The organism is Nostoc spongiaeforme FACHB-130 (assembly GCF_014698475.1).
In the GTDB taxonomy this organism is placed as follows: domain Bacteria; phylum Cyanobacteriota; class Cyanobacteriia; order Cyanobacteriales; family Nostocaceae; genus Nostoc_B; species Nostoc_B spongiaeforme.
In genome coordinates this window covers 1-57,671 of sequence record NZ_JACJTB010000009.1, presented here as the reverse complement: position 1 = coordinate 57,671, position 57,671 = coordinate 1, and the positions used below count along the sequence as shown (strand labels likewise).

Sequence of the window (57,671 nt, the reverse complement as noted above, 5' to 3'; positions counted from 1 at the left end):
TATTGAAGAGTCGATGATGCTGATTCTGCGTACCGAGTTGGGTGAACGGGTGTATCGTCCTAACTTTGGTTCGCGGTTGTCTGAGTTGACTTTTGCACCGATGAATACGCAAACTTTATTACTTTTGCGTCTACACGTCCAAGAAGCGTTGGAAATGTGGGAACCGCGCATTGTTTTAGATGCGGTGCGTGCTGACCCAGATCCCCTGCGAGGTCGTGTAGATATTGTGATTGAATATCATCCTAAAGATAGCCATGATTCGCGGAGTTTAGTATTTCCGTTTTATTTGAATGGGCAATAGTTAATTGTCATTGGTCATTGGTCATTTGTGTTTTAACTAATTATTTTTAATATTGTGGAATTTGATTTTTTACCAAAGTTACCAAAGTCTAATCTAGACGATCGCACTTTTAAAGATTTAGTTGATGAGTGTATTCTGCGGATTCCCCGCTATTGTCCAGAATGGACGAATTATAACCCTAGTGACCCAGGTATCACGCTAATTGAGCTATTTGCTTGGTTAACTGACCAAATGTTGCTGCGGTTTAATGAAGTACCAAAGCGCAATTACATTACTTTTTTAGAGTTATTAGGCGTTAGGTTGCAAGCACCTGCACCTGCAGTGGCGGATATTACTTTTTATCTTAGTGCGGCTTTACCGGACACTTACACGATTCCGGCTGGGGTGGAGGTGGCGACAATTCGCACGGAAACAGAAGAGGCGATCGCATTCACCACAGATCGGCCTTTAATAATTGATAAACCGCAAATTCGCCACTTTCTCACCTGTCCCACCGCCGATCAAAAACCGGAAATTTTGCGCGATCGCTTTACTAATTTATGGACGATGCGCTCTGATGGTGAGTGGTATGGTAGAGAGTTGGCACTGTTTGAAGAACAACCCCAACCCGGAAACACTTTTTATTTAGTGATTGATGGGGAATCCCAGTGCGAAGGTAACGTTCTCGCACTGCAATTAAAAGGAGAAGCCGCCACCGCCACGGGGATTAACCCAGATATTCCGCCGCGCCGTTGGGAAGCTTGGAACGGTGTGGAATGGGAAGCGGTACTGTTGCAAGAATCGGACGATAGCACTAAGGGTTTTAGTTTTAGCGAATTGCTGACTCAAGGGATTAATCCCCTGCAAGGTGCAGATATTGTCCTGCATTTACCGCAATCTTGGCCTGTGACGACTTTCACCGCCTATCAAGGGCGTTGGTTGCGTTGCGTTTATACTGCACCTCAACCCAATCAACCAGGATATAGCAGTTCGCCTCGGATGATTGGTTTGGCTGTTAGATCCATTGGCGGAACGGTGGGTGCGAGTCAAAGTGAGTTGATTCGCAATGAAATTTTAGGGGAAAGTGACGGTACACCGGGACAGACTTTTCAGTTACAAGGTGTTCCGGTGTTGAACCGTCGAGAAGATGAATATTTGATCATTTCACCACCTGGAGGAATCCCTCAAAGGTGGTATGAAGTCAGCGATTTTGCTAATTCTCTCCCCCAAGATTTGCACTACACAATTGATTCGCGCACCGGGACGGTACAGTTTGGCCCGGTGATTCGAGAACCAGCCCAACTCCAGCAACAGACAGAATTAAGGAGGGGAGTAGGTAATTTTGCCAATATTCAGGAGTTAGAAAGGCAATATGGGGCTGTACCGCCGCGTGGGTCGGTAATTCGGATGGTTGCATACCGCACTGGTGGAGGGCGTAAGGGGAATGTGCAACGGGGGACGATTACCGTAGCGAAAAATGCGGTTCCGTATGTGGCGAGGTTGATTAACCATACACCCGCGCGTAACGGTTCTGATGCGGAATCTTTGGAAGATGCGGTGATTCGAGTTCCGGCGATGTTGCGAACCCGCGATCGCGCTGTGACTCCCGAAGATTTTGAGGTGCTGACGCTACAAGCTGGCGGTGGTGCGGTGGCGCGGGTGCGTTGTTTACCACCGACATCAACAAAGGAAGCCGGAACCATCAAATTATTAGTTGTCCCGGCGGCGAATACAGATGCAATTATTCGTGGCGAAGGTATCGAACCGGAATTATTTAGTTTGAGTCCGCAATTGCGCGACCAAATTATTGCTTATTTAGATGAACGGAGGTTATTAGGAATCCAAGTTAAATTGCAAGCCCCGGAATATGTGGGTGTAGCAGTGCAAACAGAAGTCTCCCTGGAACCGGAATACAACCACCCTGCCGCCCAGCAAGAGATTTTGGGTAAGTTACGGGTGGCGTTGTATCGATTTCTCAACCCGATTACGGGGGGTCAGGATGGGAGAGGCTGGCCGTTTGGGCGACCTGTTTATCCTTCGGATATTGTGAATTTGTTCCAGCAATTTCCGGCGGTGCGGTATTTGGGGGTAGTGCAGTTGTTTGAATTGCGCTATGTGGGTTCAACTTGGGTGCGATCGCTTCCCCAAAATCCGGTGATTGATCCAGGGGCGTTGGGTTTAATTTGTTCTTGGCAAAATACTCGTTTACGTTCTGGCCATGTTGTTAATTTAATTCAGTAAAAAAAAGGCAAAAGTAAAAAGGCAAAAGGCAAAAAAATTAATTACAAGAGAAATAAAGTTATGAACATAGGCTACGAAGGTAAACCAAAAGATATTCGTGAGAGAACTTTTAATTTTGCTATTCGGATTGTCAAAGTATGTCAATTACTAGATGAACGGCCAGGAGTAGGAAGAACATTAAGTAAACAACTCTTGCGTTCTGGAACATCTATTGGAGCTAATGTTGAAGAAGCTAAGGCTGGGCAAAGTAAACCTGATTTTATCAGTAAAAATGCTATTGCTTTAAAAGAAGCACGCGAGACTCATTATTGGCTAAGATTACTTGGTGCTACAAAAGTCTTACCTCAAGCACGGCTTTCAGACATACAACTTGAAGCTGAAGAATTAATGCGGATTATTGGTGCGATCATAGTCTCTGCAAAAAATAATCATAACCCTAAATAAGTTTATTTTTACTTTTACCTTTTACCTTTTTACTTTTGACTTTTTATGACTAGTCAAATTCTGCACCTGCAACTTACATCAATGCAATTACCTAACGCCATTCAAACATCGGCGGTGGATAAGGGTGCAGATGATTTTTCGCAAATAGCACTTAGTAGTCAAACTACGGTACGTGCTGGGTGTGATTTGGTAGTTCATCCGCCGGAACCGAGTGAGATAGTTTTACAGCTAGAAAACTTGGGTAGTCGGATGTTGCGGTTGAATGTGCGGGTGGAGGGGAATTTCCCGGCTGAGTGGTGTCGCATTGGGATGGAGGGTTATGAACTCGCGCCGCGATCGCGGATGGATGTGGTGTTATACTTCCAACTTCCCGCCGATTTTTTTGAAACTCCCGCGTTGGCGACTGGTCAATCTTTGGTGTTGGATTATCACAGTCGCATTCACGTTAATTACACCGAGGAGGGTACTGGTAGACAGTTAGTTGAAACGGCTGGTTTAAATTTGTATGTCCGTCCCCGCAGTCTCTATCCCAAGTTTTTACCTGCGGTTTATCGAGAAGTTGATTTTATTGGGCGCTTCTTGAAAATTTTTGAACAGGCGTTTGAACCCTCAGTGCAAACGCTGGACGTGTTGTGGGCTTATCTCGACCCCATGACCGCACCGCAGACATTGTTACCTTTTCTCGCGCACTGGGTAGCTTGGCCTGTTGACCGCCGTTGGACTATCGAACGACAACGTTATTTAATTCGTTCGGCGGTTGAACTGTATCGCTGGCGGGGAACACGTAGAGGTTTGCGTTTATATATACATCTTTATACAGATTTACCTTTAGATGAACACATTACAAGAGAAGTTGATAAACATATTTGTATTGAAGAAATTCGCGGCGAAGGTTTTGTTTTAGGAAATACGCGCTTAGGTGAAGATGCAATGATTGGCGGCGGTCGTCCGTATCATTTTATAGTTCGTTTACATCCCCAACGCCCAAATCAAGTAGATGAACAATTAGTGCGACATATTATTGAGCAAGAAAAACCCGCATTTTGTACTTATGAAATTTATATAGATGAGTCAATAACTAATGGTCAATAGTCATTTGTCCTTTGTCATTGGTTCTTCCCCCTAAACCCAAGGTTGGTGAGCGAACTTGTACTGAGCGCAGCCGAAGTAGCCGAACCACACCCCTACACCCTGACACCCCTAAACCCCCAATTATGGAAATTCACCCCCTAGAACGACTACAAATTCAAGATGGTTTATTAATTAACGCTGAACGGTGGAAGCGATCGCATGATTATCACCGTCAACGGCAAAATATTCATTATCAATCACTTAATGAACCCGGAATAGTTGAAGGTTTGGGTGTGAGTTTGATTCCTGCACCGAAGGATGTACCATCACAATATAATGATGGGCGATGGTTACAAATTCAGCCAGGAATTGCTATTGATGTGAATGGGAATCCTATTGTGGTTCCGCAACCGATAGATTTTCATATTTCGGCTGATATTACGGAAGAGAAACCCCGATTAATTTATTTAGTTTTGCGTTATGTAGATCCAGATACTTTACAACGCAAACAAGTTAGTGAATTTGAAATAGAAACTTTTCGCATTGATGAAAAAACAACGCCGCCTGATGCTTTTGAGGTAGAGTTATGCCGAATTTTATTACAACCGGGATTAGTAACTTTAGAAAATCCCCAAGATGTATTTTATCCTAGTTTGAATAGTTTAGATTTTCGCTTTCGGAAGCTGGCGCGATCGCGTCCTACGGCGGTGGTGCGTGTGGCGCATCTTGATACCCATGAAACTAAAGAAGGTAATAGTTTTGCTAATCTCGCTTCTTTATTAAGATATACCGCAAGTCTTACCTGTACTCTTCAAGGAGATGAGCAAATTCCCCGCTTAAATTTTCCGCTTTTAGATCCAACGATAGCAATTAATTATGATTTGCTATTTATTAATGGTAGTGAACCATTAATTTTAAATGTGCAAGAATTAGCTAATCTTAAAAGCTATCTAGATAGTGGGGGGATTTTATTAGTAGAAGCACCTACCGATGCAGTTGATAGATTAGAAAGCGTTTTAGAAATTACTGAAAGTTTAGCCACGCCTTTAGAAGATTTACGCCGACTTGATAAACATCATCCATTAAGAACACAACCATTTTTATTTGCTGCTTTACCAACCATCAATCAAAAGCCTCTGCAAATTTTAGTTGCAGGTGGCATTGTTTTAGTTATTGGTGATTTATCACTAGCTTGGGGATTAGATGAAAAGTTAACCTTACCACGAGAAACAATTCGCACCGCCCAAGAATTAGGCATTAATATTCTCAACTTTGCCTGGAAGCGTAAGCGAATGACTCAATTAAGGCAACAAACTGCAACACCTGTCTCAACTAAACCTGATGCTTTAAAAAGCATTTTCAACAAATTAGAATAATTTCTTAACTTTTGCCTTTTAACTTTTTACTTTTAACTTTTTTTATATGGCAGTTAATCTCGTTAATACTAAAATTTCTACTCAAGTATTGAACTTTCAGCCAGGTGGTTCGCCAGCTTCTTTTGAAGTGACTGTAGTCAATGAAAGTAATCAGTTTGCCTCTTTTCAAATCGAAATCATTGCGGCTGGTGGTGGTGAAAGTTTGGGGACTAATTGGTACAGTATTAAACCTGCGGTAAGTGCAAAAAATCCGCCTGGAGATAGTACAAAATTTGAAGTCACAATTACTAATACACCTGTTGCCGGTTTTATCGGCAAAATGAATCTGATAGTGCGGATTTTTTCGCTGGAATTGCGAGATGAAGACAGACAATTGCTGCGGTTGATAGTTGAAGCAGGTATTGGTGCTGTACCGATGCAGATTGAGTTACCAATCCGAGAATTTACAACTCAACCACAGGGAACAATTGAGATTCCAGTGCGGGTTTTTAATCCTACTCAGCTACCTGCGAGTGTTTCTTTAAAACCGATAGGACTTAAACCCCAATGGTTGATTAATGGTGATGAAAAACTATTACCAGTTCCGCCAGGGAATAAGGCAGAAACTTCATTTTTATGTCAGTTACCAATTGCTGAAGAAGTACCGAGTCAAGCTTATCCTTTTACCATTGAGGCTAATTATCCCAATGGACTTCTATCTAGTAGTCGAGAAGGCGTAGTTAATGTTACTCCAGCAGGGTTTGTTGACTTTCAATGCACACCAGAAAAACAACATATACCTGTATCTCGTACTTGGCTACCGCAATTAAGAGTTAATTCGGCAACTTATCAACTTGAATGTCAAAATCACAGCAATTTAAGTCAAAAGGTAAGTATTGAAGTCAAAGAGGACTCGGAAAACAAGCATAAATGTTTTTGGGAAGTTCAACCAAAATTTATCCAATTAAATCCAAGAGAAAGTCAGAATTTACAACTATTAGTAAGTAAGCGACGCAGGTGGTTAGGTTTTAAGCAAAAACTAGCATTTAAAGTTAAGTTAACTGTATCAGAGACCCGCGTAAACGTTAATAATGAGAATCAATATTTACAACTGATTATTCATCCGATTTTGCATCCTTGGCTACAGATGGGATTAGGATTTTTGTTGTTGTATCTCCTGTGGTATATATCATGGCTAAATCCCAATAACCCATTTTTTGGACATCGTGATGCTGTAACATTTGTGCAGTTTAATGGAGTAGGCGATCGCGCCGTTAGTAGTTCCCAAGACCAAAGTATTATTAGATGGAATATTGCTGGTTTTACTAATCCCTTGATTAACCAAGACGACGGGAGAATGGCTAAAAATGCTGGTAAATCTGTGCGAGTTGTGCGCTATAAACCTGTAGATAATGATGTAGTAGCCGCAGGTTTAGAAAATGGGGAAATTCAAATTTGGGATGTCCTTGGTGGGAAAAAAGATCCAAAGGCAACTTTTTCACTGAATAAAGCAGACCGAGTTTTAAGTTTAGAATTTAGTCAAGATTCTCACTTTTTATTTAGTGGTCATGGTAGTGGCTTAGTGTTGCAATGGGATGTTAATAATGCTTTATTAGGTGATAATCGTAGTTTAGAAAAACCTATAAATATTAAAGATGTAAATTTTCCTGTGTATGCTTTAACTTTAGCAGGACATGATAAACAAAATTTAGTAATTGGCGGTAGATATAATAACTTAGCTATATGGAATTTTCATCAAAATAAATTATGGAAGTTACCATATAATCCGCCTGGTAGTCAAAATGATTATATTGTGAGTGTCGATAGTGCAGATTACAAGCCTTATATATTAGCAACAGCAGATAATTTAGGGCAAATTACTTTATGGAATATGAAACAATGTTTGAAAAATAATAATAGTCAATGTCAAGTTATAGATAAATGGTCTGATGGTCATGGAGGAAAAGCAGTACGTTCTGTATCGTTAAGTAGAGATGCTTGTTATTTAGTTAGTGGCGGTGATGATCATCGAGTGATGTTATGGCCGTTAACAACAGAAGGTAAACGTGCTTTTCCAAATGGGAAAGAAATACGTCAAGAAAAACGAAGATTTAATAGTGTGGATATTAAAGTAGTGAGAAATAAAATTTTGATTGTTAGTGCCAATGATGACCATAAAGTTAGGTTAGATATTAGAGATTTAAATAAAAATGATGGTTGTAAACAATAATGATGAACACTAATAGACGTAGTTAAAATCTTTTTTAATTTTTAATTTTTACTTTTAGCTTTTTGGGGTGTAAATATGACTGCCATAAATTCAAGAACTAGTAATTCCCAACTCGGTTTGAGTATGGCAGATGTGTTACTATTACCGCCACAACAGCGCAAAATTGTCCAGTGGTTAATTAAGCATCCTGATAGCGTTACCCTCACACAAGTATCAATTCATCTAGATTTAAATCAACAAGCAACTTTAGCTTTATTAGATGAATTAGTTGACGAAGGTTTTGTCCAGCAAATATTAACTGGTGGTGAGGTGAAATATCGCGTTAATTTGGCAGCAAAACGCGGTATTCAACAACAAAATCTGCAACAAACCCTTGCGCCGGGAAATCCTCTAGCAATTATTTTTAATCCTTCTGGTGATTATGCAGTTCAGGCTGGAGGCAGCTTTGAAATTAATGTCACGGTAACAAATAAAGGCCAAGAAAGTGCGTTAATTGATATTTTTATTGATGAATTATCACCGCAATTAATTCAATGGTGTGATGCACCAAAGCAAAGGTTAGCACTAAGTCCTAATTCTGTGGGTGAGGTGTTATTTGAATTTCAAGTACCTGTAACAGCAATTCCTAGTACTTATAACTATGCAATTGTTGTTGATGCGCCCCTACATTATCCTGAAGATACGCCTATTCGACATGGGGCAAAAATTCAGGTTTTACCTGCAATTGAAGCGGTAGTTAGAGTTAGTGACCCGACTTTTAGCTTACTACCTTTAACAAGTTCGCGATCGCCTGCCAAAATTCCCCCAGGCGGAATCTTGCAAGTTAACGTCAATGTTCACAATCGTTCGGATAGGGTAGACAGATTTCGCCTCAGTTGTCTCGATTTACCCGAAGAGTGGGTGAGTATCCGCTATCCCGAAGGTTTGGAAACAGCCGGACTTGTCATCCCCAACATGGGTTTGAACCTCAACCCAGGCGAGAAAGGAGAAATCTTACTTCAGTTTCAACCACCACTAGGCGCAAACGCCGGACTTTATTATCCCAGCATCCGCCTGTATTCCGCCAACAACCCTGATTTGATGCTGTTGGATGTGATTTATTGGGAAATTTTACCCTCTTATCTGCTAAATGCAGAAATGCTGATTGTGGTAAATCGGGTGAGACGCAAAAGCGGAACTTTTGAAGTTAAATTTACGAACGCGGGTAATACTGTCAGGGAAATTACTTGTCAAGCGGTTCCTGTTGATGAAGATAAGGTGTGTACTTACGTAACCTCACCAGAAGTTTTACGTGTGTTCCCTGGGGAAAAAGCTGCAACCCAAGTGACAGTCACACCTGTGAAATGGTGGTATCGTCCGATGTTTGGCGCGGGAAGATTGCTGAATTTTCGCATTGAACTAGTAGATCAGCAACAAATACCTTTACCAAACCCCGCTTTACCCGGAAGCTTAATTTGGGAACCGCGTCCTTGGTGGCAATTTTTACTCGTATTACTGACGGCTTTGGGAATTATCGGTGCGATCGCATTTTTGATTTGGCTGTGGTTATTCCGTCCCCCCGCAGTTCCCAAAATCTTGCAATTTCTCTCCTCTGACGCTACTTATCAAGCATCAAACAATGATTTTATTCGCTTAAGTTGGCAAATTCGCCACCCCAAAAAATTGCAAACATTAGCTTTAACTGGTTTATTTGCTGATGGTACGGCGGCGGTACAACCAATAGTTTATACCTTCAACGGTAAACTTCCGGCAGAATTACAACCATTTTGTCAAATGGGTGCAGTATTAACTTGTTCTAACGTCCCTACCGATGCGCGTAAACCAGGAGATTATACTTTTCAACTGCAAGCATTTGCTAATAATAATCCTGACTTACCAGCCGACACAATTAAAACTAATACGATTAAAATTGTCCCCATTCCCCCACCGCAAATTTTAGAATTTTCCCCAGCACAATCTGTTTACCAAGAAGTGAAACCTAGCACTACCAAAATTAGTCCCGATACCATTCGCCTCAACTGGAAAATTAACGATTTAGATAAAATCAAAGAATTACGAGTAATTGGGCGATCGCCTGAAAATTTAGTTAACAGTCCACTACAAACTTATAATGTCAGTCAAGGTATACCCGACAACATCAAAGCCTTCTGTAACCAACAAGAAAATCTACTAAATTGTCGCAAAATTCCTGCTAATAATCGCGGCGCAGGTGACTATATATTTGAACTGCAAGTTTTTACTAAAACTGACACAGATAAACCAAGTATTTCTCAAAAAACAGACTTAGTAAAAGTCCAACCCCTACCCAGCAAAATTCTCGAATTTAAAATTGATGGGAACAACCCCTTACCAAAATATCCTATAGTAATTAATCCCCTTAAACCTAATAAACTTCTCAACTTATCTTGGAAAGTTGAAGGTAGTAATAACATTAAAGTCGAACTTCTTCCCGCACCCGGAGATATCCCCCGTAACGGTACAATACCATATCCAGTAAACCAACAACCCGGCAGCGAAACTGTCACTTTACAAGTCACTAATCCTACTGGCGAAAAAGTAACTCGTTCCGTCACCATCGAAACTTTTTTACCACCTAATTTCCCAACCAATCAACCACAACTACCACAATTAGAAGGCGCAAAACCAGAAATCCCAGCCACACCCCCACCACCCACAACCCAACCCCCCGGAACCTCACCATCTCCAACCAACAACACCGTACCTAGTCCTAACTCTCCCACACCATCCCAACCAGATAAACTCTCACCCTTAGAACTCCCCCCAGGATTTGATTAAAAATTAACCGCAGATTAACGCAGACGAACGCGGATTTTCCTTTGCGCCTTTGCGCCTTTGCGCGAAATAAAAAATACTATGAAACTCCATCTATTATTAACAATAACCCTCCTTCTTCTCTTCCCTCTTCCCGCCAAACCATTAGACGCACAACAATATCGCGCCAACTTACTCTTAAACCTCGGTAATAGACAACTCACAAACGGACAATTTAAATCAGCCTTAGCATCCTTACAAGAATCACTCAAACTATATCAAATAATAGGCGATCGCACCGGAGAAGCCACCGCACTATTTCGCATTGGTGACGCTTACTTTACTCTCGGTAGATACCAAACTGCAATTAACTATTACAACCAAAGTTTACAACTAACGCAAAATTTTCCTAACCAATCGCTGACAGTCCAAATTTTTGAACATCTCAGCAATACATATATTAATCTGGGCGATGAAAAGTTAGCGAAAAAATATCAAGCACAAGCCACCGCACTTAAAAAAGAAATTGGTAATCCCGACAGAGAAGCTGCTTTTTTAGGTAACGTTGGTTTAGATCATGATGCGGCGACTGAGTATAAACAAGCGATTGCTTTTTATTCTCAACAATTCACAACCGCCAAGGATAATAATAACTATCAACTACAAATTGATTCCTTACAAAACCTCGCTGCAACTTATCGTAAATTAGGGCAATTTCCCCAGGCGATCGCAACTTATCAACAACAGTTAAAATTAGCCCAGCAATTAAACAATAATACCATTGTCAGTTTAACCTTTAAACAAATCGCTGAAACCTATCGAACTCAAGGAGACTTTAAAGCGGCGATCGCTTTTTATCAACAACAGCTACAACTTACCGATAAAACCCAAAAATCTGAAGTCATCCGACAACTCGGACGCGCTTATACTTTTGCTAAAGAATATGAGCAAGCGATCGCATTATATCAAGAACAATTAACCTCAGCCAAAGCTAATAAAGATAATTACACCCAAGGGACAGCTTTAAATAACTTAGCCTTTGTTTATCTCAACTCTAACAAATTCGATGAAGCTAAAACAACCCTACAAGAGAGTATTAAAACTTGGACATCTCTGCGATTAGATTTAGGTAACACAATTGATTATGCTGCGGAACAAAGTAATACATATCGATTACTACAACAAGTTTTAATTACCCAAAATCAGCCAGAAGCCGCTTTAGAAATAGCTGAACAAGGCAGTATCATGACATTCTTACAATTAATGGGAATGCGGTTAGCTTCTGAACCCAAAGATAATAATTTAAAAACTGCACATAAATCAATTATTTTACCGACAATTATTGATATTCAAAAAATTGCTAAATCACAAAAAGCTACCTTAGTTAAATATTCTCTTATTCCTGATGATGGCTTATACATTTGGGTAATCCAGCCTACGGGTAAAATTACATTTCGCAAAGTCAAACCCACACCAGAAAATACATTTACTTCAACTAATTCTATCCCTAAAATAGTTGCTAGTATTCCAAATTATCTGGGCATCAATAGTCAAGAAAAACAATCTCAAAAGTTTGTCAATCCGTTATTACAGTTACATCAACTATTAATTAAACCTATTGCTGATTTATTACCTGATAATCCGCAGTCTCAAATAATTTTTATCCCCCAAGATGAGTTATTCTTTGTACCTTTCTCCGCTTTAATTGATATTTCTGGTAAATATTTAATTGAAAAACACCCAATTTCAACTGTACCAGCAATTCAAATCTTGCAGTTAGCCAAAGAACAACGAGGTAGAACAGGCGGAAGTAAAGTTGTGGTTGTGGGTAATCCTACCATGCCAAAAATTTCCCGCGCAATTAATCAAGCACCGCAACCTTTACCACAACTGATAAATTCCGAACAAGAAGCTTTAGCCGTTGCTGATTTCTTTAAAACCAAAGCTTTCATTGGTAGTCAAGCAAGTAAAGCCGCAATACTTCCTTTATTACCCAAAGCTAAAATCATTCATTTAGCAACTTATGGTGTATTAGATGATATCAAAAGACAAGGTATACCTGGCGGAGTTGCGTTAGCTGGAGAAAATACCGGACTCCTCACCGCCAGCGAAATTCTGAATTTATATAACCAACCAAAAGGTAAACGTTTACGCGCGAGGTTAGCTTTTATCAGTGCTGGCGAACCTGGACATGGTAGCATAGGTAACGGTTTACTGGGTTTATCGTTAGCACTGATGACATCTGGCGTACCTAGTGTGATTGTCTCCCAATGGGCAGCACCAGATACACCAACATCTGTGATAACTACTGAATTTTATCGCCAATTAAAGCAAAACCCGAATAAAGCCCAAGCATTACAACAGGCGATGTTAGCAACTATGAAGGAGTACCCTAATCCCAAAGATTGGGCAGGATTTAATTTAATTGGAGACCTACATTAAAAAATAATAAAAAAGATCCACAATCAAGCAAAACCAGAAACAATAAATCTTACATAGGAGTGATTTTTTATAACCAAAATTTAAAATGTCAAATTTAAAATCTACCGTTTATTTTGGGTCATTCAAAAAACACATACATTGGCTATCTATTAGCCTGATTTTTAGTTGTGCTTGTGTCATTTTAGCTTCGCCATCATTAGCACAAGCACCAAATCCCCAAGGAGATCCAAACCAAGACCGCTTTCCCCAGCCAGGAACAACACCAGAACCCTTATCACCAGAATCACAACCCCCCATACAACCAATCCCAACCCCAACGCCCGAAAACCCACCCCCAGAAAGTTCTCAAACTATTAAAGTAGAGAAAATCAATGTTACCGGGAGTACAGTTTTCCGTCCAGAGAGATTCCAATCAATTACTCAGTCTGTAGAAGGGCGTGAAGTCACAGTCGAAGAACTCCGCAAAGCAGCCGATGCAATCACGCAACTGTACCTTGACCAAGGCTACATTACTTCTAGGGCAATTTTGGTAGACCAAACCGTTAATAATGGGGTAGTAGAAATTCGGGTCATTGAAGGGACAATCGAAAAAATCGAAGTTCAAGGTACAAGACGGTTAAATCCTGAATATGTGCGTAGTCGTGTAGCATTAGGCGCAGGTAAGCCGCTTTTGACTGCTGCATTAGAAGACCAATTAAGATTACTCCGGGCTGACCCTTTATTTTCTAATGTTGAAGCTAGTTTAAGGGCGGGTAGTGGTGTTGGTCAAAGTATTTTGATAGTGCGTGTTACCGAAGCACAACCCTTTAATGCAGCTTTGACTGTTGATAATTATTCTCCTCCTAGCATTGGTTCGGAAAGATTGGGTGTGAATGCTAGTTATCGCAACCTCTCTGGTCTGGGCGATGAATTTAGTGCGGCTTATTATTTAACCACTAGGGGAGGCGCAAATATTTTTGATTTTAATTATCGCCTACCACTGAACCCGATGGATGGGACTTTACAACTGCGAACCTCATTCAATGATACGAATGTGGTGCAAGAACCATTTGCGGCTTTTGATATCAGAGGAGAATCACAACTTTACGAAATTAGTTTTAGACAACCACTAATTAGAACACCCCGTGAAGAATTTGCCTTATCTTTAGGTTTTGCGGTGCAGAATGGTCAAACCTTTACCTTTGCAGGGCCTACACCCTTTGGTATTGGGCCAGATGAGGAAGGTAACAGTCGTACTCGTGTAATTAAATTTGGTCAAGATTATGTGGTGCGGGATCTGAATGGTGCATGGGCATTGCGATCGCTATTTAGTTTCGGTCTTGGTATATTTGATGCTACCAGCAATCCTAACCCGATTCCCGACGGACAGTTTTTTAGCTGGTTAGCACAAGCCCAACGAGTCCAACGCCTGGGTACAGATAGCGTATTAGTCACCCAAGCAGAATTACAACTAACCCCCAATGCTTTGTTACCCGCCCAGCAATTTGTAGTCGGTGGTGGTCAGTCAGTCCGTGGTTATCGTCAAAACGTCCGTGCTGGTGATAACGGTGTGCGCCTCACCGTCGAAAACCGCCTAACAGTCCAACGTGACGCATCCGGTAATTCCACACTGCAAGTTGCGCCTTTCTTTGATATGGCTTATGTCTGGAATGTGGAAGATAACCCCAACATTTTACAACGACAAAAATTTATTGCAGGTATTGGACTGGGCGTATTATTTCAACCCATACCACAGCTTGATATCAAACTTGATTACGGATATCCCTTGATAGACCTAGATGACCGGGGAAGCAACGCCCAAGATGATGGTTTTTACTTCAGCGTTGGCTATCGGTTGTAGGTGTTTTGAAGAGTTAGAGTGCGCGAGTGCATCCACTTTCAACGCATAGCCCAATACGGTTCAGTTAAGGTGATGAGAGTTGATTTCTCAATTTCTGCTCTATCTATCAGACAATAAGCAAGATTTGGGGGAGAATCCCCCAAACCCCCGATTGGGGGACGGTTGCGTCCCCCAAGCCCCCTCCAAAATTATTCTTGCGTTTTTTGTTGAGTAATTATTTGTTGGTTTTGTTGTGATTTGTTTTTTTATCTGAACCGTATTGGCACATAGCCCTCAGACTGAAGTCTGAGGCTATACAAACTAAACCCACCTAGGCGGGTTCAAAGTCCTTGATTTGATGTTAGTCCGCGTTCGGCTTTACTGTTGCCGCAGGCTAGGCGGACTTGGTTTTTGTAGCCGCGAATTCCATTCGTTGGGGCTAGGTGCAAGATATGTGTCAACGCAATTATTTTCTAAAGAAAAAATAAAGATTGTAATCACAATTTTTAAAATATAGTAAATTAAAAATTAATCTCCTGTATAAAGTCATTTCAAGTTAAAATTTAACAGGGGTTGCGCTACATTTAAAACCTAAAAAACTAGTATTTCAGCATTATTAATCATCGAAAAAAGTGTTCTATAAAACAAAATTGAGTCTTTAATTATCAGCTTGCAAAAATTGATTTCATATTGCCGAATTGTTGTCAAGGTGAAATATCTACTGCATTTCAATAGAAACAAACAACTTTAACAATTCACCTTATTCCTCAGAATTGATATGACATCAATAGCAGGTAAAACAGTACTCTTAACCGGAGCATCTGGCGGTATTGGTTCATTTATTGCGCGTGCTTTAGCAAAAGAGAAAGCGACAATCATTGCTGTTTCTCGTTCCCAAGCAAAGTTGGATGAAATCTGTACAGAAATAGCGGCTTTAGGTGGTAGAGGAATTGGCATTGAATTTGATATTAGCCAAGTAGCAGAATTACCAGACTTAATTCAGCAAATTAATCAAAGCGCAGGTCAAATTGATATTTTAATTAATAACGCTGCTGTTGAAAAATATCGACCATTTCAGGACTATACTTTACAAGATATTCAGTCTACTTTGACTACAAATTTAGTTGCAGGTATGGAATTAACACGCTTGATTTTGCCAAGTATGTTAGCTCGTAATAGTGGTCATATTGTGAATATTGCCTCTGGTTCCGGTAAAAAAGGAATGCCATACAACAGTATTTATTCAGCTAGTAAAGCAGGTTTGATTATGTGGACTGATGCTTTACGCCAAGAGTTAGCTGAGACAAATATTGGTGTATCGGTAGTTTGTCCTGGTTATACTGCAACGGGGATGTTTTCGGCTTTGGGAGTTCCTGCGCCTAGTTTAGCGCGTGTTGCGCCACCACAAGAGGTTGCGATCGCAATTTTAAACGCCATCAAGCAAAATCAAGCCGAAGTAATTTTAGATGGCTTTGTTTCCAAACTTTTATTTTCTAACTTCCAGCTTTTTCCCAAATTTGGTGACTTAGTTTTTAAATTGATAGGTGTTACTAAACTCAATAAAACTTGTGCTGAAAAGCAAATGCGAATTTGATAAAAGCATTCAGAAGTCAGGAGTCAGAATTAAATCCTATATAACTGTCGGATGAATAAACGGTGAAACATCATAGTAAATCGCAGATTTACTGGTCTTAAATTAGTGAAGACTCTTACCTATGACTTACGCAATAACTCTCTCAGATTCTTATAACTTCGTGTCCTTTGCGCCCTTTGCGGTTCGTTTTTTCATAGTCTTGTGTAAGTCCTGTTACCCTTCAACAAGCTCAGGGCATCGTTCCTAAATTCTGACTTCTCCATTCTTATTTAATTAACAGGTTTAGATATCAATGTCGAATAATCATTATGATTTTATCATCATCGGTACTGGGGCTGGTGGTGGAACTTTAGCATACAAATTAGCCCCTAGCGGTAAGAAAATTTTAGTTTTAGAACAAGGTACTTTCTTACCCAGAGAAAAGAATAATTGGGACACAAAACAAGTATTGCAAAAAAGCTATTACCGTACTAGCGATATTTGGTATGACCAAAATAATAAACCCATCAACCCAGCCGCACATTATTATGTAGGTGGCAATACAAAATTTTATGGCGGTGCTTTATTTAGATTACGCGAAAGAGACTTTGAAGAAGTAATTCATCAAGGCGGAATTTCACCTGCATGGCCATTAACATATCAAGACTTTGCTCCTTATTACGACCAAGCAGAAAAACTTTATGAAGTACATGGAAAGCGCGGTTTAGATCCGACGGAGCCAGCAACGAATTGTGATTATCCCTTCCCTGCTATTAGTCATGAACCTTATGTTCAAGAACTATATTTAGGGCTAAAAAATCAAGGGTTACATCCATTTTCTTTACCTCTTGCCATTAAACTCAATGAAGTCAACCGTCATTTAAGTGCTTGCATTCGTTGTGATACTTGTGACGGTTTTCCCTGCGTGGTTCATGCTAAAGGTGATGCGGAAGTTAATGGGATGCGTCCAGCGATCGCCTATAATAATGTCAAACTAATTACTCAAGCCAAAGTTGTTCGCTTACACACTAGCGCATCAGGACAAGAAGTCACAAAAGTAGAAGCAGAAATTCAAGGACAGCCGCAAATCTTTTCTGGCAATATTGTGATTGTGGCTGGAGGTGCAATTAATTCTGCCGCATTATTACTCAAATCTGCTAACGATAAACACCCCCAAGGTTTAGCTAATAGTTCACAACTTGTAGGGCGAAATTATATGGTACATAATTGTGCAGTCGTTATGACTTTAAGCACAAAACCAAACCAAACAATTTTCCCTAAAACTTTAGCACTAACTGATTTTTATTGGGGCGAACATGATTTTCCCTATCCAATGGGTAGCATCCAATCACTGGGTAACATCCATAAAGATAGAATTATTGCCTATGGGCCGCCATTAATGCCCAATATTGTTGCCGAAAAAATAGCGAATCATTCTCTAGCTTGGTGGGTAATGAATGAAGATTTACCTGATGCAAATAATCGGATATCTGTGCAAGGCGATAAAATTGTGATTAACTATCAAAATAACAATCAAATAGCTTTTAATCGCTTAATTCAACGCTGGATTAAAACTTTAAAATCCCTTGACCAAGCTACAGAAAGTCAGCATTTTTCATTACACATCACTCAACATCTCAGCTTAGATGCTGTCGGTCATCAATGCGGTACTTGTCGTTTTGGTGAAAATCCCCAAACCTCTGTCTTAGATATTAATTGCCGTACCCACGATATTGATAATCTTTATGTTGTTGATGGCAGCTTTTTTCCTTCTAGTGCTGCTGTTAACCCATCTCTCACAATTATGGCTAATGCTTTGCGCGTAGGCGAACATTTATTAGGAAGAATTAAATGACTCTCCAAGAGTCAGGATGTAGGGGTGTAAACTGGATTTCTCTCTGGAGAGAAATCCAGGGATGTGGGACGAATGGTGAAGAAATCTTTCCCCCCACACTCCCCACACTCCCCACACTTCCCACACTCCCCACACCTCCCACACTCCCCACACTCCCCTCTCTCCCAACTCACCAAACCTAAGTATTATTTCCTTCACAAAAAGACACAATTGGGTAGAATTGGTTAAAGCCATCTCTGCTCATCTGAACTAAAGGTCTCAGCAAATCCATGCAACTGAAACTCAGTGCATCTCGTCTACCCTTCGCACCTCTATTGTTAATTGCGCCGTTTTTCCTCTGGGGAACAGCAATGGTCGCTATGAAAGGTGTCATCCCCCACACTACACCACTATTCATGGCGGGTGTGCGCTTGTTACCAGCCGGGGTGTTAATTTTGGTCGCAGCCGCACTGATGGGTAGACCCCAACCACAGGGTTGGAAAGCCTGGTTATGGATTTCTTTATTTGGGTTGGTTGATGGGACGTTATTCCAAGGCTTTTTAGCAGAGGGTTTGGTGCGAACCAGTGCCGGGTTAGGATCGGTGATGATTGATTCCCAACCTTTAGCAGTGGCTTTATTATCGCTGTGGCTATTTCAAGAACATATTGGTTTTTGGGGATGGTTAGGACTGGGTTTAGGAGTCACGGGGATTAGCTTAATTGGCTTACCGGATGAATGGATTTTTCATTGGCTGGGTACGCCAGGAAATATCATCATTGGTAATTGGCAAGATTTATTTGCGAGTGGTGAATGGTTAATGCTGTTAGCGGCGCTGTCGATGGCTATTGGGACAGTGTTAATTAGATTTGTGACACGTTATGCTGACCCGGTAAGTGCTACTGGCTGGCACATGATTATTGGGGGTTTGCCATTATGGGGCGTTTCGGCGGTGACAGAATCTCAGCAATGGCAGAATATTGTCACACCCGATTGGCTGGCGTTGGGATATGCCACAGTATTTGGTAGTGCGATCGCCTATGGTTTATTCTTTTATTTTGCTTCTAGTGGTAGTTTAACTAGCCTCAGTTCCTTGACGTTTCTCACACCAGTCTTTGCCCTATTGTTTGGTAATCTCTTCCTCTCCGAAATTCTCAGTCCGTTGCAATGGATAGGCGTTGCGCTAACATTAATCAGCATCTATCTCATTAATCAGCGTGATAACCTAGCCGGACAGAAGCAAACTCTCAATGTCACCGAAACAACTACGACACAACAGCCACAAGTTTTAGAAGTATCATCAAAAAAGCTCAATTCCGTTTCTCTCAAGGTGAGAGAATCTGAAACCGAAACTTTACCCTAATTTGTGTACATAGCTCAAGTACTGGGGAAGAATAAATAATCACAAAAGTCTGTTAACCATACTTAACATTTAGACATAATAGAGGCTATTGTGGTATGGATAATTTCAAAATTACCTTCAGGCTAAAGCTTGCAATATGAGGCGATGTCCTTCCTCTATCCTGGTATTCATCTGGTTTACTAGTCTGGGTTTTTACCCCAACCGTCCAAGTACAGCCACATCTAACCCTACATACCCAAAAATTGCCCAATTCAATTCCCCCCAGCCCACCAAGCAGGCTGTTTTGAAATTGGGTAGTCAGGGGCTGGAAGTACAAAAATTACAATCTCAATTGCAAGATTTAGGCTTTTACAAAGGGGCGATAGATGGAACTTACGGTTCTAGTACCCAACTGGCTGTATCTCAATTTCAAAAAACCAAGGTTTTAAAAAGAACAGATGGCGTTGCTGACCAAACAACTCAGATGAGTCTGAAATCTGCCACTGTTTCACAAAATCCGTTTCCCACTTCGCCAATTGTGGCATCACCCACCCCAGAGACTCAATCTAAGCCTCCAGCCAAGTCCAAGAAAAAAGATTTTATTTGGTGGTCGTTGCTAGGTGTGGGAATTTTTGGCAGTCTTGGGTTACTGCTGTTTTTCTTAAAAAGGTTGCGTCAGTCCAAGCAAGCCCAACTACCAGAAGACTCTCCACTACCCGCCTTGAGTCCAGCAGATGAAGAGTCAGTTCCCGAACCGCTACCAGAGTTAGAAAGTACAACCGCTACTCCAGAAACCACTACACCAGAAACTACATCAGCACTACCAGCAAAAATTATCCCCGTAGAAAAAACTTCTCGTCTCGCCAAGCTGAATATTGTTGATGAATTAATTAAGGATTTACACAGTAATGACCCAACCAAGCGGCGCAAAGCAATTTGGGACTTAGGACAACAAGGAGATTCTCGCGCTATTCAACCTTTAGTAGACTTAATGATTGATGCTGACTCTCAGCAACGCAGCTTAATTTTGGCTGCTTTGTCCGAAATTAGCACCCGTGTTCTTAAACCAATTAACCGGGCTTTGGCTGTCTCTTTGCAAGATGACAGTCCCCAAGTAAGACAAAACGCCATCCGTGACTTAACTCGTGTCTACGATACGATGGCGCAAATGAGTCAGATATTAAGCCACGCCCTCGAAGATCCAGATGCAGAAGTGCAAGCAACCGCGAAGTATGCGTTAACTCAGATGAAGCGAATGCGTGGTTTGGCAGTTCAACCAAATCTACCAGAAGATGTTCCAAAAGATTCTGGGAAATCAGGCTTATAAATATTTTAGATGAATTTTGATATCTGTATTTGCTCCTGCAACGAGAACCGCAGCTTCGTCAAATTTGGGCGCTCGGCTACGAATTTCGGGGTTTTGCGAAAATCCAAAACCTTCCAGGGGAAAACCTATGTCACTACGATTTACGGTGAAGTCGTTGTTTTCATCGTGCATGACAGCGACGGCGTAGTTACCTGCTTTTAAGTTGCTAAAAGTGATGGTGACAGATTTTTCTGTGATTTTAGTACATTGTCTTTCTAAAACCCGATCGCGATCGCTCGGAAATCCTTGACTACTGGCAAATATACTGGCGCAAACTTGCCCCTCTGTATTTTTTAAGCCATCAATTTCTACAGTGAGATTACCGTTAAAACTAGCCCTAGCCATCAATGGCAAAGCCAAATTTCCCAAAGCTGCAAGCACGACAAGGCTTACTTTCAATTTTTTGCTCATAAAATTTCTTTCAAAAGAACAAATATTACTACTGTGATGAGTACGTGCAGAGTTATACTGCCATGATTTGATTAAGATTGGCAAGTATATTGGAGGTAAAAATCAGAAATAACTTAGACATAAATCCACCCATAGACATCTACTTCTGAATTATTCTTCAAAAATAGAAATACTATAGTAATTCTCAAAATTGAGAGCTTTATATCCCCGACTTATTTGAGCAGTCAGGGATATTTTTATTCACGAATAATTTACTACTACTATATGTTATGTCCCAAATCTGATGAGAATCTTACAGGGATTTGAATGATAAACTCAGTTCCTTTACCTACAGTAGATAAACACTGTAATTCTCCACCATGTTTTTCAACAACAATTTGGTAGCTAATCGATAATCCTAACCCTGTACCTTTACCAACTGGTTTAGTCGTAAAAAATGGGTCGAATAAATGTTTTTGAATTTCTTCAGGAATCCCTGTACCATTATCAATTATCTGAATCTTTACTTGGTGATCATCAGTCAATTCTGTACGAATCCAAATAGCTGGTTTGTTTAATAAACCGGAATTGTGATGATTTAATTCTGAATTTTTGACAATTGCCTCTTGTAGTGCATCAATAGCATTAGACAAAATATTCATAAAGACCTGATTTAGTAGTCCAGCATAACACTCGATTGGCTGAATTTTTCCATATTCTTTGATAATGCTAATTCTTTGTCCGTTAACTTCTTCTTTGAGTCGACTAGATAAAATTAACAGTGTACTATCAATACCTTCATGAATATCAACTATTTTCTTCTCAGCTTCATCAAGTCGAGAAAAATTGCGTAAAGATTTGACGATTTGCTGAATGCGATCGCACCCTAATTTCATTGATGTCAGCAAATTTGGGAAATCAGATGCAACATACTCTAAGTCTATATCTGAAATCTTATGTTTAATTTTTTTGGCTGGTTCTGGATATTTTTGTTGATACAAATAAATTAGTTCTAGTAAATCTTGAGTGTAACCAACAGCATGAACAAGATTGCCTGCAATAAAGTTGATAGGATTGTTAATTTCGTGAGCGATACCAGCCACTAATTGTCCTAATGCTGCCATTTTTTCATTTTGCAATAAACGAGTATAGTTATTTTGCAAATCTTGAAAACCAGCTTTAGCAAGTTGTGATTGTTCCTCCGCAAACTGTAGATGAGCTAAAGTTAAGGCATAAATTTGAGAATAGGCTAAGAGTAATTGATGGAAATCAATAAGACCATACTTTCCTGATGTAGCTGCTACTAAAATCGGTTCATAGGCAATATGTAAGGATCTTTGTAATGCTTTCTGAGTGGCTTCTACAACTGTCGTTTCTCCAGGAATCATCAATAAATCTGGCTGAAGAAAGTTATATAAATTTTCAACGGGTCGGCGCGAAAATAATCCAAAACTATAGGGACGGCTCATGTGTTCAAAAAATTTTTGCCGCGAAATCATACCTCGAAAACCTTGGTTTTTAGTCAAAATAATGCCTGGAAGTAAAGGTTCTTGACTAAAAAGTCTAATTAACTCATCTCCAGGACAATCTAATTCAACCTGAATTTCCCACATAGGTAATTCTTGCAAAGTTGACTCTAACCGCAGATTAAGCTCATTAGTATTTGTCATGCTATGTATAGCAAGCATAAAATCAATCCTTTGCATTTTTTGGATTACATTTCCCGGCTTTGTCCTGAACTATGGTTACAAATTCAGGTACGAAAAAAGCCAGTATTGCCGTATATAGTTTTCCCAAATTTTGATAATAAATCTTTACTTTATATAAAGTTTAAAATTCTGCTAATTTATCTAGTTTTGCAGCGCGATCGCTCTGACATACACAATCAATCTGAATTTATCATCTCTCTAATGTTACTAAACCATCAATTGCTGCTTACTTCTTCAGCAAGATAGCAGAACTTTTTAGATTGCTCAGAATAGGTGTCATAAATCTCTGCAAAAAGGAAATTGTTATGAAGAGTATAGCATCTGTGGTTGTAGCGGTGCTTGTAAGTACTGCTGTTGGTGGGATTTTATTTTCCAATTTTCCAAATGCTAATCAAGCAAATGGTGAAATTGCACAGCAAAGCCCGTCTCCTAGCCCTAGCCCTACCAGTACACCTACTCCTACTACTACACCTCAAAGTTAATTTATCGTTGATTTTGCAGGATAACTAGAAGGCATCAAGATAAACATTGAATACTTCTTAGACATCTTCTAAAGTGTGTTTGATCAAAATATCCTGTGCAACAGAGTCGATAATAACGATTGACTCTGTTTTTGTCATGAAATGGTATGAGTGTACATCGCAAAGACTAAAGTATATAGTTGGAGTTCTATTAATTATTGAATTCTGAATCCTGAAAAATTTATTGATGAAATCAGCCATATTACCTGCACCCTTAAAACCTGGAGACTTATTGCGTGTAATTGCGCCTAGTGGTGCTTTGCGAGAGTTTGATGCTTTTAATCAGAGTATAGAAATTTGGCGATCGCACGGTTATCGTGTAGAAATTAGTCCGAATATTGAGCAAAGTTGGGGTTATTTGGCAGATAAAGACGAAATCCGCCGTCATCAATTAGCCGCAGCTTGGTGTGATCCTGACTGTCGTGGGATTCTCTGCGCTAGAGGTGGTTTTGGTAGCACCCGCATTTTAGAAAGTTGGGATTGGCAGAGTCACTCAACAACGCCAAAATGGTTAATTGGATTTTCGGATATTACAGCTTTGTTGTGGAGTTTGTTTAATGTGGGAATTTCTAGCGTTCACGCGCCTGTATTGACCACATTTGCTAATGAACCAGATTGGTCAAGAGAACGGTTATTACATTGGGTAGCCGGAAAACAGATAAACTCACTTAAAGGCTGTGGTTGGGGTGGGGGTGTGGTATCGGGAATTTTGCTTCCGGGTAATTTGACAGTTGCAACTCATCTTTTAGGTACACCACTGCAACCTGATTTTACAAATGTGATTTTGGCTTTTGAAGATGTCACAGAAGCACCATATCGGATTGACCGGATGCTAACCCAGTGGCGATTGAGTGGAGTTTTATCTAAAGTGCGTGGGATAGTTCTAGGAGGCTTCACTCGCTGCGAACCTCCCGCCAATGTCCCTAGCTTTAGTGTGGAAGAAGTATTGCGCGATCGCTTGGGCGATTTAGGCATTCCCATTGTCTCAGATTTACCCTTTGGTCACGGCGAAGAAAATGCAGCTTTACCAGTGGGTGTAGAAGTCACATTAGACGGCGATCAAGGAATATTGGATGTTGTAGGGATTAGATAGTAGGTGTTCAAAACCCTTACACCTGGATTTCTCTCTTGTGATAAATCCAGGTGTGTGGGAAGGATGGGAGGAGAGGGAGGCTGACAGGTGTAGGTATTTTACAAACGTGGCTGAAATGGGGTTTTTCCGTTAGTTGAAAACTCAAATTTTAGTCTTTGATTTTTTACCTAAGAACGAAATTTCGTTATTTGAACCACGTTTAGAACTCTGTCTGAGAGTGTCCACTCATACCCACATCAAAAACCTACACCTGTCAGGGAGAGGGAGGACAGTGAAGAAATCTTTCCCCCCACACTCCCCACACTCCCCACACTCCCCACACTTCCCCTACCCATACGTGAGAAATTCGGGTTACACCCTCACACCCATGATTAAAAATGGAGGTTAGCGGACTCGAACCGCTGACATCCTGCTTGCAAAGCAGGCGCTCTACCAACTGAGCTAAACCCCCGTACAATTAAAATGGTAGTCGAATTTGGCTACTTTAAACATTGTACCTGAAGATTGTTCCATTTCCAAAGGGATGAACCAAGAAAATACCCAAATTGTTGCAGCATTTTATAAATTTGTCAGTTTGCCTGACTTTGCCGAGAAACAAGAACCCTTATTGTCTTTCTGTCTAGCACAAGGTATTAAAGGGACAATTTTGTTAGCAGCAGAAGGTATCAACGGCACAATTGCCGGTTCGCGTCAAGGAATTGATGCTGTTTTTGCTTATCTAGGTAGCGATCGCCGTTTAATAGATTTAGAATACAAAGAATCTTACGCTCAAACCCCACCTTTTGAACGAATGAAGGTGCGTTTAAAGTCGGAAATTGTGACTTTAGGTTTGCCAGAAGTTGATCCCAATCAACAAGTAGGTATTTACGTCACTCCAGCCGAATGGAATGAATTAATTTCTGACCCAGAAGTGACAGTAATTGATACACGCAACGAGTATGAAGTCAGAATTGGAACTTTTCAAGGCGCGGAGAACCCCCACACACAATCTTTTCGGGAGTTCCCAGAATATGTCCAGCATCACCTCGACCCAAATCAACACAAAAAAGTAGCTTTGTTTTGTACGGGTGGGATTCGCTGCGAAAAAGCTTCGTCTTTTATGCTGGCTCAAGGATTTAGCGAAGTTTATCACCTTAAAGGTGGCATTTTAAAATATTTAGCAGAAATTCCTGCCACCGAAAGCTTATGGGAAGGCGAATGCTTTGTGTTTGATGAGCGGGTGGCTGTGAGTCATGGTTTGGAAACTGGTAGCCATGAATTGTGCTTTTGTTGTGGACACCCCATTTCTGACAAAGATAAAACCTCGCCTCAGTATGAAGAAGGTATTTCTTGTCCCTACTGTTTTGAACAACTCACGGAAGAAAAACGAGTCCGTCAACAAGAAAAATGGCGACAGTATCAACTTCTGCAAGCTAAGGACTGATGTTTGTTGAAGTCGGGGGTAAGAGTTTAGGGGTGTATGGGTGTAAGGGTTTTAAACACCTACACTCTTCTGAGCGCAATCGACGCAGAGGTTATTTATGGTTGAAACACCTGAGAATACCGGGTTCCTACTCAGCACTCAGCACTCAGCACTCAGCACTCACCTATCCATCAGAAGTATATCTTGCCTATCTTCCGTGTAATTTTTAATTCATCCCATTGCCGCATGACGAGATAGTGCAATTCCAGGTATTATCACTACCAAATTTGGTAGATGATTACTTATATCAAAGCTGTTTCAAAAATTTTTGCTTCGGAGTTGTAAAAATGTACGACAAAAGCGACATAGAGATAATGATTGAGAATATGAGTTTATCTGGTGTGCTTAGTATACTTTCGCAGGTCTGTTACGAGAAAGCCGAACATTTAAGAACTAATTGGCAAGACGTAGAAACAGCTAGAACATGGGAGAAAGTTGGTAGAGCCGTTGGTAAAATCAAAATCAAAACTGATTTATAAGTTCTCTTGACCCCAAAAATCGGGTTTTTGTTGGTAGCTGTGACGATACGATGAGTGCAGTAGTTCCCACAAACCCGATTAAATTAAGCGTGTTGAATTAAAAGACCGTTCATCTAGGGCAGAGTACAAGCTCCGTCTCAGACAATCCCCCTTGCTACCTGCTCCCTTGCCTCTTTTGACACCCTTACACCCATTCTCAACAGCCAAAACTTTGGGCGTAAATCCTAAATATATCTGGAAGTCTTGACTTTTTGCGTAATCCCCGACGATATTAGTGTACTAATCAATAGACAATTTTCCGTCAAAAGATGAAGTCAGATAGTTAAGTAAAATTAATTTTTGCAAAGTAATTAAAAAAAAAAGTTAATTTGTTATCAAAATCTGGCTCCATCCGTATGATTATACAGGATGATCCTTGTCTATTTCTTTAGTAAGACTTTTAAGGGGTTCCAAAAGATGATGAAGTTAAAATTTGTTGGTGTGATTGCGAGTCTTGCTCTGGTGGGTAGCTTAGTTGCTTGCTCTGGTGCTAATGATCAAGCTGCTCCTGGTAGTTCACCTTCGGCTGCTCCTGCTTCTAGTACTGGCGACGCTATGAAGAAAGAAGGCGACGCTATGAAGAAAGACGGTGACGCTATGAAGAAAGAAGGCGACGCTATGAAGAAAGAAGGCGACGCTATGAAGAAAGAAGGCGACGCTATGAAGAAAGAAGGTGCTGCTCCAGCGCCAGCTAAAACACCCTAATGTTTGCGTTGCTGAGGATACATTGACTAAAACAACAGTTTTTACATCTTTAATTAAGAAGTTTGTATCCTGAAGCCACTTGTCCCGAATTTCTCACGTATGGGTAACGGGTGTGGGGAGTGTGGAGAGAGGAGGGGGAAAGATTTCTTCACCATCCTCCCAAACCTCCCACCCTTCCCACACCTCCCAAACCTCCCACACCCCTGGATTTCTCTCTTGTGAGAAATCCAGGTTGTGCATACAAGCATTGCTGAAAAACTTTTTGTAACCGTTCTGGAAAATCATTGATGTAAATTGGTAATTTTTTATACGTTGAATTTCAAAGTCAAAAAACTTTGTCAACACAGATAAAAATTACCAAAGCAATTAATCTATCTATGGGTGCGTTATCTACGCACCCATTTCTCCGAAAAGTTGTTTCGGTATCTCCGTAATAATCCGAAACCAAAAAGTATTCAACTATATCTTTATAACCGCAAGGATGGCTTTATGGATAGACATTTCATCAAGCGCCGCCGACTGCTTACCTATCTGGGTTTAGGAGCGATAGGAGCAGGTGGAGCAGCGATCGCATCTGGATGTTCTGGGAAAAGCATTATTTCCACACCAACTGCGACTCAACCTGCTGTCAATAGTACTCCGGCTGAAAGTACCAGCGCCGCCTTACCTCCTAATGCCCAAAAGCTCCCAGAATTCCAAGGCATTTCTCAGTGGCTAAATTCCTCACCCTTAACAACTGCTGACCTCAAAGGTAGTGTAGTGTTAGTGCAGTTTTGGACATTTGCTTGCATTAACTGTCAGCGTACCTTGCCTTATGTGACCCGTTGGCATCAAGAATATGCCGATAAAGGCTTGAAAATCGTCGGTGTCCACACACCAGAGTTTGCTTATGAAAAAGTGGTCAACAACGTCAAACAAGCTTTGAAAAAACACAAAATTAACTATGCAGTGCCAATAGACAACGAATTTCAAACTTGGAATGCTTATAAAAACGAATACTGGCCGCATTTGTTTTTAGCCGATCGCCAAGGGGTAATTCGTTACGACCACATCGGTGAAGGTGCTTATTCCGATACAGAACAAATGATCCGTCAGCTTTTAGGATAGGTTGAGATGGCAATCACTTCCCTATCAGCCGGGTTAGCAGTTTTGGCAGGGGCGTTAACGGTACTGTCACCTTGTGTTTTGCCGGTTTTGCCTGTGTTAGTGGGGCGATCGCTTTCTACCCACCGTTATGGGCCTGTAGCCCTAGTAGCGGGTTTAGTAGCTGGATTTGCCACAGCCGGGAGTTTGCTAGGAATCGCCAGCAGTTGGTTAGCTGGGTTGGCTAATACTCTGCGTTATGTGGGAATATTTATTTTATTGTTCATGGGTGTGTTAGCCATCTTTCCCAAGTGGAGTTATCTGCTGCTGAGTTATTTGCAATTGGGCAGAATTAAAAGAAACACAGGGGTAGGATTAGCGGGAGAGTTTTGGTTAGGCACTCAGCTTGGTTTATTGTGGACTCCTTGTGCTGGGCCTGTACTGGGGAGCATTTTAATTTTGGCAGCCAGCAAGCATGAAATTTTTGGCACCTTTGCACTATTATTGGCTTTTGGTGTGGGGGCTGCATTACCGTTATTAGCGATCGCTTATGCTGGGCGTTATGCCAGTAAATCTTTGCTAGGTTTGCGATCGCGCAGTGAAATGTTACATAGAGTAGGCGGTGTTTTGGTAGCCGCATCTGCGATCGCCATTCTCTTGGGTTGGGATGTGCAGATTCAACTGTGGTTAGCTCCCATGTTCCCCCGCCTGCCACTGTAAAATCTCTAACAAGCAAATAAAATTTTTGAGGCAGTTTATAAAAACTTGCTAAATTTTCAGGGTTTACCGCTACTTTCAGTGTAGTTAATAGTAACTTCATGGTAAGTTGCAATCATGACTACATAAAAAAATGCAACATCAATGAGCGTAGCTACTAATGCAGACTGCGCTCATGTTTCGATGAGTATTGGGTATTGGGAGGCTTTGGCGCTATGCACAGACAATTACTAATTTTGAGTTTGGCAACTGTGGCGATCGTAGGTTGTGCAGCACAGGTAGGAACAAAACCGACAGAAAACTCTGCAACCCCAGGAGTGGAAAGCGTTCAAGCCACAGAAACCGCAACTCCCACAACTGCAACCCCAACTACAGTTGTCAAATCAGGTAACTTTGTCAAAGGAGAACATATCACTCAGGGTAATGCCCGCATCATTACCGAAAATGGTAAAACCTTTTTAGAATTTGATCAAAACTTCAAAACCGACAGTGGCCCAGATTTGTTAGTCATTTTACATCGGCAACAGCAACCTAAAATTTACGGCATCACTGAAAAAGAGTACGTCAGTTTGGGGCGGTTACAAAAAACCTCTGGTAGTCAACGCTATGACATTTCCGAGAATATCAAGATTGCAGATTTTGCCAGTGCAGTAATTTGGTGTCGGACTTTTAACGCCACCTTTGGTTATGCAGCCTTCAAGTAATCATCTGCCGACAAATTAATCCTTGAATCATAAATATTCATTGGAAATAGATAAATAGTTTTGTAATCATTTTATTACCAATCTCAATAACGCATAAAGTTGCGAAATAAACCTGATATAAGTATTAGTGAGTAATTTTTCAACAATAAAAATAAGGCAGTAGAACACCTGAAACATTTTAGATTTGAATACAAAAATTAGGATTTTCTATGGCTGCTTCTAAAGCTGGTAAACGTAGCAAACCTCCGGCGGGGCCGAAACAAGAGTTGGCGGCTAAAATCTTTCATGGTCTCAACATCATCAGTTTAATCGTGATGATTGGCAGTGGCTTGCAAATTTACAATGCTAACCCTGTGTTTGGTGGTAGGGGCGGATGGACATTTCCCCGGACATTCTTACTGGGAGGATGGTTAGGCGGGGGACGCAATTGGCACTTTGCAGCGATGTGGCTATTTTCGCTGAACTTATTAGTCTATGGCGTTTACATATTTTCAACAAAGCGGTGGGAAAAGCGGTTTGTTTCCCAAGGTGACTTACAGGTTTTACAAAAAGGGCAGAATCCCAAACGGAAAAACTATGCTTGGCATCGGTTAATTTATACCGGAATTGTACCAGTATTAATTCTGGCGATCGCCTCCGGTGTGGCAATGTACAAACCAGCCCAACTGCCTTGGTTATCTGGATTATTTGGCAGTTGGCAAACCTTAAGAGTAATTCACTTTATCACCGTACCCATAGTTATCATCTTTGTCATTGGTCATTTTCTGCTATCCCAAAAAGTTGGGGGCTATCGTTTAATTAAATCAATGTTTACTTAAAAGAGGTGGTATGGAAGAATTTAAAGCACCGCGCCATCTATTAACGCGCCGCCGCTTGTTGCAACTATCGGGAGTGTCCAGTATGGGTTTACTCCTGAGTAGTTGTGGTACAGGTTTACTCTCAGAGTCAGTCGGTAAATTAACAGAACCACTGAACCTGAAAGTCGGGGAATTATTACTCAAACCCCAAACACCAGTCCCCGAATTTCCCATTAGTGCGATCGAACCAAATGCACTGTTAATCAATAGCTTTAATGGTACGCCTCAAATTGATCCCGATAAATTTCGTCTAATTATTGATGGCGAAGTTAATCAGCCAATGCAATTGAGTATGGCAGATATCCAAAAACTGCCCTTTAACTCAATGGTAATTCGTCATATATGCGTCGAAGGCTGGGCTGCGATCGTCCAGTGGGGGGGTGTACGCTTGAGTGATTTGATCAAATTAGCCCAACCAAAATCTCAAGTGCGTTACGCCTACTTTGAATCTGCTGATACCTACTACGAAAGCTGGGATATAGCCTCCACATTACACCCTCAAACCTTGTTGGCTTACCAAAAAAATGGTCAGTCATTATCACCAGAAAACGGTGCGCCATTACGTCTAGCTTCTCCCATCAAACTCGGTTACAAACAATCTAAATGGGTAACTCGCGTCACATTAACTAGTACTCTCAGCAGCAGAAAAGGATATTGGATTGACGAAGGTTATGAATGGTTTGGGGGAATATAGTTGAATTTATGCAAATTCCGCAATAGTAGGAGTATATTTTGATGCCTGTTACCATGCTGCAAAAAATCTGGCTCATATTTCTCACAGCAACTTTTGGGTTAACTGTTCTCTCTCCTACTCATATTGCAATAGCCCAGCCAAAAAAAGAAACTTTGCCAAATAATCAGGAAAAGCCTAAAAGAACAGTCCAGTCTGCTAGTCGTCTGAGATTAAATCTACCACCATCTTTAGGCAAGCCGAATCGCCGAGTACCAGCAGCCACAAGAGGAGGAAGTTGCATAGCCAACAACCCAAAACTCACAGCCTTAATTCCTAAGTACGATACAGCATTAACAACCGTCGGCAACCCAACTTTATATTTCTTTATTCCACAAAATACTGCTGCTTATCTTGAACTAGTGATTCAAAATGAAAATGACAATGAGCAAACCGTTTACCAGCAGAAATATCAAACAAATACTAAAGCCGGAATAGTGGGAATTAATTTGCCACCAAATGTTTTAGCCCTAGAGCAAAAGTATACATGGAATTTCGCAATCATCTGTAATCCCGAAAATCCTGCTTTAAGCAAAGTTGTCAAAGGTACTATCCAACGTTTTGAAAACCCTTCATTAATGAAAAAACTAGCGCAAGCTACTTTGCAAGAGCGTGTGCAACTCTACGCAGAAGCTGGAATTTGGCATGATGCTCTTGATACTTTAGCAAGATTGAGAGCCTCAAGACCAAATGATTTCAAAGTCAAAGCTGATTGGGAAGCATTATTAACAGCACCAGGAGTAGAGTTTGATAAACAACTAGCACAGAAACCTTTAAGTTTCGCAAAAGAAACTCCAAAACTGTTGTTAAATAATTGAGAAACATTTCCCCATAGTAAAACTCAAACAGATGATCTCCCTCAAACTACAAAAAATCGGGATAACAATCTTAGCCACTACAGTTGGTATGACGGGCTTTTTGTCAGTAAATACCGCAGTAGCCAGAGAGAAAATTATCTTTGTTCCTCCGGTTCTTGGTAGTCCACGGAGATTGATACCAGCAGGAACAAGGGCTTATGAACCCCCATTGAACGAGAATGCAAATATAGAGATCCAACCACTGCCCGCACCGATAGTAGCACCTCCTGGTCGTGTTAGAGGTAATCCTAATGATCTTGAAAGGACAATTCCGCCACTGCAAAACACTAACCCACAACCTGCACCAGTTACAGGCAAGTGTTTGCAAGGTAACATACCTTTTACAGCTTTAATTCCCGAATCTCAACTAGGATTAACCACAGTTTCCAATCCCAGCCTGTTTTTTTACGTTCCCCAAACTTCTGCACCAGAGTTAGAGTTAGTTGTTCAAAATGAAACTGAGCAAGAGGTTTACACACAGAAATATAAACCAAATAACAAAGCTGGCATAATTAGCATACGACTACCTGTTAATTCTTTAGCAGTTAACAAACAATACAAATGGACATTTTCTGTAATATGTAATCCTACAGATAAATCTCAAAATAAAGTTGTAGCTGGCGTAGTGCAACGTGTTCTACCAGATTTGCAACTAGTAAAAAAATTACAACAAGCAAACCGACAAGAACGTGCTGTTTTGTATGCAGCAGCAGGTATTTGGCATGATGCCCTGGCAACTGTGGCACAAAGACGTTACTTGTTTCCGAATAATCCAGAAATAGCATCTGATTGGCAAGAACTGTTAACTACACCAGGTATTCGCTTAAATCAAAAAATCGTCCAGCAGCCTTTAATTTCTCCGCCAGAAGCATTACAACCCAACAACAAGCACAAATTTTAAGCTCTAACCCACAAGTACATAACCATGAACAACCTTTTACCACGAAAATTTTTGTCTACCGCAATCTCTGCAATTGTCGGATTAGTAATTGTCAGCCCTTTAGTACCAGTACAAGCAGAAGTCAAGATTAATTTACCAGACTTGGGAAAAGGCCCTGGTCGAAGAGTTCCAGGGGGTTCACGCGGGGTAAATTGTGTTGCGAAGAATCAGTATTTAACCGCTATTGTGCCGATTTCAAATATTGGCTTAACAACTGTAGCTAACCCTACCTTATATTTTTATATCCCGGAAAATAAAGCACCGGAAGTTGAATTAGTAGTTCAAGATGACAATGAGCAAGAGGTATACAAACAAAAGTACAAACCCAATGGTAATGCTGGTGTAGTTGGTGTTAGCCTCCCAGATAATACCCTTGCTAAAGGTCAAAAATATCGATGGAATTTTTCAATTATTTGCAATACTCAAGACCGTTCTTCGGATAAGTTAGTTCAAGGAACTATCCAACGGGTTGATAATCCACAGTTGATGAGTAAAGTAGACAAAGCTTCTTTATCAGAACGCTTGAAACTTTATGCTGATGCTGGAATTTGGCAAGATACTCTAAATACTTTGGCACAGTTACGCTACTCTAGCCCTCAAGATTCAGCACTCAAAGCAGATTGGGTAAGTTTATTAACAGCAGATGGCGTAAAATTAGATACTGAAGTGGCTGAAGCACCATTAGTTCTAGAAACAAATCTACTGCAACCAATTAACCACACCTCGGAAGTGACTACACCTCAATAGAGAACATCCATATTTCAAAAAAATCGACCTTAATTAGGATTTAAGCAATTTCATCATCACATTAACTATAGGGTGCATCAGCAGCGATAATTCCCAAGAAATCTAGGAATTTTTCAAATCTGACGCACCCCAAAAATTTATAAAGTGCATACTCAGACAATGTTCTCCCTATTAACAATTGTGGCGGTAGTGCCAGCATTGTTTATCAGAGGAGAATATTATGACAACACAATTCTACTCTCAGTTAATTGCCTCCTCTCTGGCATCTGGATTAATTGCTTTTGGTTACTCTGTACCTGGCTTCCATACCGCCACTAATCTCACTAATATGACTTCCACATCTGAAATCAATCACACATCATTAAATCAGATGTCTGCGTCTCATATAAAATCAGATTTGACGGTAGATGGGGGTTTTCCTGAGCGACTAGTTGTTGCTGGTAGTCGTTAGTCAGCCTAGGGGACTTGGCATCAGGACTTAGGCACAAAGATTGTCTGTTAAGAATGGGTGTAAGGGTTTTGAACACCTACACCCTTAGATTTAGATTGTTTCTTCGTGACGTGGTTTAATCAATCGTTCTGTCAGTGACTTAATCACAATGTACAAAATAGGAACAACAAACAAACTTAAGAATGTCGCAATTAGCATTCCACCAAATACGGCTGTTCCTAAAGATTGACGGCTACCTGCACCTGCACCAGTGGCTACAGCTAAGGGAAAAATCCCCAAAAGTGTGGAAAAAGCTGTCATCAAAATTGGACGCAACCGTTCTTGAGAAGCTTCTATAACGGCTTTGGTAATTGATAGCCCTTGTTCTCGCAATTGATTGGCAAATTCTACAATCAAAATTGCATTTTTACTTGCCAAACCAATCAACATGACTAAACCAATTTGACAATATACATCGTTAGGAAAACCCCGCATTGATTGGGCTAACAGTGCGCCAAAAATTGCTAAAGGCACTGACAGCATAATAATTAAAGGGTCGATGTAATTTTCATATTGAGCAGCTAGTACTAAGAAGACAAAAGTCAGACCTAAGCCAAAAATCAAGGGTGCTAAACCACCAGAGGCGAGTTCTTCTAAAGATGTACCTGACCACTCGTAGCCATAACCAGGGGGTAAAACTTGTTGTGCTACCTGTTCCATTTTCTGGATAGCATCTCCAGAACTAAAGCCTGGTGCGGCGGCACCGTTGATTTCAATGGAGCGGAATAGATTATAGTGGTTGATGGTTTGCGCTCCTGTAGTGGGAGTAATTTTCACCAAATTACTCAAAGGAATCATTTCATTTCTGCGAGAACGGACGTAGAGTTTACCGATATCTTGGGGGTTAGAACGAAACTGTTCATCAGCTTGGACATATACCCGATAGTTGCGCTGCTGGAGGTTGAAGTCGTTGACATATTGCGACCCCAAGGCAGTTTGTAGGGTAGTAAAGATATCATCTACGTTAACTTGCAGGGAGTTGGCTTTGTTTCGGTCTACTTCTACAAGTAGCTGGGGTGTATTGGCGGCAAAGGTGGTGAATACACGTTGCAGTCCGGGTGTTTGATTGGCACGACCAAGCAATTGACCCATTGATTGCACTAGATTATCTAAGCCGCCGTTACCTCTGCGGTCTTGGAGTTGAAAGGTAAAACCACCAAAGTTACCTAAGCCTTGAATGGCTGGAGGGTTGACAGCAAAGACTCTGGCTTCAGGAATAGCAAAAAACTTGCCTTGTAGTTTACCGATGAGGGCTTGGACGGTTTGATCTGGTCGTTCACGCTCACTCCAAGGTTTGAGGGTGGTAAAGATAATACCACTATTGGCGGTACTTCCACTGAAACCAAAACCGCCAACGGCAAAAGTTCCCACGACTTCTGGGAGTTGTAGAATTTCCTGTTCAACTTTGGACATGACATCGCTGGTGTATTGCAGCGATACTCCTTGCGGCCCTTGAAGAATTGTGATGAAGTAACCTTGGTCTTCGTCGGGGAGGAAAGCTGTCGGGACGCTAGTATATAACCAAGCAGTCATCCCTAAAGAAACGATAAATAGCCCGATAATCACACTTTTAATGCGTGTGAGAAAACCAAGCGATCGCTGATATCCTAGTCTTACCCACTCCAAGAATCTGTTAATCTGGTCAAAAATCCAGCCCAGCCAACCTGGCGGTTTTTGCCCTTGGCGCAGTAATAAAGCACACAATGAAGGTGTGAGAGTCAAAGCCAAAAAAGTGGAAATGGCAATGGAGAAGGCGATAGTTAAGGCAAATTGCCGATACAATGCCCCTGTGGTTCCCGGAAAAAATGCCACTGGAACAAACACCGCCATCAACACCAAGGAAGTCGCAATTACAGCACCAAATAATTCCGCCATCGATTCACTCGCAGCGCGGCGGGGATTAATGCCTTTATCTTGAATAAATCGGCTAATTTGCTCCACTACCACGATCGCATCATCTACCACCATCCCTGATGCAAGTGTCAAACCAAACAAGGTCAAACTATTAATCGAAAAGTTAAATACTTTAACAAAAGCAAACGTCCCCACTAAAGCTAAGGGAATCGTCAGTGCCGGAATTAGTGTAGTTCGCCAATCTTGCAAAAACAAGAAAATTACAATCACAACCAACACTACAGCTTCAATGAGAGTTTTCACAACTTCGGCTAAGGACTCTTCCACAAACAAGGTTGTGTCAAAAGCTACCTGATATTTCATCCCTGGTGGAAAACTGGGAGCCAGTTCCGCCATTGCGGCTTTCACACCCTTGGCAACATCTAAGGCATTACTTCCCGGAACTTGATAGATACCCAAGCCGACAGCATCCTTAGCGCGGTATCGCAGAAATGTGTTGTAATTTTCTGCCCCTAATTCTGCCCGACCAACATCTCTGAGTTTAACTAAAGTTCCATCATCTTCAGTTTTAATCACGATTTCTTCAAATTCTGCGGGTTCTGTAAGTCGGCTGGCTGCACGCACATCAATTTGATACTGTTGTCCCTGGGGTGCAGGTTCTTGACCAATTCTGCCTGCACCAACTTGCAAGTTTTGTTGTGCTAATGCTGTGGTGACATCTTCTGTCGTTAATCCGCGAGTCGCTAACCGATTGGGATCTAACCACAAACGCATAGCATAGCGGCGTTCACCAAAAATCCGTACATCACCCACACCTTTAACTCTTTTCAGCGCATCGGCTATGTAAAGGTCAGCATAATTACTCAAAAAAGTGTTGTCATACTCTTTATTATCGGTATACAAACCAAGCCCTAAGAGAATATTGCTTGATTGCTGGCTGACTCTAACTCCTGTACGCTGCACAACATCTGGTAATTGTGCCTCAGCAATAGAAACCCGATTCTGGACATCAACAGCAGCTAAGTCTTTATTTCGGGAAGCATCAAAGGTAATTGTAATATTGCTGGTTCCATCGTTACTGCTGCTGGAGGTCATATATCTCAGACCTTCAACACCATTAATTTGTCTTTCTAAAATATTAGTGATGCCACTTTCGACAACTTCAGCACTGGCTCCACTGTAGTTGGCTGTAACGTTAACTTGTGTGGGACTAATATCGGGAAATCGCGCAATGGGTAGTGTGGGAATACTAATTAATCCCACCAGCAGGATAATGATCGCACAGACTGTAGCAAAGACTGGTCGCTTGATGAAAAAATCAACAAACATAGGTATTAGGGAGTAGGAATGATGGGTGCGCCGTTGGTTAAGTTGAGGATGCCAGAAACTACAATTTTGTCTCCGGCTTTGAGTCCTTCTAGCACTTGGTAATTACTGCCTTCAATGGCTCCTAACTTGACTGGTTTTTGCAAAGCTACTAAAGCTGGCGCTCCGGGTTTAGGATTTTCTGGTGCTTGAGCCACAAATACAAATGCTTCTCCACCAAGGCGGGATACTGCTGTTACAGGCACTAAAATTCCGGGACGTTCATCCCAAATGATTTTTGTTTGGACTAACTGACGATTCAATAGTTGTCTACCACCATTTCTAAAGGTGGCTTTGGCTAAAACTGTTTGCGAAGTAGAGTTGGCGTTGGGTGAAATAAAACTAATGTTACCTGTAGCGGTGGCTTGCCCTTGAGCATCGAGCATCTGCACAGGTAAACCAACACGCACTCGCTGGGATTGGGTGAGGGGGACAGAGATATTTAATTCTAAGGAGTCATTTCTGGTAAGGGTGGTGAGGCTATCGGCTTTGCTGACAAATTCGCCGACTCTTACGGGGATATCGCCTAACAGTCCAGTAAAGGGAGCGCGGACGTTGGTGTATTGCAATTGTACTTCGGCGGCTTTGACTTGAGCAGCAGCTTGGGTAACTTGCGATCGCGCTTGGGCAATTTCTTCTTGACGGGGGCCGTTTTCTAATTGTCTTAAGTTTTGTCTTTGCTGCTCAACGGCTGCTTGTAACTCATTAATGTTAGAAGTTCTACCTTTGCTGAGTTGCTCTAGGCGTTTTTCGGCTACTACTAAGGCGGCGGCGGCGCTACGTTGTTCTCTCAGATAGCCTTCCATCTGATCCTCAGAAATCGCGCCTTGTTTTTGTAAGTTTTCGTAGCGTTCGGCACGGGATTTGGCTAATGCTAAGTCAGATTTAGCAGCTTCTATTTGGGCTTCGGCTTGAGCCATTTCTTCAGGACTGGAGCCTGTTTGAGCATCTCGTAAACGCGCCTGGGCTTGTGATAGCTGCGCTCTGGCTTGGGCAATTTCTTCTGAGCGTGTGCCTGCTTTGAGTTCTGCCAGACGTGCTTGGGCTTGTTCAAGGGAGGCTTTGGCTTGGAGTAACTGCGCTTGGGCATCATCACTTTGCAGGCGAATCACTACTTGTCCTTGAGAAACGCGATCGCCTTCTTGAAATAAAATCTGGGTGATGCGTCCGTCAATTTCTGGCTTGAGTGTAACTGAGCGTGGTGCATCTAAAGTCCCAACTAATTCTGACGTTTCCTGAATCGTTGCATTCTCCACCGTGGCTAATTTCACAGGAACTCCCATCGCTTGAGCCGCCGCAGCCCCAGCCGGTGCATTACTCCCTTGACTAGTTTGCCACCAGCGCCAACCAACACCAACACCTGCAATTAATAGCACCACACCTAAAATTACAGCCCAAGGTCGCTTTTTATTAGCTATGGAGATCAGTTTTGGTTCCGATGGAGAATCTGTTGGTTGAGCCTGATGAGAGTCCGTAGTAACAGGCTGTTCTATTTCAAGCGGAAACTGTGAATCAGGTAACTCAGATTGGGACATAGCTTTTCATGCAAGTACTTGCTTGCATTATATCTGGAGGAGACCAAAATGTGTATAAACTAAGTCAGGCAACGGCGATCGCGGCAATATCAGCTTTCGTAGTTTTAACCCCTAAATTTGGCAGTGTAATAATAAGTTTTGATTATTTATAATTTCAGTAAAAACCTTATTTATAGGTATTTATCGGTAAAATTGAGATAAATAAAAACTATTCTTGCCTTAAGAGTCTCATCGAGACTACCTTAAACAACTCAAGTAATCAACACCAGCATAAAAGTACGCTAATTCCCAAAATCCCGCGTCCTTCTGACGATAGAAATGTGTGTCAGCAAAACAGGCAAGAAAAAATGCTGAGTTCTGAGTGTTGAGTATTGAGTGATGAGTAAAAAATTGAATCTTATTGACTAGTACAGGTCGGATGAAATCAACAGACCATAAGAAATTGCTAAAAGGCTTGTGGTATAGTTATTCTTCCTTTTGACTTTTGCCTTTTGACTTTTGCCTTGTTGTACTAACCTCTAACCCCTAACCTTGCTGAATATATTCCAAAGAATTTTCGATGTGTACGATATTACCCTAAACTGATTGATGAGTATTCAGCTAATTTTTGGAGGTATGGTGGAATTATGGATGTCAGCTTGATTGTATCCAACATCTTGAATCCACCTGTGTTAGCGTTTTTTTTAGGTATTTTGGCGGTATTAGTTAAAACAGATTTAGAAATTCCCGCACCAATACCGAAATTATTATCTTTGTATTTGTTATTTGCCATTGGCTTTAAAGGTGGAGTGGAACTGGTTAAAAGTGGAATTACTCAATCAGTAATACTGACGCTTTTAGCCGCGATGTTAATGGCTTGTGTTGTTCCTGTTTACACATTTTTCATTCTGAGAATTAAACTTGATACTTATAATTCAGCTGCGATCGCAGCTACTTATGGTTCAATTAGTGCTGTAACTTTTATTACTGCCAGTTCTTTTTTAACGCAACTGGGAATGAGTTTTGATGGGTTTATGGTTGCAGCCTTGGCATTAATGGAATCACCAGCGATCGTTGTAGGGTTAATATTAGTTAAGGTTTTTACAGTTGATGAAAACGAACGGGAATTTAACTGGTCAGAAGTATTACAAGAAGCTTTTCTGAATAGTTCAGTATTTTTGTTAGTTGGTAGCTTGTTCATGGGTGTTCTTACCGGAGAACATGGTTGGCAAACCTTAAAACCCTTTACCCAAGATATGTTTTATGGCGTGCTGACGTTCTTTTTATTGGATATGGGACTGTTAGCTGCTAGAAGAATAAAAGATTTGCAAAAAACTGGGTTTTTCCTGATTTTGTTTGCGATACTAGTACCAATTTTCAATGCTGGCATATCTTTATTAATTGCGAAAGCGATCGGAATGTCCCAAGGAGATAGCTTGTTATTCTCTGTGCTGTGTGCCAGTGCATCCTACATTGCTGTACCAGCAGCTATGCGCCTCACCGTCCCAGAAGCGAATCCTAGTTTGTATGTTTCGACGGCGTTAGCTGTGACTTTTCCTTTTAATATCATTGTCGGCATACCGCTCTATTTATACGGCATTAATCTATTTTGGAGGTAAGATTATGCAGCCTGTAAAACGCATAGAAATCTTTGCCAATTATGTTGAACTCGGTAAAATTTTAGAATCTTTAGAGAAGGCAGGCGTAAGGGGACATTCAGTTATCAAAGATGTAGCCGGCAAAGGTACAAGAGGTACAATCACCAATGATTTAGCCATGACAATGCTAGACAATGTTTATATCATTGCCTTTTTTCCACCAGAAAAATTGTCTTTGGTAGAGTCAAATGTCCGACAAACTCTAAATAAGTTTGGCGGAGTTTGTTTTATTTCTGACGCAATTGAAATTGAGACTACTAGATGTGTGGGGTGAGTGAAAGAGGCTAGTACAAAAAGGCAAAAGTAAAAAGGCAAAAGGCAAAAGTAAAGAATAACAATACCACAAGCATTTGATCAATTTCTTATGGTCTGTTTATTTACGCCGTATTGTACTAGGGGCTAGAGGCTAGTCAATAATTATGATTTTTTACTCAGCACTCAGCACTCAGCACTCAGCACTTTAACTATTAACATCACTTAATCGTGAGGTTGTAAATCTATCCATCCACTTTTCTAGGTAAATTCGATTGGCATTTTGTTCAGATGGTTCTTGTGTGTCCGCAGGGTAAGGCATCAATCCTAAAATTGCGGCGGTAGTGACGCAAAACATGGACTTTTGGAAACTAATACAGATTTGGACTCGTAAATCATCTTCCCCACGCGGACGACGACGATAAACAGCGTGCAAGTATTCTGGTAAATAATGGCGCATATCCTGCATCAGCAAGGTAGGCGGAATACCAGCACCACCAATCGGTAAAGGATCAGCGTACAATGCACCATACTGGAATCTTCCTTGATCTGGGGGAATTTGATAAGCTTGGGCATTGTAAGAAACTGTGCCGTGAAATGGAGTTCCCCGGAAGAAAACGGCCTCAACATAAGGTACTGCTGTATCAGCTAAGAATGTTAAACCAACACTTTTAGGGATAATGTCGTAGACTTTATCTTGAATTTTGACGGAATATGTAATTGGCTTGAGGGCATCGGCAACTAAACCTGCTTTAATGTGGTCTACAACTTGGGCAATTGATGTGATTTCGCCGTTGTCATAGCGGTCAGATAAGGTGAGAAAAATATCAGCCATGACGCGCCAAAATTGACCTAAGCCACTGTAGTAAGCCGAAACTCGCAATTGTTCAGTTAAAAAGTCAGGGAATAATTGGTTTAATCCTAAAACAAAGGGATTATTTTTAAATTTAGCGGTGATTACTGCTTTGGCACGTTCTTGAAATTCTTTATTATCTAAATAAGCATCTAAGCCACCGCCACCATGCCACATCATGGCTTTCATACAATATTCGGCATATTCGTAATTTATGCGATCGTGCCACCAGTGACGCAGTAATTTTGCCCAAGAAAATTCGTCATTAAAGTATTTAAAAAAGGGGAAAAATACTAAAAATTGATGGTCAGCAATGTAGATAAGATTGTTAGAGTAGGCATCTAAAACCACACCATAACTTTTGAGGATGCCAACTACTTCTAATACATTTTCCTTGCTGTCAGGTAATAATGCCCCACCTGTCTGTAATCTTTCTACATACTCAGCTAAAGGATGAGATCCGGGTTTATTTTTAATAGTTACCATTGCCAGTTCTCCAAATTGGGAATGAGTCAATAAGAAGGTAAAAGTAAAAAGGCAAAAGTAAAAAAATTTACTTTTTGCTTTTTTACTTTTTACTTCAATTTTTCTACCGAGACTGTTGCCACCACTTGATCTACATTCATCATGGCGGTAATTGTGGGTTCACTCCAGCGAGATAACCAAGCAGGTTGAATACCAAAAATCACAATGATTATGGCTAACACGACAGATGGCAGGCGATCGCTCCAATAAACTCGTGGTAAATTAACTACTTGTGCAGACAAGCGCCCAAAAAAGGCTCGATTCATCAGAATTAAGAAGTAAACCGCCGTTAAACCAGTCCCCAGCATTGATAGTAGAGTTTGCACTGGGAAAATAGTAAAACTGCCCCGGAAAATCACAAATTCTGAAATAAATCCGACCATTCCTGGTATACCTGCGCTGGCCATCACTCCCAAAACCATCAAACTACCAATCACCGGCATTCCCCGTTCAGGATTTAAGAGTCCGCGAATCACGTCTAAATCACGGCTACCTGCTTTTTTGTATATTACGCCAACCAACAAAAACAGCAGGGCAGAAATCAAACCGTGGCTAATCATTTGCATCACAGCACCCAAAACACTCAGAGGTGTGGAAGCAGCAGCAGCCAACAATACATAACCCATGTGTCCAATTGAACTATAGGCTACCATTTTTTTCATGTCAGTTTGGGCGATCGCGCAAGATGCACCATAAAGCACACTCACTACTGCCCAAGTTGCTAACCAAGGTGCGACATAACTCCAAGCATCGGGTAACAAGTTCATCCCAAACCGCAGTAAGCCGTAAGTCCCCAACTTCAACAGCACCCCAGCTAACAATACAGAAATGGGTGTGGAAGCTTCAACGTGGGCATCAGGCAACCAAGTGTGGAAGGGAACCAAAGGTATCTTAATCCCAAAGCCGACCAAAATCCCTACCAGCAATAAGATTTGTGTGGCTAGTGGTAAAGATGCTGCATTCAAGTTAGCTAACGCAAAATTTGAACCACCACTCAGCCAAACCATCCCCAGGAAACTTGCCAAAATCAAAATCCCAGATATGGCTGTGTAAATCAAAAACTTTGTCGCGGCGTAACCTCTTTTCGCACCACCCCAAATGGCAATTAAGAGGTAAAGGGGAATCAGTTCCAATTCATAAAACAGGAAGAACAATAGTAAATCCTGCGCCAGAAAAGCGCCTGTTACCCCTGTGCTTAACAGTAATATAAGTGAGTAATACAGTCGGGGACGTTGCTGGGAAATATCGCTGCTAGAGATAGCAATACAAGTCAACAGTCCATTTAAAACCAGTAGGGGCAAAGATAAACCATCAATTCCAAGGTTGTAACTTAACCCGATGGCATCTACCCAAGGAATAAACTCACTAAATTGTTGACTAATTTCTCCTGGGTTGAATTGAATGGCGAGAAAAACTGACCACAAAAAGGTAGTAGCAGCACAGACAAACGCCATAACACGGGCAAGTTTGCCATCCAGAACAGCAGGCCAAAAACCAATGATGATTGAGCCTAACAATGGCAGCACAATTAATGCACTCAGCATAGTTTAGAGAGAATTAGGGAATGGGGAGTAGGGAATAGGGAGTAGGTATTGTTTACTCAGCACTCAGCACTTTTAAAAATGCAAGTTATTCAGCAGTCCTAATGACCAACTGATGAAGAAACCCAAAATGCTTATCACTACGAGGATGGTGAACATATAGCCTTGAGATTGCCCAGAAATGCTGTACCTTAAACTTTGCCCACCAAAAATGGTGAAAATACCCACCAAGTTAACAAAGCCATCGACGATATAGCGATCGCTCCAAGCAGATATCTTAGACAGTAATGCTACTGCTCCTACTACTGTCAATCGATAGATCCGGTCTATGTAGAAATCGTAACCTAATAAATCTTGTAAGAATCGCCATACCAAAATTCTGGATCTTGACCAAGCTTTATGCAGGTACATTGTTGAGCCAACACCTACTCCGACTACAGTCGAAACCAGCAAGGTTACTACTACGTACCAATTGATACTTTCTCTACTGGGCAGTAAGTACCATTGCTGAAGCATCAGGGGTACTAGCAGGGTCAGTATGGTCAGCGTCACCATTGGCACTGCCATCTGCCAGCCGACTTCCGGTGTACGGCGAGTTTTTTGCTGTGGTTGACCCCAAAAGATTAAGCGGAAGACTCGCGTTAAGTTTAAGGCTGTGAAACCATTCACAATGACTAAAATGGCTATTACCCAAGGGCTAATAGCCACCAAACCATCAGCCCATGACAACATTGCCCAAAAGCTGCCCAGTGGTAGTAATGTAATCATGCCAGCCGCACCGACAACAAAGGCGGTAGTGGTAGCTGGCATCCGTGACCATAAACCGCCCATCTCAGTTAAATCTTGGGTGTTAGTGGTATAAATTACCGAACCCGAACTCATAAATAATAATGCTTTGGCGATCGCATGGGTCAACAGCAACATTAAGGCTACGCCTCCTTGCTGCATACCTACCGCCAAAAACACCAGTCCCATGTATGCGCTAGTAGAGTGGGAGAGCGATCGTTTAATATCAATTTGAGCCAAGGACACCAAAGTTGCCCCTACTGCCGTCACTGAACCCATGACTATCAGCGCATTTAACGCCACTGGTGATAAAGCCAAAATTGGTTGCAGTTTGTAGAGTATATAAGCACCACCAGCAACCACCAGCGAATTTCGCATCACCGAGGCTGGGTTTGGCCCTTCCATCGCTTCATCTAACCACAAATGCAAAGGAAACTGAGCGCATTTACCTGCTGGCCCCGCAATTAATCCTAAACCTAGTAATGTGGCGGCCAATGGGCTTAATTCTGCGGTTTGCGCCCACTCATACAAATCCGAAAAATTCAAACTGCCAGCCCAACTCGAAAGCGTCACCACCGACATCAGCAACAACAAGTCGCCCACTCGCTTAGTTAAGAAAGCATCCCGCGCTGCTGTCACCACCAAAGGTTGTGCGTACCAAAAACCCACCAGCAGATATGTAGATAGGGTTAGGACTTCTAGCAAAGCATAACTGAGAAATAAAGAGTCACTGACAGCTAAACCACTTAATGCTGCTTCAAAAAATCCCAGTAGCCCAAAAAAGCGTGCTGTAGACCAATCTTTTTCTAGATAGCCCAAGGCGTAAATTTGTGCCAACAAACTTAAGCCAGTGATTAAAACAGTCGCCCCAATACTCACAGGCGATAGTTCTAATGCAAAGGATAAGTTTAAATCCGCCGCTTGAAACCAACTAACCAGTAAATTCTCTGGTTCTCTGTCCCAAACATCTTTAAAGACAAACAAGCTATGGGCAAAACCCAAAACAGTAGTCAACAAGTTGATATAAGCTGCTGGTCTAGGGCCTGTCCTTCTAATGATTCCCATCGCCCAGGGCAAAGTTAAAAGTGCGCCTATCAAGCTATACAAAGGCACACACCAACTTGTTGAAAATAGAAACTGATTCATTTAATTTGCTTACCTTTACAACTCTGCCTGAATTTTTTTACCTTTTGAAAAATCACCTTTGACTTAGTTTTTTGGATGAAAATCTATGTTAAATTTGGTTTCTAAAAAATGTGTAATAATTTTTAGGATTGCAAAATTACCGCCTAAACTTCAGCTAAGATAATTGATTTACATATTCAAATTCTCCACCTTTCATTTGAACTATACTCATTTGTAAATTTCTATTTCTGATATTTAGCAGAGATATTTATTAGATATATTTAAAAAAGTTATATGCTTTTTAGATATTCCTATTTACGTACCACAAAACGGAGGAAAGATAGAAACTGTAAAAGATACAGTAGTTTTACCTTCCTCACCAGAGACGATTAGTCTTGGCTATGAACAGCGATTTGGATATGTAATAAAAAAATTATAAAGCATAAGCGCCTGCTCTTGGAATCAGTGGACTTAAACAGAGCAGAAACACCGTATGACAAAGAATTAAGTTTTTTAAAACTTTTTTATTATAAACTATTATACTAATTTATATTGCCAGGGGAGCCAAGCTTTCCTATGCTTATTTTTGGAAGTGTCTTTTAGCTCAAGATGAGCTTCCCCGTCACAATTTTCAAACCACAGTACTGATTGGATTAAATTTTTAGGAGTTTCTGCGATGCCAATTGCAGTTGGAATGATTGAGACAAAGGGTTTTCCAGCAGTAGTAGAAGCTGCTGATGCGATGGTGAAAGCCGCCCGTGTAACTTTGGTAGGGTATGAAAAAATTGGTAGCGCCCGTGTCACCGTCATTGTTCGGGGTGATGTTTCGGAAGTGCAAGCCTCAGTTGCAGCTGGAATTGAAGCAGCCAGAAGAGTGAATGGTGGTGAAGTGGTTTCCACTCACATCATTGCCCGTCCCCACGAAAACTTGGAATATGTTTTGCCGATTCGTTACACAGAAGCAGTGGAACAGTTTCGCACTTAACAGCCGATAATACAAAATGACTAACGGGGTTGCTTGCTTGAGCTGGGCTTTTGTTTGTTTGAGAAAATCTAAATAGGAATTAAAACTAATGTCAATTGCAGTGGGAATGGTAGAAACCCTTGGCTTTCCAGCAGTAGTAGAAGCTGCTGACGCGATGGTGAAAGCTGCTCGTGTAACCTTAGTAGGTTACGAAAAAATCGGTAGTGGTCGGGTAACAGTAATTGTTCGGGGTGATGTTTCCGAAGTCCAAGCTTCTGTAGCAGCAGGCGTGGAATCAGTGAAGCGAGTTAATGGCGGACAAGTGCTATCGACACACATCATTGCGCGTCCCCATGAAAACTTGGAATACGTCCTGCCAATTCGTTATACAGAAGACGTAGAGCAATTCCGGGAAAATGTGAACGCAATTCGACCTTTCGGCGGTAGAAGACCATAACATATAATGCAAATTGCCAAAGTACGTGGCACAGTAGTTAGCACTCAAAAAGATCCAAGTCTTCGCGGTGTCAAACTACTGATGTTGCAATTAGTGGATGAAGAAGGAAATACCTTACCAAAGTACGAGGTAGCAGCAGATACCGTAGGCGCAGGAGTAGATGAGTGGGTGCTAGTCAGCCGTGGCAGCGCCGCTCGTCAAATTCTTGGCAACGAACAACGCCCTTTGGATGCAGCAGTGGTGGCGATAATTGATACTATTCATGTTCAAGATCGCCTGATTTACAGTAAAAAAGACCAATATAGATAGTCATTAGTCATTAGTCATTAGTCATTGGTTTGAGACAAAGAACAAAGGACAAAGGACAAGTGACCAAAGACTAACAGACAAAAAGCTTAATTCAGGAGGAATCTCGCAATGGCAGTCAGCAGCACGGCGGCACCCCCAACCCCGTGGTCACGAAGTTTAGCTGAGCCAGAAATCCACAAAACCTCATTTGTCCATTCCTTCTCCAACGTGATTGGAGATGTACGGATAGGTGCAAATGTAATCGTCGCTCCAGGGACTTCGATTAGGGCGGATGAAGGTACACCTTTTTACATCGGTGAAAATACCAATATCCAAGATGGTGTAGTGATTCATGGGTTGGAGCAAGGCCGAGTCATCGGCGATGATGGCAATGAATACTCGGTGTGGATTGGCAAGAATGCTTCCATTACCCACATGGCTTTGATTCATGGCCCAGCGTATGTAGGGGATAGCTGCTTTATTGGCTTTCGCTCCACAGTATTTAACGCCAGAGTGGGCGCAGGTTGCATCGTGATGATGCACGCTTTAATACAAGATGTAGAAATTCCCCCAGGTAAATATGTACCGTCGGGAGCGATAATCACCAGCCAGCAGCAAGCTGACCGTCTGCCAGATGTGCAGGATCAAGACCAGCAGTTTGCCCATCATGTCGTGGGAATTAATCAGGCGCTGCGGGCTGGTTATCTTTGTGCTGCTGATAACAAATGTATTGCACCCATCCGGGATGAATTAGCTAAATCTTATACAAGTAGTAATGGTTTAACTGTTTTAGAGTTGGAAAGGAGTAGTGAAGTGGCGAGCAATAGCTTGGGTGCAGAAACAGTCGATCAAGTACGCTATCTACTGGAGCAAGGTTACAAAATTGGTACAGAACATGTAGACCAAAGACGGTTCCGTACAGGTTGTTGGACTAGCTGTCAGCCAATTGAAACCAGATCATTGAGTCAAGCCTTATCAGCCTTAGAAGGCTGTTTGGCAGACCATAGTGGTGAGTACGTGCGTTTATTTGGGATTGACCCCAAAGGTAAGCGTCGGGTGTTAGAAACAATTATTCAACGCCCAGATGGTTCAGTCCAACCAACTACCAGCTTTAAAGCTCCCGCAAGTACAGGTAGTGCTGGCTACAACGGCAATGGTCATAGCAGCAGTGCTGGAATTGGTTCCATCAGTGCAGAAACTGTAGACCAAATCCGCAAACTCTTGGCTGGTGGTTACAAAATTGGTACAGAACACGTAGATGAGCGTCGTTTTCGGACTGGTTCTTGGGCTAGTTGTAAGCCAATAGAAGCTACTTCAACCGACCAAGTTGTAGCGGCTCTAGAAGAATGTATTGAAAGCCATCAAGGTGAATATGTCCGCCTGATTGGTATTGACCCGAAAGCTAAACGCCGGATATTAGAAAGTATTATTCAAAGACCGAATGGCTCAGTTGCGCCCTCTAATGGCCAAAAATCTTACGCTGCTACCAGCAGTTATAGCTCGGCTACTGCAACAGCCACAGCGCCTGTCAGCAGCAACCGCTTGAGTGCAGAAGTTGTAGACCAGTTGCGGCAATTGCTGGCTGGTGGTTACAAAATTAGTGCCGAACACGTAGACCAAAGGCGTTTTCGGACTGGTTCTTGGTCTAGCTGTGGGCAAATTGAGGCTAGATCAGAAAGAGATGCGATCGCAGCTTTAGAAGCATACCTGTCTGAATATGAAGGTGAATACCTGCGCTTGATTGGCATTGACCCCAAAGCTAAACGTCGTGTGTTAGAAACAATTATTCAACGTCCGTAGTAGTGCTGAGTTGAAAGTGCTGAGTCACCGAAGTTCAGATCGGCGGAAGCCGCCGCTCCGACTTCTCGCTGAGTTAAAGGCAAGTCAGTTTAGTAAACTACTCATCTGATTTCTAAACTGAAGATGTTGTATGTATACTCAGCACTTAGAACTCAGCAACGCCAGTTGCTACAACGGAGGGAACCTCCGCAACGCACTGGCTCCTCAGCACTTCTATCTTCCGAGGTTTAATTTTCCATGTCTGTGCCGCCACTGCGCCTCCACAATAACTTTGACCCTTATATTAGTGGCGAGGTGATCATTCATCCCAGTGCAGTGTTAGCACCTGGTGTCATACTCCAAGCGGCTACCAACGGCAAAATCATGATTGGCCCTGGTGTTTGTATTGGTATGGGGTCAATTCTTCAAGTCAATGAAGGAACCCTGGAAATAGAAGCAGGGGCTAACCTGGGAGCCGGTTTTTTGATGGTGGGAGCAGGCAAAATTGGTACCAATGCTTGTATTGGTGCAGCCACAACAGTTTTTAACTGTTCTGTTGCACCAGGAACAGTCATACCACCAAGCTCAGTGTTAGGAGATACTAGTCGTCAGACTAGTCTTGCCGAAGCACCAGCACCACCCATCAGTGATGCTGCTGTTCCTGATACTCAACAACAACTACTAGCAGGCAATAATTTAGGAGAAACTGAGGCAAAACCGATTTCTATCTCCTCTACTAATCTTTCCGCTTCTGCTTTCTTGGAGTTAACGCACCAGTCGATTTCGATTCCTCAACCTTCGCCCACACCCTCTGCCCAACCACCTCCGAACCAGAATGATGAAACTGCTGCTAGTTCATCAGAAGTGAGCGCGGAAAATTCTGAATCTTCTGATATTTTTGGCACTCAAATTTATGGGCAAGGAAGTATTCACAGGCTATTAACAACATTGTTTCCCCATAGGCAATCCTTGAACAATCCTAAGTCTGACGAACCGCCTGAATAAGTGTTAATTGTAAGTTGTCCCCTAAAGTTATGAAGTATGGATTATGAAGGATGAAAAAGACCGCTTTCATCTTTTATTCTTGATTCTTCAGCCTTTCGCTTACCTTTAGCATAGACTGTGAGTATCCTGGAGAATTCACATGGACACATATAATCAACAGTCCCTTAGTACTGTTCGGGCAGCATCACGTCGACGAGATAGAGATAACCTCAAGGACACTGCCTTGGGTATGGTATCTACCCTCAGCTTTCCAGCCATAGTTGGCACGGCTGATATGATGTTAAAATCTGCTGGGGTTCACCTAGTGGGATATGAAAAAATTGGCAGTGGTCACTGTACAGCAATTGTACGGGGTGGTATTGCTGATGTCCGCCTAGCAGTAGAATCAGGTGTGCAGACGGCTGAACAGTTTGGTCAGTTGGTTTCTAGTTTGGTAATTCCTCGCCCGTTTCCCAATCTAGATGTAGTACTGCCCATTACAAATAGATTAAGTAAATACATGGAGGAAGGTAGTTACAGCCGTCTGAGTAATTTAGCGATTGGATTGGTGGAAACACGGGGTTTTCCGGCGATGGTAGGAGCTTGCGATGCTATGCTCAAATCGGCTGATGTGCAGTTGGCAGCGTATGAAAAAATCGGTGCGGGTTTGTGTACAGCCATTATTCGTGGTTCTGTGGCTAATGTCGCGGTGGCAGTGGAAGCTGGAATGTATGAAGCAGAACGGATTGGGGAATTGAACGCAGTGATGGTGATTCCGAGGCCTTTGGATGAGTTGGAACAAACTTTACCTGTGGCAAGTTGTTGGATAGAAGAACGACAACCCATTAAGATGCCAGTGAATATTAAGGAGCAAGTAGCTGAGTTAGAGGTACTTCAGTTGCCAGATTTAGCCAAGTTGCCCGCAAAAGTTACTGAAGAATTATGGAAGGATGAATGATGAATTGTGAATCATGAGTGATGAATCGTGGGAAAATTCTCCTCAGCATTCAGTATTCAGCATTCATCTTGGCTGGAAGGCATCTTACGCTTCGCTTGTTGTTTTGATCATAACTTTTACGGACTATAAATCAAATATCTTTCTTTTAATAGCGAAAATAGATTTTTCTCTATACTAAAACTCATAACTTTGTATGAGCGACACTGCTTGATTGGCAGGTGTTTAGTGATACTAGTTTTATATCTATAGATCGCTATTAGAGGAGAATCACCCTTGAACCAAGCGACGCTACACCAGTTGAAGGTATTTGAAGCGGCGGCTCGGCATGGTAGCTTTACTCGTGCTGCGGAAGAATTATTTCTGACTCAACCCACAGTCTCTATGCAAATTAAGCAATTGACAAAATCTGTAGGGTTGCCCTTGTTTGAGCAGGTGGGGAAACGTTTGTATTTGACAGAGGCTGGTAGAGAACTGTTTGCCACTTGCCGACAAATTTTTGAGACTATTGCTCAGTTTGAGATGAAAGTGGCGGATTTGAAAGGGCTAAAGCAAGGGCAATTGCGTTTAGCAGTCATTACCACAGCCAAGTATTTTATTCCGCGTTTGTTGGGGCCATTTTGTCAGCGTTACCCAGGAATTGATATTTCGCTGCAAGTCACAAATCACGAAAAAATTATTGATCGGATGATGAATAATTTGGATGATTTGTACATTATGAGTCAGGTTCCAGAACATTTGGATGTGAATTGTGAGCCGTTTTTAGACAATCCTTTGGTAGTTTTTGCACCAGTAAATCATCGTCTAGCAAAAGAGAAGAATATTCCAATTCACGAGTTAAACGATGAGCCTTTTATTATGCGTGAACCCGGTTCAGGAACTCGCCGCGCTGTGCAGGCGTTGTTAGAAGAACATGGGGTAAAGGTAAATGTCAAGCTGGAATTAGGGAGTAATGAAGCAATTAAACAAGCGATCGCAGGTGGTTTAGGTATTTCTGTTTTATCCCGTCATACTTTACTCTCAGATGCTTCGGAGTTTAGTATTTTGGATGTGCAGCACTTCCCGATTAAACGAGCTTGGTATATGGTTTATCCGGCAGGGAAACAGTTATCAATTGTGGCTCGGACTTATTATGAGTATTTGCTGGATGCTGCTAAAACATTTGTTGAACAAACTGAACTCCCTATTTACAGCACTGTTGATTGAGGTTTGATATAGCAGAAGGCAGTGGTTCGACTTCGCTCACCAAGCAGGCAGGAGGTAAAATTGTTACTCTTTCTTGGCATTCGTACTTTTTAATTCTCCTAACCCATACTTCCACTGCTATATCTTCCACTTGCTTGACGGAAAGTACCTGAACCATTAAAAAATTAACCAGCAGAGTCATTTGATATGGGGGAAAGCTGGCAGTGACAAACCTGGAAACTCCTTCTTTGAAAAAAACAGTCCCAACCCAGGTAGTAGCAGTGACGGTTTACAGTAATCAAGCCCTAGTTACACGCCGAGGCGTAGTTGCTTTGGTAGGGGTAGAAAGGGAATTGGTGATTAATTCACTGCCAGTCACTCTCGAAACTGATTCTGTGCGAGTGAGTGGTACAGGTACTGTAGGAGTTAGCTTGTTGGGAGTAAGTAGCGATCGCATCTACACTACAGAACCAGTAGGCGAACGAGTAGCACATTTAACCCGCCAAATTCAACAAATAGAAGCGGAAAAACGCAATCTCCAGGCGCAAATTGATGCCTTAGCTTTGCAGGCACAATTTATTGAGGGTTTGCGGGAAAAAACCGCAGAACCATTTGCTCAAAGTTTGTCCCGCAAAAATCTCAGTCTCAGCGAAACCTTAGATTTTTTGAATTTTTTGGGCAGCCAGTATAGTGAATATGCGATCGCATCTGGTGATTGTCACAGTCAACAGCAGGAACTAGATAAGCAACTGCAAGCACTCCGCGCCACATTACACAACATTCAAACACCCCATCCCAAAGAAAGTTTTAACTTGGTGGTTGATATTGAAGTTGCTGGCGCTGGCGAATTTGAACTAGAAGTGTCCTACATTGTCAATCGTGCTGGCTGGACTCCACTTTATGACTTACGAGTTGATAGTGCGAGTCAATCAGTAAATTTAAGCTATCTGGCAGAAGTCACCCAAAATACTGGCGAAGATTGGCAAGATGTGGCACTCACCCTCTCCACCGCAAAACCAGGATTAGGCACTCTACCACCAAAACTAGAACCTTGGTACATTGACACCCTCCGTTCACGCTCATTGCAACGAGTCTTACCCCGGCCATCATTACCTACCATAGCGGCTGCGCCTGCGGCGGCTGAAGCTATGTTTTCCCCAGAAGAAGAAGATTTAGAGGAGGATGCTTTCATAACCGCAGAAAATGTCAAAGCGACAGTTGCTAAAGAAGGCAGCGTCGTGACTTTTAAACTCAATGGTGGTGGCAAAATTCCTAGTGACGGTGCGCCCCATAAAACGACAATTTTTAATGATGATTATCCTTGTGTTTTTCATTATGTCGCCATGCCGCGTTTAGTCAGCTTTGCTTATTTACAAGCTAATGTCAAAAACAGTGCTGATGGCGCAACTTTATTACCAGGAAAAGCCAATATTTTTCGAGATAGTATTTTTGTTGGTAAAACTCAATTAGAAAATATTGCGCCAGGACAAGAATTTAGCTTGAACTTAGGCATTGATGAAAATTTAAAAATTGAACGTAACTTAGTTGAGAGACAAGTAGATAAAAGAATCATTGTCAATCAACGCCGCACTACTTACGCTTATCGGTTATTAATTACTAACTTACTCAATCAAGAAACTAATTTAAAAATTACCGAACAATTACCTGTGAGTCGCAACGAGCAAATTAAAATTCGCCTCACTCGCATTCAACCACAAATTCCCCTGGGAGAGATGGGAATTTTAGAATGGGAATTAACCGTTTTACCTCAAGAGCGACGAGAGATATATTATCAATTTACCCTGGAACACCCACCGGAAGTAACCGTGGTTGGTTTAGATATGTAGAAATTGCTCCAATCCAGATGAGATGGCTTTATACTTGACCTGTATCGGATCTTACCTCTTAAGTGTTACAAATAAAAAATACTACAAGTAGCATAAGTAGCTAATTGCTAAGTGTTACTTGATTCAGGAGTTTTGGTGATGATTCAATTCCGTATTCAGCCAGACAGTGAAATTCCCGCCTCTACCCAGTTATTTAATCAAATCCGGTTTGCGATCGCATCTCGCCAATATCCACCTGCTTACAAATTGCCCAGCACAAGGGCATTAGCTATGCAAACTGGGTTACACCGCAACACTATTAGTAAAGTTTATCGACAGCTAGAAGACGAAGGCTTAGTAGAAAGTCTGGCAGGTTCAGGAATTTATGTCCGCGCTCAAGGACACGAGGGCGGTAGTAGATTACAATCACCCATTCTCCAACAACACCCCGAAGCATACAAAGTCGTACAGCAAGCCCTTGACCAACTCCTTGCCCAAGGCTGTTCTCTCAGTCAAGCCCGTGAGCTATTTTTGGCAGAAATGGATTGGCGTTTGCGTTGTAGCGCCCAGGTACTGGTTGCAGTCCCTTCTCAAGATATCGGCGCTGGGGAATTGATGGTATATGAATTAGAGCAGTCACTCAAAATTCCCATTCAACTCATCAGAATGGAAGAATTAGCAGCAGTGTTGGATAAAACTAACTCTGCTACAGTCGTTACCAGTCGCTATTTTATTGGTGAGGTTGAACAAATTGCCGCACCAAAAGCTGTGCGAGTCATTCCTTTAGATATCTATGACTACAGTAAAGAACTGAATCTAGTTAAAAATTTGCCCAAAGATAATTGTATCGGTATCGTCAGCCTGAGTACTGGTATTGCCCGTGCGGCTGAAGTTATTCTGCACGGTTTACGCGGTGATGAACTACTAGTGATGACTGCACAACCAAAAGATGCTTATAAACTTCAGGCAATTGTCAAGCGGGCTGAAGTTATTATTAGCGATGTCGCCAGTTTTCGGGCAGTACAATTAGCAGTACAAGCGGCGGCTGAAGATATTATTCGACCACCAAAATTAATGAAGGTAGAGAATTATATTGGGTTAAATTCAATTAACTTACTAAAACGCGAGTTAGGTTTGAGTTAATCAGCAACACCGATACAATACCTCAGACCAATTAGTTGATGAAGAATTAAAAGGCGTTGCATAAATGCGGGATGAATCAAATAAATACAGGTATTTCTCTATACTTCAAATAATGAAGTAACAATCGAATTGAAGATTTGAGCATATTTACTGATTTGGAATAACATAATGTTTTTCGATGCAGTCGTGCTAGATAATGACGTAAACGTGTATTCTCGCCTTCTATTCTTGTCATATAAGTTTTGCTGACGATATGGTCTCCTGGCTCGATAAAACCGGGGTAAACTTTCCATCCATCTGTGACGTAAAAATAGCACTGCCAACAGCAAACAATATCCCACAAAGGTTTAAACGTTTCGGCGCTATGGTCTCCCAATACCCAAGCCAAAATTCCTTGACGGAAGTGATTCACTGCTGTCCACAACCAAATTTTGTTTTTTTTGATCCTACGAAAGTTTCTAACTCGTCCAGTTCTCCAACGGATGGTATCTCCTCAATTGGTGGTGCATCTGGCAATTGTTCGCCAATTTGTTTGAGCCAATAAATAATCGTTGTATGATGAACCCCCTTGTCTCGCTCAATTACTCGGAATCCCATCCCATTCACGTATGATCTTAAACACTCTTGTTTGATCTCATCTGAGTACCCTTTTGGTGGGCTATAGACATCGATAAATTGACGACCACAACTGACACAAATGTGATTTTGCTTACCTCTGCGTTTACCATTTTTTCTAATGTCAGTAGACTTACAGTATGGACAATGCACAGTAGAACACCTCAATTCATCCCTATATTATGCAACGCCGAATTAAAATAGTAACTATTTGGAGGTGTGGCGATGGCTTCACCATTTCCAGGGATGAACTTGTATTTAGAGAATCCGCTAAATACCGCATCCAAGCAACTCTAGCGATTCAATAACCAGAATTCTAAATCTGTCAACTGTCTAAAATCAAGCAAAGCTTCACCCAACGCCTCTAACTCATTGACAGAGAGTTCATCGAATTGCGATCGCATTGTTTGTGGTAAATCCCCTATTTGACGAGTTAATAGTCGCAGGATGAGCGATCGCGCCTCTTCCAGTCTACCTTCCTGACGACCTTCTTGAAGTCCTTCCTGACGACCTTCCTGAAGTCCTTCTTGAAGGATCTCTTGATAAATCAAAGATTCGCGCATCATACCCTCCCGAAACATTTGCTGAATCAAATTCTTCTCAAATTTTAACCCAGCTAAGATTTGAACATAGCCCGATACCTCTCGTCGCTGTTCTGGCTCAAGTTGAGTAACTCTTTGAGCAACTTTTTGTAATAAAGCTTCCGGTTTTGTTGTAGCTGCTAGTGGTGCTAAAGGTAACAAAGCTATATTCTTAAGTAATTCTGTTGGGTCTTGCTGCCACATCTTAATTACCTGATACTCATGGCGTGTAGACTCTAACTCAAAGCATGTTTCAATTATCGTTCCTGCTGCTGGTGGTAAAAGCAACACTACTACTTGTGTAATTGGTAATCGATACAAACGATATAGTCTCACCCAATAATCCAGCATTCGCAGTGGTAATGGTGGCTCCGATTCTATTTTTGTTTGAAATTCCAAATGGAGAATTCGCCCTTGTAAACGCATAAATGTTACATAGTCTGCTCGAATTGGCTCTATACTCAATTCTGTTTTTAATACTTCTGCGGAAGTTTGTTCGCCACCCATTACCCAAGTAGCGAAGCTGTCTGGATATTTTTCTGATAGTAGTTTACATAAGTTATCGTAGGACATTCCGAGCAAGCCTTGGTAATTCAAAAAACACTATATCACTTGCCAGAAAGCCAACAATCAGTTCTATTAAGCAAGTTAACGTTTGTACTGAGAAAAGCGATAATATATAAGCATTGGCTCTCCAATAAATCATGTATAAATAATAGTAATAATAGTCGGATATATCTCATTCATATTCGAGAAAATGTGAATAAAAATTACAGATAACTTCAACAAGCGATCGCCCATAGTTTACCATCTCCAATCACCAAGTGATCGCTCTTTTCCATAACCCCGATTTTTTCAAAAAATCAAGGTTATAATTTTTTCTACTGACTCGGAATTCTTATATAATCAGAATATAAAATTAGGGTGTGTCATCAATTAGATAAACTGGAATCAAAACTGTTGAAGAAAACATAAATAACAGAAAAAGGATGACATGCCGATACGCTCTTGCGTGATAACCAGTGGGAGAGAATCAAAAACCTGTTGCCAGGGAGAGAGGGCTATGTGGGAGTCACAGCTAAAGATAATCGATTGTTTGTAGAAGCAGTGTTGTATCGTTACAGAGCAGGT

At 41.5% G+C, this 57,671-nt stretch carries 49 protein-coding genes, 1 tRNA gene and 1 pseudogene (1 of these 51 running past the window's edge); 40 read left to right on the top strand and 11 right to left on the bottom strand.

Annotated elements, in window-relative coordinates:
• The 14 genes from H6G74_RS09930 to H6G74_RS09865 form a co-directional block, all read left to right on the top strand.
• Window positions 1-301: the 3' portion of a GPW/gp25 family protein gene (locus tag H6G74_RS09930; RefSeq protein ID WP_096577022.1), read on the top strand. 101 nt of this gene lie to the left of the window's left edge; only the last 301 of its 402 coding nucleotides appear in the window; its start codon lies beyond the left edge, outside the window; it ends in the stop codon at window positions 299-301.
• A 54-nt stretch (window positions 302-355) separates the two neighbouring features.
• Window positions 356-2,521, top strand: a complete 2,166-nt coding sequence (locus H6G74_RS09925) for a putative baseplate assembly protein (protein WP_190967505.1) — start codon at window positions 356-358, stop codon at window positions 2,519-2,521.
• Between the two features lie 60 nt (window positions 2,522-2,581).
• Window positions 2,582-2,965: a four helix bundle protein gene (locus H6G74_RS09920; RefSeq protein WP_190967504.1), complete on the top strand. Its 384-nt coding sequence runs from the start codon at window positions 2,582-2,584 to the stop codon at window positions 2,963-2,965.
• 45 nt (window positions 2,966-3,010) lie between these two features.
• Window positions 3,011-4,057 (top strand): phage tail protein, encoded by a 1,047-nt coding sequence (locus H6G74_RS09915; protein ID WP_190967503.1) that lies wholly within the window; start codon window positions 3,011-3,013, stop codon window positions 4,055-4,057.
• Between the two features lie 122 nt (window positions 4,058-4,179).
• Window positions 4,180-5,412, top strand: a complete 1,233-nt coding sequence (locus tag H6G74_RS09910) for a DUF4159 domain-containing protein (protein WP_190967502.1) — start codon at window positions 4,180-4,182, stop codon at window positions 5,410-5,412.
• A 46-nt stretch (window positions 5,413-5,458) separates the two neighbouring features.
• On the top strand, window positions 5,459-7,621 hold the full coding sequence (locus H6G74_RS09905; protein WP_190967501.1) for a hypothetical protein: 2,163 nt from the start codon (window positions 5,459-5,461) through the stop codon (window positions 7,619-7,621).
• 75 nt (window positions 7,622-7,696) lie between these two features.
• Window positions 7,697-10,417, top strand: a complete 2,721-nt coding sequence (locus H6G74_RS09900) for a hypothetical protein (protein WP_190967500.1) — start codon at window positions 7,697-7,699, stop codon at window positions 10,415-10,417.
• 78 nt (window positions 10,418-10,495) lie between these two features.
• Window positions 10,496-12,835 (top strand): CHAT domain-containing protein, encoded by a 2,340-nt coding sequence (locus H6G74_RS09895; RefSeq protein WP_190967499.1) that lies wholly within the window; start codon window positions 10,496-10,498, stop codon window positions 12,833-12,835.
• An 85-nt stretch (window positions 12,836-12,920) separates the two neighbouring features.
• Entirely contained in the window at window positions 12,921-14,675 is a 1,755-nt protein-coding gene (locus H6G74_RS09890) for a ShlB/FhaC/HecB family hemolysin secretion/activation protein (RefSeq protein WP_190967498.1), read from the top strand.
• A 757-nt stretch (window positions 14,676-15,432) separates the two neighbouring features.
• On the top strand, window positions 15,433-16,248 hold the full coding sequence (locus H6G74_RS09885; protein ID WP_190967497.1) for an SDR family NAD(P)-dependent oxidoreductase: 816 nt from the start codon (window positions 15,433-15,435) through the stop codon (window positions 16,246-16,248).
• 292 nt (window positions 16,249-16,540) lie between these two features.
• Entirely contained in the window at window positions 16,541-18,082 is a 1,542-nt protein-coding gene (locus tag H6G74_RS09880) for a GMC oxidoreductase (protein WP_190967496.1), read from the top strand.
• The gene (locus tag H6G74_RS09875; protein WP_190967495.1) at window positions 18,079-18,264 is read left to right on the top strand and encodes a hypothetical protein; all 186 of its coding nucleotides are present in this window, start codon (window positions 18,079-18,081) and stop codon (window positions 18,262-18,264) included. Before H6G74_RS09880 ends, H6G74_RS09875 begins: the two co-directional genes overlap by 4 nt.
• 87 nt (window positions 18,265-18,351) lie before the next feature.
• Complete coding sequence (locus H6G74_RS09870) at window positions 18,352-19,422, top strand: DMT family transporter (RefSeq protein ID WP_190967494.1); 1,071 nt, start codon at window positions 18,352-18,354, stop codon at window positions 19,420-19,422.
• A gap of 136 nt (window positions 19,423-19,558) precedes the next feature.
• Window positions 19,559-20,728, top strand: a complete 1,170-nt coding sequence (locus H6G74_RS09865) for a peptidoglycan-binding protein (protein WP_190967493.1) — start codon at window positions 19,559-19,561, stop codon at window positions 20,726-20,728.
• Here H6G74_RS09865 and H6G74_RS09860 read toward each other — a convergent pair.
• Both H6G74_RS09860 and H6G74_RS09855 read right to left on the bottom strand, forming a co-directional pair.
• The gene (locus H6G74_RS09860; RefSeq protein ID WP_190967492.1) at window positions 20,723-21,178 is read right to left on the bottom strand and encodes a DUF2141 domain-containing protein; all 456 of its coding nucleotides are present in this window, start codon (window positions 21,176-21,178) and stop codon (window positions 20,723-20,725) included. The genes H6G74_RS09865 and H6G74_RS09860 overlap by 6 nt on opposite strands.
• Before the next feature lie 260 nt (window positions 21,179-21,438).
• Complete coding sequence (locus tag H6G74_RS09855) at window positions 21,439-22,845, bottom strand: ATP-binding protein (protein ID WP_190967491.1); 1,407 nt, start codon at window positions 22,843-22,845, stop codon at window positions 21,439-21,441.
• 326 nt (window positions 22,846-23,171) lie between these two features.
• On the opposite strand from H6G74_RS09855, the gene H6G74_RS09850 reads away from it, so the two are divergent.
• Window positions 23,172-23,348, top strand: a complete 177-nt coding sequence (locus H6G74_RS09850; protein ID WP_190967490.1) for a hypothetical protein — start codon at window positions 23,172-23,174, stop codon at window positions 23,346-23,348.
• Window positions 23,349-23,574: 226 nt separating this feature from the next.
• Window positions 23,575-24,480, top strand: a complete 906-nt coding sequence (locus tag H6G74_RS09845) for a S66 peptidase family protein (protein WP_190967489.1) — start codon at window positions 23,575-23,577, stop codon at window positions 24,478-24,480.
• 378 nt (window positions 24,481-24,858) lie between these two features.
• Here the strand turns inward: H6G74_RS09845 and H6G74_RS09840 are convergent.
• Window positions 24,859-24,931: transfer RNA gene (locus H6G74_RS09840), tRNA-Ala, on the bottom strand.
• Window positions 24,932-25,003: 72 nt separating this feature from the next.
• Between H6G74_RS09840 and trhO the strand changes: the two genes are divergently transcribed.
• The 3 genes from trhO to H6G74_RS09825 all read left to right on the top strand — a co-directional run bounded on the left by trhO (window position 25,004) and on the right by H6G74_RS09825 (window position 27,165).
• On the top strand, window positions 25,004-25,903 hold the full coding sequence (trhO, locus tag H6G74_RS09835; RefSeq protein ID WP_190967578.1) for an oxygen-dependent tRNA uridine(34) hydroxylase TrhO: 900 nt from the start codon (window positions 25,004-25,006) through the stop codon (window positions 25,901-25,903).
• A gap of 326 nt (window positions 25,904-26,229) precedes the next feature.
• Window positions 26,230-26,421: a hypothetical protein gene (locus H6G74_RS09830; RefSeq protein WP_062293044.1), complete on the top strand. Its 192-nt coding sequence runs from the start codon at window positions 26,230-26,232 to the stop codon at window positions 26,419-26,421.
• 456 nt (window positions 26,422-26,877) lie between these two features.
• Window positions 26,878-27,165, top strand: a complete 288-nt coding sequence (locus H6G74_RS09825) for a hypothetical protein (protein WP_199340952.1) — start codon at window positions 26,878-26,880, stop codon at window positions 27,163-27,165.
• Between the two features lie 93 nt (window positions 27,166-27,258).
• Here H6G74_RS09825 and H6G74_RS30920 read toward each other — a convergent pair whose 3' ends face one another.
• Window positions 27,259-27,405: a hypothetical protein gene (locus H6G74_RS30920; protein ID WP_206756982.1), complete on the bottom strand. Its 147-nt coding sequence runs from the start codon at window positions 27,403-27,405 to the stop codon at window positions 27,259-27,261.
• A gap of 249 nt (window positions 27,406-27,654) precedes the next feature.
• Here H6G74_RS30920 and H6G74_RS09820 point away from each other — a divergent pair, with 249 nt between their 5' ends.
• The 9 genes from H6G74_RS09820 (at window position 27,655) to H6G74_RS09780 (ending at window position 34,251) form a co-directional block, all read left to right on the top strand.
• Entirely contained in the window at window positions 27,655-28,272 is a 618-nt protein-coding gene (locus H6G74_RS09820) for a thioredoxin family protein (RefSeq protein ID WP_190967488.1), read from the top strand.
• A gap of 6 nt (window positions 28,273-28,278) precedes the next feature.
• The gene (locus H6G74_RS09815; protein ID WP_190967487.1) at window positions 28,279-28,968 is read left to right on the top strand and encodes a cytochrome c biogenesis CcdA family protein; all 690 of its coding nucleotides are present in this window, start codon (window positions 28,279-28,281) and stop codon (window positions 28,966-28,968) included.
• Window positions 28,969-29,180: 212 nt separating this feature from the next.
• Window positions 29,181-29,669: a DM13 domain-containing protein gene (locus tag H6G74_RS09810; protein ID WP_190967486.1), complete on the top strand. Its 489-nt coding sequence runs from the start codon at window positions 29,181-29,183 to the stop codon at window positions 29,667-29,669.
• Window positions 29,670-29,878: 209 nt separating this feature from the next.
• The gene (locus H6G74_RS09805; protein WP_190967485.1) at window positions 29,879-30,487 is read left to right on the top strand and encodes a cytochrome b/b6 domain-containing protein; all 609 of its coding nucleotides are present in this window, start codon (window positions 29,879-29,881) and stop codon (window positions 30,485-30,487) included.
• Between the two features lie 10 nt (window positions 30,488-30,497).
• Entirely contained in the window at window positions 30,498-31,220 is a 723-nt protein-coding gene (locus H6G74_RS09800) for a molybdopterin-dependent oxidoreductase (RefSeq protein ID WP_190967484.1), read from the top strand.
• A gap of 41 nt (window positions 31,221-31,261) precedes the next feature.
• Window positions 31,262-32,074: a DUF928 domain-containing protein gene (locus H6G74_RS09795; protein WP_190967483.1), complete on the top strand. Its 813-nt coding sequence runs from the start codon at window positions 31,262-31,264 to the stop codon at window positions 32,072-32,074.
• 31 nt (window positions 32,075-32,105) lie between these two features.
• Window positions 32,106-33,014 (top strand): DUF928 domain-containing protein, encoded by a 909-nt coding sequence (locus tag H6G74_RS09790; protein WP_190967482.1) that lies wholly within the window; start codon window positions 32,106-32,108, stop codon window positions 33,012-33,014.
• 24 nt (window positions 33,015-33,038) lie between these two features.
• Window positions 33,039-33,800 carry a DUF928 domain-containing protein gene (locus tag H6G74_RS09785; protein ID WP_190967481.1) on the top strand — a complete coding sequence of 254 codons (762 nt, stop codon included), beginning with the start codon at window positions 33,039-33,041 and terminating at the stop codon, window positions 33,798-33,800.
• 220 nt (window positions 33,801-34,020) lie between these two features.
• The gene (locus H6G74_RS09780; RefSeq protein WP_190967480.1) at window positions 34,021-34,251 is read left to right on the top strand and encodes a hypothetical protein; all 231 of its coding nucleotides are present in this window, start codon (window positions 34,021-34,023) and stop codon (window positions 34,249-34,251) included.
• Between the two features lie 90 nt (window positions 34,252-34,341).
• Here the strand turns inward: H6G74_RS09780 and H6G74_RS09775 are convergent, their stop codons facing one another.
• Window positions 34,342-37,473, bottom strand: a complete 3,132-nt coding sequence (locus H6G74_RS09775; protein WP_190967479.1) for an efflux RND transporter permease subunit — start codon at window positions 37,471-37,473, stop codon at window positions 34,342-34,344.
• Between the two features lie 5 nt (window positions 37,474-37,478).
• The gene (locus H6G74_RS09770) at window positions 37,479-39,044 is read right to left on the bottom strand and encodes an efflux RND transporter periplasmic adaptor subunit (protein ID WP_190967478.1); all 1,566 of its coding nucleotides are present in this window, start codon (window positions 39,042-39,044) and stop codon (window positions 37,479-37,481) included.
• A gap of 626 nt (window positions 39,045-39,670) precedes the next feature.
• On the opposite strand from H6G74_RS09770, the gene H6G74_RS09765 reads away from it, so the two are divergent.
• Window positions 39,671-40,642 (top strand): sodium-dependent bicarbonate transport family permease, encoded by a 972-nt coding sequence (locus tag H6G74_RS09765; protein ID WP_190967477.1) that lies wholly within the window; start codon window positions 39,671-39,673, stop codon window positions 40,640-40,642.
• Between the two features lie 4 nt (window positions 40,643-40,646).
• A complete protein-coding gene (locus tag H6G74_RS09760; protein ID WP_190967476.1) occupies window positions 40,647-40,955 on the top strand; it encodes a P-II family nitrogen regulator in 309 nt (102 codons plus the stop codon).
• A gap of 186 nt (window positions 40,956-41,141) precedes the next feature.
• Here the strand turns inward: H6G74_RS09760 and H6G74_RS09755 are convergent, their stop codons facing one another.
• The 3 genes from H6G74_RS09755 to H6G74_RS09745 all read right to left on the bottom strand — a co-directional run bounded on the left by H6G74_RS09755 (window position 41,142) and on the right by H6G74_RS09745 (window position 45,784).
• Window positions 41,142-42,272 carry a CO2 hydration protein gene (locus H6G74_RS09755; RefSeq protein WP_190967475.1) on the bottom strand — a complete coding sequence of 377 codons (1,131 nt, stop codon included), beginning with the start codon at window positions 42,270-42,272 and terminating at the stop codon, window positions 41,142-41,144.
• Window positions 42,273-42,361: 89 nt separating this feature from the next.
• Window positions 42,362-43,855, bottom strand: coding sequence for an NADH-quinone oxidoreductase subunit M (locus tag H6G74_RS09750; protein ID WP_190967474.1), 1,494 nt, complete (start codon window positions 43,853-43,855; stop codon window positions 42,362-42,364).
• 72 nt (window positions 43,856-43,927) lie between these two features.
• Window positions 43,928-45,784 (bottom strand): NAD(P)H-quinone oxidoreductase subunit F, encoded by a 1,857-nt coding sequence (locus H6G74_RS09745; RefSeq protein WP_190967473.1) that lies wholly within the window; start codon window positions 45,782-45,784, stop codon window positions 43,928-43,930.
• A gap of 655 nt (window positions 45,785-46,439) precedes the next feature.
• Here H6G74_RS09745 and H6G74_RS09740 point away from each other — a divergent pair.
• The 9 genes from H6G74_RS09740 (at window position 46,440) to H6G74_RS09700 (ending at window position 55,344) form a co-directional block, all read left to right on the top strand.
• Complete coding sequence (locus H6G74_RS09740; RefSeq protein WP_010995042.1) at window positions 46,440-46,748, top strand: carbon dioxide-concentrating mechanism protein CcmK; 309 nt, start codon at window positions 46,440-46,442, stop codon at window positions 46,746-46,748.
• Between the two features lie 88 nt (window positions 46,749-46,836).
• Window positions 46,837-47,184 (top strand): carbon dioxide-concentrating mechanism protein CcmK, encoded by a 348-nt coding sequence (locus H6G74_RS09735; protein WP_015111750.1) that lies wholly within the window; start codon window positions 46,837-46,839, stop codon window positions 47,182-47,184.
• A 6-nt stretch (window positions 47,185-47,190) separates the two neighbouring features.
• A complete protein-coding gene (locus H6G74_RS09730) occupies window positions 47,191-47,493 on the top strand; it encodes a EutN/CcmL family microcompartment protein (protein ID WP_062293088.1) in 303 nt (100 codons plus the stop codon).
• A gap of 108 nt (window positions 47,494-47,601) precedes the next feature.
• Window positions 47,602-49,272, top strand: a complete 1,671-nt coding sequence (locus tag H6G74_RS09725; RefSeq protein ID WP_190967472.1) for a ribulose bisphosphate carboxylase small subunit — start codon at window positions 47,602-47,604, stop codon at window positions 49,270-49,272.
• A gap of 237 nt (window positions 49,273-49,509) precedes the next feature.
• Window positions 49,510-50,256, top strand: coding sequence for a transferase (locus tag H6G74_RS09720; RefSeq protein WP_190967471.1), 747 nt, complete (start codon window positions 49,510-49,512; stop codon window positions 50,254-50,256).
• Between the two features lie 139 nt (window positions 50,257-50,395).
• Window positions 50,396-51,193 (top strand): BMC domain-containing protein, encoded by a 798-nt coding sequence (locus H6G74_RS09715; RefSeq protein WP_190967470.1) that lies wholly within the window; start codon window positions 50,396-50,398, stop codon window positions 51,191-51,193.
• Between the two features lie 273 nt (window positions 51,194-51,466).
• Entirely contained in the window at window positions 51,467-52,396 is a 930-nt protein-coding gene (locus tag H6G74_RS09710) for a LysR family transcriptional regulator (RefSeq protein ID WP_190590487.1), read from the top strand.
• A gap of 203 nt (window positions 52,397-52,599) precedes the next feature.
• Window positions 52,600-54,222, top strand: a complete 1,623-nt coding sequence (locus H6G74_RS09705) for a mucoidy inhibitor MuiA family protein (RefSeq protein WP_190967469.1) — start codon at window positions 52,600-52,602, stop codon at window positions 54,220-54,222.
• Between the two features lie 138 nt (window positions 54,223-54,360).
• Window positions 54,361-55,344, top strand: a complete 984-nt coding sequence (locus H6G74_RS09700) for a GntR family transcriptional regulator (protein ID WP_190967468.1) — start codon at window positions 54,361-54,363, stop codon at window positions 55,342-55,344.
• Between the two features lie 76 nt (window positions 55,345-55,420).
• Here H6G74_RS09700 and H6G74_RS09695 read toward each other — a convergent pair.
• Both H6G74_RS09695 and H6G74_RS09690 read right to left on the bottom strand, forming a co-directional pair.
• A pseudogene (locus H6G74_RS09695) lies at window positions 55,421-56,112 on the bottom strand (IS1 family transposase).
• Between the two features lie 140 nt (window positions 56,113-56,252).
• Complete coding sequence (locus H6G74_RS09690) at window positions 56,253-57,113, bottom strand: DUF4351 domain-containing protein (protein WP_190967466.1); 861 nt, start codon at window positions 57,111-57,113, stop codon at window positions 56,253-56,255.
• Window positions 57,114-57,548: 435 nt separating this feature from the next.
• Here H6G74_RS09690 and H6G74_RS09685 point away from each other — a divergent pair.
• On the top strand, window positions 57,549-57,671 hold a 123-nt coding region (locus H6G74_RS09685; RefSeq protein WP_190967465.1), incomplete at its 3' end, for a transposase.

What these genes read in the sequence shown, in the direction of transcription:
- H6G74_RS09715 (WP_190967470.1), top strand. Translation starts at nt 50,396, where the DNA reads ATGGACACATATAATCAACAGTCCCTTAGTACTGTTCGGGCAGCATCA.
- H6G74_RS09775 (WP_190967479.1), bottom strand. Translation starts at nt 37,473, where the DNA reads ATGTTTGTTGATTTTTTCATCAAGCGACCAGTCTTTGCTACAGTCTGT.
- H6G74_RS09890 (WP_190967498.1), top strand. Translation starts at nt 12,921, where the DNA reads ATGTCAAATTTAAAATCTACCGTTTATTTTGGGTCATTCAAAAAACAC.
- H6G74_RS09795 (WP_190967483.1), top strand. Translation starts at nt 31,262, where the DNA reads ATGCCTGTTACCATGCTGCAAAAAATCTGGCTCATATTTCTCACAGCA.
- trhO (WP_190967578.1), top strand. Translation starts at nt 25,004, where the DNA reads ATGAACCAAGAAAATACCCAAATTGTTGCAGCATTTTATAAATTTGTC.
- H6G74_RS09850 (WP_190967490.1), top strand. Translation starts at nt 23,172, where the DNA reads ATGAAGAGTATAGCATCTGTGGTTGTAGCGGTGCTTGTAAGTACTGCT.
- H6G74_RS09765 (WP_190967477.1), top strand. Translation starts at nt 39,671, where the DNA reads ATGGATGTCAGCTTGATTGTATCCAACATCTTGAATCCACCTGTGTTA.
- H6G74_RS09885 (WP_190967497.1), top strand. Translation starts at nt 15,433, where the DNA reads ATGACATCAATAGCAGGTAAAACAGTACTCTTAACCGGAGCATCTGGC.
- H6G74_RS09870 (WP_190967494.1), top strand. Translation starts at nt 18,352, where the DNA reads ATGCAACTGAAACTCAGTGCATCTCGTCTACCCTTCGCACCTCTATTG.
- H6G74_RS09750 (WP_190967474.1), bottom strand. Translation starts at nt 43,855, where the DNA reads ATGCTGAGTGCATTAATTGTGCTGCCATTGTTAGGCTCAATCATCATT.
- H6G74_RS09915 (WP_190967503.1), top strand. Translation starts at nt 3,011, where the DNA reads ATGACTAGTCAAATTCTGCACCTGCAACTTACATCAATGCAATTACCT.
- H6G74_RS09860 (WP_190967492.1), bottom strand. Translation starts at nt 21,178, where the DNA reads ATGAGCAAAAAATTGAAAGTAAGCCTTGTCGTGCTTGCAGCTTTGGGA.
- H6G74_RS09780 (WP_190967480.1), top strand. Translation starts at nt 34,021, where the DNA reads ATGACAACACAATTCTACTCTCAGTTAATTGCCTCCTCTCTGGCATCT.
- H6G74_RS09880 (WP_190967496.1), top strand. Translation starts at nt 16,541, where the DNA reads ATGTCGAATAATCATTATGATTTTATCATCATCGGTACTGGGGCTGGT.
- H6G74_RS09800 (WP_190967484.1), top strand. Translation starts at nt 30,498, where the DNA reads ATGGAAGAATTTAAAGCACCGCGCCATCTATTAACGCGCCGCCGCTTG.
- H6G74_RS09770 (WP_190967478.1), bottom strand. Translation starts at nt 39,044, where the DNA reads ATGTCCCAATCTGAGTTACCTGATTCACAGTTTCCGCTTGAAATAGAA.
- H6G74_RS09730 (WP_062293088.1), top strand. Translation starts at nt 47,191, where the DNA reads ATGCAAATTGCCAAAGTACGTGGCACAGTAGTTAGCACTCAAAAAGAT.
- H6G74_RS09760 (WP_190967476.1), top strand. Translation starts at nt 40,647, where the DNA reads ATGCAGCCTGTAAAACGCATAGAAATCTTTGCCAATTATGTTGAACTC.
- H6G74_RS09855 (WP_190967491.1), bottom strand. Translation starts at nt 22,845, where the DNA reads ATGCTTGCTATACATAGCATGACAAATACTAATGAGCTTAATCTGCGG.
- H6G74_RS09875 (WP_190967495.1), top strand. Translation starts at nt 18,079, where the DNA reads ATGACTCTCCAAGAGTCAGGATGTAGGGGTGTAAACTGGATTTCTCTC.
- H6G74_RS09690 (WP_190967466.1), bottom strand. Translation starts at nt 57,113, where the DNA reads ATGTCCTACGATAACTTATGTAAACTACTATCAGAAAAATATCCAGAC.
- H6G74_RS09755 (WP_190967475.1), bottom strand. Translation starts at nt 42,272, where the DNA reads ATGGTAACTATTAAAAATAAACCCGGATCTCATCCTTTAGCTGAGTAT.
- H6G74_RS09720 (WP_190967471.1), top strand. Translation starts at nt 49,510, where the DNA reads ATGTCTGTGCCGCCACTGCGCCTCCACAATAACTTTGACCCTTATATT.
- H6G74_RS09905 (WP_190967501.1), top strand. Translation starts at nt 5,459, where the DNA reads ATGGCAGTTAATCTCGTTAATACTAAAATTTCTACTCAAGTATTGAAC.
- H6G74_RS30920 (WP_206756982.1), bottom strand. Translation starts at nt 27,405, where the DNA reads ATGCACAACCTGGATTTCTCACAAGAGAGAAATCCAGGGGTGTGGGAG.
- H6G74_RS09920 (WP_190967504.1), top strand. Translation starts at nt 2,582, where the DNA reads ATGAACATAGGCTACGAAGGTAAACCAAAAGATATTCGTGAGAGAACT.
- H6G74_RS09865 (WP_190967493.1), top strand. Translation starts at nt 19,559, where the DNA reads ATGAGGCGATGTCCTTCCTCTATCCTGGTATTCATCTGGTTTACTAGT.
- H6G74_RS09895 (WP_190967499.1), top strand. Translation starts at nt 10,496, where the DNA reads ATGAAACTCCATCTATTATTAACAATAACCCTCCTTCTTCTCTTCCCT.
- H6G74_RS09910 (WP_190967502.1), top strand. Translation starts at nt 4,180, where the DNA reads ATGGAAATTCACCCCCTAGAACGACTACAAATTCAAGATGGTTTATTA.
- H6G74_RS09845 (WP_190967489.1), top strand. Translation starts at nt 23,575, where the DNA reads ATGAAATCAGCCATATTACCTGCACCCTTAAAACCTGGAGACTTATTG.
- H6G74_RS09700 (WP_190967468.1), top strand. Translation starts at nt 54,361, where the DNA reads ATGATTCAATTCCGTATTCAGCCAGACAGTGAAATTCCCGCCTCTACC.
- H6G74_RS09900 (WP_190967500.1), top strand. Translation starts at nt 7,697, where the DNA reads ATGACTGCCATAAATTCAAGAACTAGTAATTCCCAACTCGGTTTGAGT.
- H6G74_RS09805 (WP_190967485.1), top strand. Translation starts at nt 29,879, where the DNA reads ATGGCTGCTTCTAAAGCTGGTAAACGTAGCAAACCTCCGGCGGGGCCG.
- H6G74_RS09740 (WP_010995042.1), top strand. Translation starts at nt 46,440, where the DNA reads ATGCCAATTGCAGTTGGAATGATTGAGACAAAGGGTTTTCCAGCAGTA.
- H6G74_RS09810 (WP_190967486.1), top strand. Translation starts at nt 29,181, where the DNA reads ATGCACAGACAATTACTAATTTTGAGTTTGGCAACTGTGGCGATCGTA.
- H6G74_RS09785 (WP_190967481.1), top strand. Translation starts at nt 33,039, where the DNA reads ATGAACAACCTTTTACCACGAAAATTTTTGTCTACCGCAATCTCTGCA.
- H6G74_RS09790 (WP_190967482.1), top strand. Translation starts at nt 32,106, where the DNA reads ATGATCTCCCTCAAACTACAAAAAATCGGGATAACAATCTTAGCCACT.
- H6G74_RS09830 (WP_062293044.1), top strand. Translation starts at nt 26,230, where the DNA reads ATGTACGACAAAAGCGACATAGAGATAATGATTGAGAATATGAGTTTA.
- H6G74_RS09735 (WP_015111750.1), top strand. Translation starts at nt 46,837, where the DNA reads ATGTCAATTGCAGTGGGAATGGTAGAAACCCTTGGCTTTCCAGCAGTA.
- H6G74_RS09825 (WP_199340952.1), top strand. Translation starts at nt 26,878, where the DNA reads ATGATGAAGTTAAAATTTGTTGGTGTGATTGCGAGTCTTGCTCTGGTG.
- H6G74_RS09745 (WP_190967473.1), bottom strand. Translation starts at nt 45,784, where the DNA reads ATGAATCAGTTTCTATTTTCAACAAGTTGGTGTGTGCCTTTGTATAGC.
- H6G74_RS09815 (WP_190967487.1), top strand. Translation starts at nt 28,279, where the DNA reads ATGGCAATCACTTCCCTATCAGCCGGGTTAGCAGTTTTGGCAGGGGCG.
- H6G74_RS09725 (WP_190967472.1), top strand. Translation starts at nt 47,602, where the DNA reads ATGGCAGTCAGCAGCACGGCGGCACCCCCAACCCCGTGGTCACGAAGT.
- H6G74_RS09820 (WP_190967488.1), top strand. Translation starts at nt 27,655, where the DNA reads ATGGATAGACATTTCATCAAGCGCCGCCGACTGCTTACCTATCTGGGT.